This window comes from Paenochrobactrum gallinarii, from assembly GCF_014205685.1.
Taxonomy (GTDB): Bacteria; Pseudomonadota; Alphaproteobacteria; order Rhizobiales; family Rhizobiaceae; genus Paenochrobactrum; species Paenochrobactrum gallinarii.
In genome coordinates, this window is the sequence record NZ_JACIIU010000003.1 from 1 (window position 1) to 57,671 (window position 57,671).

43 protein-coding genes, 3 pseudogenes and 1 riboswitch (1 of these 47 running past the window's edge) are annotated in these 57,671 nt (G+C 51.1%); of the genes and pseudogenes, 18 read left to right on the top strand and 28 right to left on the bottom strand.

Going from position 1 to position 57,671, the window contains the following annotated elements:
• Positions 1–379: 379 nt before the first annotated feature.
• Positions 380–1,441: a hypothetical protein gene (locus FHS77_RS04445; protein WP_184220655.1), complete on the bottom strand. Its 1,062-nt coding sequence runs from the start codon at positions 1,439–1,441 to the stop codon at positions 380–382.
• Between the two features lie 596 nt (positions 1,442–2,037).
• On the opposite strand from FHS77_RS04445, the gene FHS77_RS04450 reads away from it, so the two are divergent.
• The 4 genes and pseudogenes from FHS77_RS04450 to FHS77_RS04465 form a co-directional block, all read left to right on the top strand.
• Entirely contained in the window at positions 2,038–2,370 is a 333-nt protein-coding gene (locus tag FHS77_RS04450) for a hypothetical protein (RefSeq protein WP_184220657.1), read from the top strand.
• Positions 2,371–3,116: 746 nt separating this feature from the next.
• Positions 3,117–3,965 carry a hypothetical protein gene (locus FHS77_RS04455; protein ID WP_184220660.1) on the top strand — a complete coding sequence of 283 codons (849 nt, stop codon included), beginning with the start codon at positions 3,117–3,119 and terminating at the stop codon, positions 3,963–3,965.
• Positions 3,966–4,185: 220 nt separating this feature from the next.
• On the top strand, positions 4,186–4,509 hold the full coding sequence (locus FHS77_RS04460) for a DUF6634 family protein (protein WP_184220662.1): 324 nt from the start codon (positions 4,186–4,188) through the stop codon (positions 4,507–4,509).
• Between the two features lie 209 nt (positions 4,510–4,718).
• Positions 4,719–4,988 (top strand): annotated as a pseudogene (locus FHS77_RS04465) (IS3 family transposase); the annotation flags it as partial.
• Here the strand turns inward: FHS77_RS04465 and FHS77_RS04470 are convergent.
• From FHS77_RS04470 to FHS77_RS04505, 8 genes and pseudogenes are all read right to left on the bottom strand, one after another.
• A complete protein-coding gene (locus FHS77_RS04470; RefSeq protein ID WP_184220666.1) occupies positions 4,888–5,277 on the bottom strand; it encodes a transposase in 390 nt (129 codons plus the stop codon). The pseudogene FHS77_RS04465 and the gene FHS77_RS04470 sit on opposite strands and share 101 nt — an antisense overlap.
• 44 nt (positions 5,278–5,321) lie before the next feature.
• On the bottom strand, positions 5,322–7,403 hold the full coding sequence (brxL, locus tag FHS77_RS04475; protein WP_184220668.1) for a BREX system Lon protease-like protein BrxL: 2,082 nt from the start codon (positions 7,401–7,403) through the stop codon (positions 5,322–5,324).
• Between the two features lie 7 nt (positions 7,404–7,410).
• Complete coding sequence (gene pglZ, locus FHS77_RS04480; protein ID WP_184220671.1) at positions 7,411–9,918, bottom strand: BREX-1 system phosphatase PglZ type A; 2,508 nt, start codon at positions 9,916–9,918, stop codon at positions 7,411–7,413.
• On the bottom strand, positions 9,911–13,414 hold the full coding sequence (gene pglX / locus FHS77_RS04485) for a BREX-1 system adenine-specific DNA-methyltransferase PglX (RefSeq protein ID WP_184220674.1): 3,504 nt from the start codon (positions 13,412–13,414) through the stop codon (positions 9,911–9,913). The genes pglZ and pglX overlap by 8 nt, the downstream gene beginning before the upstream one ends.
• Positions 13,414–16,953 (bottom strand): BREX system P-loop protein BrxC, encoded by a 3,540-nt coding sequence (gene brxC / locus FHS77_RS04490; protein ID WP_184220677.1) that lies wholly within the window; start codon positions 16,951–16,953, stop codon positions 13,414–13,416. The genes pglX and brxC overlap by 1 nt, the downstream gene beginning before the upstream one ends.
• 3 nt (positions 16,954–16,956) lie before the next feature.
• The gene (locus tag FHS77_RS04495) at positions 16,957–17,559 is read right to left on the bottom strand and encodes a BREX protein BrxB domain-containing protein (protein ID WP_184220680.1); all 603 of its coding nucleotides are present in this window, start codon (positions 17,557–17,559) and stop codon (positions 16,957–16,959) included.
• A gap of 2 nt (positions 17,560–17,561) precedes the next feature.
• Entirely contained in the window at positions 17,562–18,167 is a 606-nt protein-coding gene (locus FHS77_RS04500) for a DUF1819 family protein (protein ID WP_184220683.1), read from the bottom strand.
• Between the two features lie 83 nt (positions 18,168–18,250).
• Positions 18,251–18,442, bottom strand: a pseudogene (locus tag FHS77_RS04505) (integrase); the annotation flags it as partial.
• Positions 18,443–18,898: 456 nt separating this feature from the next.
• Between FHS77_RS04505 and FHS77_RS04510 the strand changes: the two are divergent.
• The 4 genes from FHS77_RS04510 (at position 18,899) to FHS77_RS04525 (ending at position 23,754) form a co-directional block, all read left to right on the top strand.
• On the top strand, positions 18,899–19,351 hold the full coding sequence (locus tag FHS77_RS04510; protein ID WP_184220686.1) for a hypothetical protein: 453 nt from the start codon (positions 18,899–18,901) through the stop codon (positions 19,349–19,351).
• A gap of 319 nt (positions 19,352–19,670) precedes the next feature.
• Positions 19,671–21,095, top strand: a complete 1,425-nt coding sequence (locus tag FHS77_RS04515) for a phosphomannomutase (protein ID WP_184220689.1) — start codon at positions 19,671–19,673, stop codon at positions 21,093–21,095.
• Positions 21,096–21,099: 4 nt separating this feature from the next.
• Positions 21,100–22,515, top strand: coding sequence for a mannose-1-phosphate guanylyltransferase/mannose-6-phosphate isomerase (locus FHS77_RS04520; protein WP_184220692.1), 1,416 nt, complete (start codon positions 21,100–21,102; stop codon positions 22,513–22,515).
• A 99-nt stretch (positions 22,516–22,614) separates the two neighbouring features.
• Entirely contained in the window at positions 22,615–23,754 is a 1,140-nt protein-coding gene (locus FHS77_RS04525) for a Gfo/Idh/MocA family oxidoreductase (protein ID WP_184220695.1), read from the top strand.
• Here the strand turns inward: FHS77_RS04525 and FHS77_RS04530 are convergent.
• Entirely contained in the window at positions 23,751–24,797 is a 1,047-nt protein-coding gene (locus FHS77_RS04530; protein ID WP_184220698.1) for a Gfo/Idh/MocA family protein, read from the bottom strand. The genes FHS77_RS04525 and FHS77_RS04530 overlap by 4 nt on opposite strands.
• A gap of 351 nt (positions 24,798–25,148) precedes the next feature.
• Here FHS77_RS04530 and FHS77_RS04535 point away from each other — a divergent pair, with 351 nt between their 5' ends.
• Together FHS77_RS04535 and FHS77_RS04540 are read left to right on the top strand one after the other, a co-directional pair.
• Positions 25,149–26,765, top strand: coding sequence for a Ppx/GppA phosphatase family protein (locus FHS77_RS04535; protein WP_184220701.1), 1,617 nt, complete (start codon positions 25,149–25,151; stop codon positions 26,763–26,765).
• Positions 26,762–27,487: an RlmE family RNA methyltransferase gene (locus tag FHS77_RS04540; RefSeq protein WP_184220704.1), complete on the top strand. Its 726-nt coding sequence runs from the start codon at positions 26,762–26,764 to the stop codon at positions 27,485–27,487. Before FHS77_RS04535 ends, FHS77_RS04540 begins: the two co-directional genes overlap by 4 nt.
• Before the next feature lie 64 nt (positions 27,488–27,551).
• Here the strand turns inward: FHS77_RS04540 and FHS77_RS04545 are convergent, their stop codons facing one another.
• Complete coding sequence (locus FHS77_RS04545) at positions 27,552–28,937, bottom strand: DHA2 family efflux MFS transporter permease subunit (protein WP_184220707.1); 1,386 nt, start codon at positions 28,935–28,937, stop codon at positions 27,552–27,554.
• Positions 28,938–29,839: 902 nt separating this feature from the next.
• Positions 29,840–30,000, top strand: a riboswitch (FMN riboswitch).
• A 90-nt stretch (positions 30,001–30,090) separates the two neighbouring features.
• On the opposite strand from FHS77_RS04545, the gene FHS77_RS04550 reads away from it, so the two are divergent.
• On the top strand, positions 30,091–30,570 hold the full coding sequence (locus FHS77_RS04550; RefSeq protein WP_184220710.1) for a 6,7-dimethyl-8-ribityllumazine synthase: 480 nt from the start codon (positions 30,091–30,093) through the stop codon (positions 30,568–30,570).
• A 50-nt stretch (positions 30,571–30,620) separates the two neighbouring features.
• Here FHS77_RS04550 and fdhD read toward each other — a convergent pair whose 3' ends face one another.
• Entirely contained in the window at positions 30,621–31,430 is an 810-nt protein-coding gene (fdhD, locus tag FHS77_RS04555) for a formate dehydrogenase accessory sulfurtransferase FdhD (RefSeq protein ID WP_184220713.1), read from the bottom strand.
• A gap of 113 nt (positions 31,431–31,543) precedes the next feature.
• On the opposite strand from fdhD, the gene FHS77_RS04560 reads away from it, so the two are divergent.
• From FHS77_RS04560 to FHS77_RS04570, 3 genes are all read left to right on the top strand, one after another.
• Positions 31,544–31,888 (top strand): protein tyrosine phosphatase family protein, encoded by a 345-nt coding sequence (locus FHS77_RS04560; RefSeq protein WP_184220716.1) that lies wholly within the window; start codon positions 31,544–31,546, stop codon positions 31,886–31,888.
• A gap of 21 nt (positions 31,889–31,909) precedes the next feature.
• The gene (gene mutL, locus FHS77_RS04565; RefSeq protein WP_184220719.1) at positions 31,910–33,814 is read left to right on the top strand and encodes a DNA mismatch repair endonuclease MutL; all 1,905 of its coding nucleotides are present in this window, start codon (positions 31,910–31,912) and stop codon (positions 33,812–33,814) included.
• A gap of 131 nt (positions 33,815–33,945) precedes the next feature.
• Positions 33,946–34,179: a DUF2093 domain-containing protein gene (locus FHS77_RS04570; RefSeq protein ID WP_184220722.1), complete on the top strand. Its 234-nt coding sequence runs from the start codon at positions 33,946–33,948 to the stop codon at positions 34,177–34,179.
• A 7-nt stretch (positions 34,180–34,186) separates the two neighbouring features.
• On the opposite strand, the gene lpxK is transcribed toward FHS77_RS04570, so the two are convergent.
• The 6 genes from lpxK to FHS77_RS04600 all read right to left on the bottom strand — a co-directional run bounded on the left by lpxK (position 34,187) and on the right by FHS77_RS04600 (position 39,944).
• Entirely contained in the window at positions 34,187–35,206 is a 1,020-nt protein-coding gene (gene lpxK, locus FHS77_RS04575; protein WP_184220727.1) for a tetraacyldisaccharide 4'-kinase, read from the bottom strand.
• A complete protein-coding gene (gene waaA / locus FHS77_RS04580; RefSeq protein ID WP_184220730.1) occupies positions 35,206–36,558 on the bottom strand; it encodes a lipid IV(A) 3-deoxy-D-manno-octulosonic acid transferase in 1,353 nt (450 codons plus the stop codon). Before waaA ends, lpxK begins: the two co-directional genes overlap by 1 nt.
• Positions 36,555–37,274 carry a lysophospholipid acyltransferase family protein gene (locus FHS77_RS04585; RefSeq protein ID WP_246431240.1) on the bottom strand — a complete coding sequence of 240 codons (720 nt, stop codon included), beginning with the start codon at positions 37,272–37,274 and terminating at the stop codon, positions 36,555–36,557. The genes waaA and FHS77_RS04585 overlap by 4 nt, the downstream gene beginning before the upstream one ends.
• A gap of 180 nt (positions 37,275–37,454) precedes the next feature.
• Positions 37,455–37,715: a DUF4170 domain-containing protein gene (locus tag FHS77_RS04590; protein WP_184220736.1), complete on the bottom strand. Its 261-nt coding sequence runs from the start codon at positions 37,713–37,715 to the stop codon at positions 37,455–37,457.
• A gap of 50 nt (positions 37,716–37,765) precedes the next feature.
• Entirely contained in the window at positions 37,766–38,557 is a 792-nt protein-coding gene (locus FHS77_RS04595) for a 3'(2'),5'-bisphosphate nucleotidase CysQ (RefSeq protein WP_246431241.1), read from the bottom strand.
• Positions 38,558–38,606: 49 nt separating this feature from the next.
• Entirely contained in the window at positions 38,607–39,944 is a 1,338-nt protein-coding gene (locus FHS77_RS04600) for a TldD/PmbA family protein (protein ID WP_184220738.1), read from the bottom strand.
• Positions 39,945–40,118: 174 nt separating this feature from the next.
• On the opposite strand from FHS77_RS04600, the pseudogene FHS77_RS04605 reads away from it, so the two are divergent.
• A pseudogene (locus tag FHS77_RS04605) lies at positions 40,119–41,939 on the top strand (monovalent cation:proton antiporter-2 (CPA2) family protein).
• Here the strand turns inward: FHS77_RS04605 and FHS77_RS04610 are convergent.
• From FHS77_RS04610 to FHS77_RS04630, 5 genes are all read right to left on the bottom strand, one after another.
• Positions 41,936–42,781, bottom strand: coding sequence for a patatin-like phospholipase family protein (locus tag FHS77_RS04610; protein ID WP_246431228.1), 846 nt, complete (start codon positions 42,779–42,781; stop codon positions 41,936–41,938). The pseudogene FHS77_RS04605 and the gene FHS77_RS04610 overlap by 4 nt on opposite strands.
• Before the next feature lie 25 nt (positions 42,782–42,806).
• On the bottom strand, positions 42,807–44,132 hold the full coding sequence (locus FHS77_RS04615) for a M16 family metallopeptidase (RefSeq protein ID WP_184220745.1): 1,326 nt from the start codon (positions 44,130–44,132) through the stop codon (positions 42,807–42,809).
• Positions 44,132–45,658, bottom strand: coding sequence for an insulinase family protein (locus FHS77_RS04620; RefSeq protein ID WP_184220748.1), 1,527 nt, complete (start codon positions 45,656–45,658; stop codon positions 44,132–44,134). The genes FHS77_RS04615 and FHS77_RS04620 overlap by 1 nt, the downstream gene beginning before the upstream one ends.
• Before the next feature lie 179 nt (positions 45,659–45,837).
• Positions 45,838–46,431, bottom strand: coding sequence for a 16S rRNA (guanine(966)-N(2))-methyltransferase RsmD (gene rsmD, locus FHS77_RS04625; protein WP_184220751.1), 594 nt, complete (start codon positions 46,429–46,431; stop codon positions 45,838–45,840).
• Positions 46,379–48,355 carry a pseudouridine synthase gene (locus tag FHS77_RS04630; RefSeq protein ID WP_184220753.1) on the bottom strand — a complete coding sequence of 659 codons (1,977 nt, stop codon included), beginning with the start codon at positions 48,353–48,355 and terminating at the stop codon, positions 46,379–46,381. Before FHS77_RS04630 ends, rsmD begins: the two co-directional genes overlap by 53 nt.
• Positions 48,356–48,583: 228 nt before the next feature.
• Between FHS77_RS04630 and FHS77_RS04635 the strand changes: the two genes are divergently transcribed.
• Complete coding sequence (locus tag FHS77_RS04635) at positions 48,584–49,012, top strand: nucleoside deaminase (protein ID WP_246431242.1); 429 nt, start codon at positions 48,584–48,586, stop codon at positions 49,010–49,012.
• A 128-nt stretch (positions 49,013–49,140) separates the two neighbouring features.
• Here the strand turns inward: FHS77_RS04635 and FHS77_RS04640 are convergent, their stop codons facing one another.
• The 5 genes from FHS77_RS04640 to FHS77_RS04660 all read right to left on the bottom strand — a co-directional run bounded on the left by FHS77_RS04640 (position 49,141) and on the right by FHS77_RS04660 (position 55,985).
• Complete coding sequence (locus tag FHS77_RS04640) at positions 49,141–49,788, bottom strand: hypothetical protein (protein ID WP_184220756.1); 648 nt, start codon at positions 49,786–49,788, stop codon at positions 49,141–49,143.
• Between the two features lie 173 nt (positions 49,789–49,961).
• Positions 49,962–52,874 carry an isoleucine--tRNA ligase gene (gene ileS / locus FHS77_RS04645; RefSeq protein ID WP_184220759.1) on the bottom strand — a complete coding sequence of 971 codons (2,913 nt, stop codon included), beginning with the start codon at positions 52,872–52,874 and terminating at the stop codon, positions 49,962–49,964.
• A gap of 277 nt (positions 52,875–53,151) precedes the next feature.
• Complete coding sequence (locus tag FHS77_RS04650) at positions 53,152–53,976, bottom strand: MipA/OmpV family protein (RefSeq protein ID WP_374786210.1); 825 nt, start codon at positions 53,974–53,976, stop codon at positions 53,152–53,154.
• 105 nt (positions 53,977–54,081) lie between these two features.
• Positions 54,082–55,104: a bifunctional riboflavin kinase/FAD synthetase gene (locus FHS77_RS04655; protein WP_184220765.1), complete on the bottom strand. Its 1,023-nt coding sequence runs from the start codon at positions 55,102–55,104 to the stop codon at positions 54,082–54,084.
• 32 nt (positions 55,105–55,136) lie between these two features.
• The gene (locus FHS77_RS04660; protein ID WP_184220768.1) at positions 55,137–55,985 is read right to left on the bottom strand and encodes a TIGR01459 family HAD-type hydrolase; all 849 of its coding nucleotides are present in this window, start codon (positions 55,983–55,985) and stop codon (positions 55,137–55,139) included.
• Between the two features lie 544 nt (positions 55,986–56,529).
• Here FHS77_RS04660 and FHS77_RS04665 point away from each other — a divergent pair.
• A complete protein-coding gene (locus FHS77_RS04665; RefSeq protein ID WP_184220772.1) occupies positions 56,530–56,826 on the top strand; it encodes a co-chaperone GroES in 297 nt (98 codons plus the stop codon).
• 115 nt (positions 56,827–56,941) lie between these two features.
• Positions 56,942–57,671, top strand: the 5' end (the start) of a protein-coding gene (groL, locus tag FHS77_RS04670) for a chaperonin GroEL (RefSeq protein WP_184220775.1). Its footprint extends 923 nt past the window's final position; the window shows 730 of its 1,653 coding nt (coding positions 1–730); it begins with the start codon at positions 56,942–56,944; the stop codon falls past the right edge of the window.

Sequence of the window (57,671 nt, forward strand, 5' to 3'; positions counted from 1 at the left end):
TTTAGCCATGAATTGGTTTACGATACATTTTGATCATCGTTTGAAAGATCACTTGTAAAAGAAGCGGCAACTTACACAAAATAATAAACAGTCTCTTACACATGGGAAGGCTGTTTGATGATCCAATTGGCCATGAGAAACAAATTCGCTGTAACAATCTAGTAGGCCTCTCTTTTAGTGTCGCACCTCATACAGCTACATCCGCCTACGTTTGGGTTCTTGATGTTAATGCGGTCTCGGTTGTCCTCAATAGCGGCCCTTACGAGAACCACCATTGACTGCCAGATACAAAGGTTCGTCACCATCAATAAAAAATGGCAAGATGCCGCAAAGCATCTTGCCACTAGCAGAATAAATAACTTCAAACCGCCAGCCTGAATTAAATCGCACGTTGCTCCGCTGCCTTAGCTGAAATCGCAAAAGCACGATCCAGCGCAGTACCCAAATCATCAAACTCACTGCGACGCGGTGAAGTGTGCTTTACCAACGGTTTTACAGTTACGACACTTGGCTTTGAAGGTACCTGCATTGGCTCTAGGGATGCAGGCGCAGTTTTAGAAATCGACCATTGTAGAGTGGGCAGTATTTCTTGCGTAAACCAGTCCGGTAATGCGGTCGCCGCTGGCCAATGTTCTTTAATGCTGAGTTTCTCGAGCATAATACGAACCTTTTCCCAATCCGAGTATCGAGGGAACGAAGTGGCTTGTTCGATCCGAACCAAAACGGCAGGATTAGGTGCGACTGGCAGCGCAAGATTGCAAAGTTCGGCGCAGGCAAAACGGGCAAGCATTTTGATTTCATCAAAAACCTGTTCTTTTAGAATACGCTTGCCTTGCGCTTTCTGTTGTAACTCCGCTGCAACGATCTGAATGATTTCAGTCACGTGTTTTTCGAAAGACTTAAGCCCATCGCGAATTTTAATCGCCATCAGCTGGCTCAGTCCTTCAATCCCACCCACTTCAAAAGGATCAATGGTCGTTTTAAAAGGCTCAGGTTTTCCGACCTGCGTTATCTTCCTGATATCTTTAATCTGAAGCCTGCCAGTTTCCGAAGCATGCAATAAAATCTCAGTAACTTGGCTGTCATCCGCTTTGGTTAGTTCGAATAGAGCTGTCGAAGCAGCGCCAAGTTCGACGAGTTTATCTCGGTGACTACCAAGCTTCCTATGAACCGCAACATAGTTGCGTGCGGTACGATCCGTGAAGCCACAGCAGGCCTTAACCCATTTACCAAATGTCCGATCCGGAATGAGTTCATGCGCTTTGGCGAGATGCGCACCTAAATCAAAAGCTTGCTCAGTAGAGCGTCGGCCAAGCCCGACAATATGTTCATGGCACTTTTTTAAGCTTTCGATTTGCTCTTTATCCAGTCCTGCTGCTTCATATTCAAACCCACGATCTTGAGTGTTTGATTTTGTATTTCTTGTCTTAATAATTACCATTTTAAAATCCTAAATTAAAATCTTACAAAATATCGGGCCAAACTCGCCCAATGTCATTATAGCATATTTATCAATGAATTCATATAGTTATTATTTTCATGATTTTTGAAATCCAAAAATTTCGCTCAAAAACGAGCGATTTTGCGCTGCTATTGCCGATCATATGGCAGACATCCAACCTGATCAGTAACGATTGCCAAAATGACTTAATCCAGCCCACATTTCAGTTACGTCGCGACTTCAATCACCCGTGCTCTGCATTGTTTTATAACCTTCGATCAAACGCCGTTTGTCGAAGCCAATAGGAACACCTGAAGAAAAGAGGATTTCTTTATTTTCTATTCTTTCAGGTTGCCGGGACAGTGAGTTGCCTTACCCGCAACCTGATTGGAGTTGCCCGCAGAGCACTACAAATTGGCGGCAATGCATTTCAATTCAGAAAAATTTGCAATAATCCGATTCAAAATACTGGATTACCGTTTCTGAACTCTTGAATTCTGATTCAAAAACAAACGGCGTTTGCGAAAGCGAAATAATGATTGCGCCGACAGTTTTTTGAGCTCACGCTATTGGTATAAATCCGTGAGACTTAAATTATGACAATCAGAAAGCAAGAGGCGGAGCGCTTACGCAAACAACGTGAACGTCAGCAAAGGGTGCGTGAGCGCCATAAACGAGACCGAAAACCATCGCGGGATGATATAGCCCGCGTCTTGCTGCATATGTTCATCATGAGATCTTATAAGACCAATCAAATGCACTTGCTCGAGGGCTATTGCGACATGATCGTTCGCAGACTGAAATCTCAGGGTTTTGATAAAGCTGCAAGCTATGGTGTCTTAGATGACCTTATTGAAAAATACACGAAATCAGATTGGCAGTTTTTTAGAAAGCTTCATTTGAAGGAAGACGATACCCCAATCAAATGAGCTTGCCTTCGTTACGATATCTATGAATTAATTGAGGGTTTCACATCTGATAATGATGGCAGCCATTCTTAAATGATTTGGCAAACATCGTTTGTGCTCAATTTTGTCTTCCCCCCGTTACTTCATAGCACGGCGTTTGCAGATGAATCGCAATTATAGAGTTTTCCAGGAATAATTATTTGGAAACGCTGGCGGCAGATTTTTACTATTTTTATCTGCAGGTTAAGACGAAAAACGCTGTTTAATGTCGCTTAATTTCATGGATCCCGAGCTTCATAAAAACGTGCAGCCAACAACTATATTCAAATGTGCCCACAGGTATTTTCATATGAGGGCCTTCCCGGGTTTTGCCGGTCCTGTCATAGTTTATCCATGTTCAATCACAGAACATAAAAAACGGCTCCGCTAGGTGCGCCAACACCATAACGGAGCCTGACCTGAAACCTTCTCGAAAAGGAAGACGGGCTATGGCCAGCTATACCGATACCCATTTTAAAATGAAAGCACCTGTAATCTGCTCAGCAGTTTTTACAGGACTGAAACGGAAATAATTTCCGCTCCAAATGCGTTCGTGACGTCATAAACCGAACGAACCCCCTCATGTAAATTATAAAACTGGCAGTCGCTTCCGGTGTTTGCAGACATCGTCGGTTGACGCTGCTCGTCATTCAACAACCGCTCAAGTAGCCGCAGCTACAAAAGAGCTTGCAATCTGGTGTGCACATGCTGCCGGAACAGGAGAACCTATGTTATATCAAGCCCCAATCGGCGATATCACCTTTTACACCACACCACTGCCAAGACGGTATTGGTCACGTGGCGTATTTATCACTACACGATATTCAAATTTATACGTTGCTATACAAACCGCCAGCAACCCTGCCCAAGCCAGAGCTGTTGCCAGACAAACTTTGTTAGAGCTGACACCGCTATATGAAGGGGTAAGCATTATTGCTTTTCTTGAAAAAGCACTTTCTACGCATAATCCCTCCTCATCAAAAGAGGATGAAAAGAACAAAATGCCAATCACTATGGATGAACTCGAAGATATATTGGATGCTAGAGGCCTTGTAGTCAACTATGACATTAATAATGAAGTAGAATTAACCAAAATGATATTAGCAGATGAAAATTATGCTTTTGATATCTGCCATTACGATACCGAAAGCAAAAAACTGCTCTGGCTGCATATGGCATACGGATTGGCAGATCAGCCAAAACGCCTGGAGGAATGGAAGCAGCGATCTCTGGATGGTAATTTACACTTGTTACCATTATTTAAGCAGTATTACGGCAAAGACATTAAAAGCATCGAATTCGCATGCATCGATCCATTGTTGAAGCATAGTCAAAAAGAAACAGGCATTTGGTCGTTAAAGGATGCTGATAAATTTACAGGGACACCAGGGACAGCAGAAAAGATCGCATCGTGGCAGAAGCATGCGTTAAATGATCTCAATATGGTGCTCAGCAGACCCAATGCGCCTGATGAAGAAAAACGACTTCAGCAATTAATTGCTGATATCAAGCGCATCGTTCATTCTTCGAATAAGAATGTGAAACTACCGAGCTTGAGCATTTTAACACCCGAATAGCCAAACGGTCATTGTTTATCCAACAAGGCAGCAATCAGGATTGCTGCCACCGGCTAAGGTTTAAGCCACCTTTATCCAAGACAAGCGAAACCGCTTGATGGTTTGAGGTGATCCTCAAGCCTTAGTCCACTCAGTCAGTAATATTACCCAATAAAAATCCCACCCGTTTTTGTGCCCGCAAAAACGAATGACCTACTGTATTCAAAAATAGGATCGAATAATGATTATTCAAAATGGACACATGAACGAAGCATCCATTCGCCAAAATATCACGCTTATGAAAGCTTTAATCCACGATATGGAAAGTTTCTTAGAGGGCACTGGACCGACCCAAGAAACTCTTGAGCAAGCACCTGTCATTGGCAACTGGGAACCTGCAAAACGTGACATACCGTGCCTCTATGGCACTATCATAAATCATCCGCTCTTAGGTGAAGTCGTGCCTGCGGGCCTGACGTCACAACTATGGCTGCTCAATCTTGATCAAGGGTGGGCACGCACGCTTAGCCGTTATTACAAGCTCGGAAAGCAATCTGAAACTTAATCAACCTTTAAAAGAAAGCGACACTCTCGTGCAGAACAAGATTTAGCGGAAATAATTTCCGCTAAATAATAATTTATTATTATTTTTTAAAAGTGAAAGTGAAGTGGTCCTGTTTTTCTGAACAGTTTTTCTATCCAGCTAAGATACACCCTGGTTAGGTTTCATGCTGCTTGGTTGATGTGTATTGTGCTAAAATATGCACTATTCGTCGTGGGAGCCAATATTGCGCTCAAGAATATCAAAAGCTACTGCTCAAATATCGATTTATGCCGTCCATGAGCGGGAAAGGTAATTGTTTTGATAACTCCGCAATAGAAAGCTGCTTTAAATCATTAAAGGCTGAATTGATTTGGCGCAGGCACTGGCAAACAAGGCGAATCATTGAGACTGCACTCTTCGAATATATAAATGGCTTTTATAATCCACGCCGAAGACATTCAACATTTGGCTGGAAATCGCCGGTGGCATTTGAGAAAAAACCGCATAACATGAGAGATAGGCCGGAATACAACCGGTGCAAGACCAACGGATACTTGGATTGAAAGTAAAGAATGGGATGACTTCTTGCCACACCCTGCGCCGTGCAGAGCCAATGGAAGCATATTTCCCGTGCCATTTTCCCTCGAATACATCTAGTTCAATGGCGGCCTTTTCTGCTATGACGGCTTCGTAAATCCGGCGCACATCGCTTGCAACAATTTTGCAGTCTTTCCAGACGCAAAAATTCAAAGAATGACGCACCAGATAAACAATACAGATCTGCACCATTATTTCTTTCTAAACCTCCAGTTTCGAACTTTTGGCCTAAAATTTTACTGTGAATGGATATAGGTTATGTAAAAACCACGAACCATTCGGTGCTCCTGCATCCGTTCTCCCAGCGAGAAACCGTTCATCTTCCGGGGGGTCGGCTGAAAAATATCCAGCCCACGATCCAGAACCATCTTCCATCCGGTGTCTGTCGTGATGTCGCGGGCATGGAGCGTTCCGCTCCCATCAAACGCCCAGGTGAAATCAACGCCCGTGCCTGTGCAGGCTTCAGCAATCCCGTCCAGGCACTCTCGCTGCTCCTGGATGTTCCCATCGTCCGGAGCCGTGACAAGATGCACAGCGATCTGATCTTCAGGCTGTTTGCGCCTGATCAGCATCTCGATCAGTTCCATCACGTTGCGCGCCTGATGGAACTTTCGGATATAGGGGTCTGTGATGATGATCCGCGTCGCGCCATCCGTCCAAGGACCAAAGATCTTGTCGAAACTGATGCCCTTGCGGTTTTCTGTGAAAACGACATGTCCGGGAGTTGGGGGTGAGTGCGGGGCAGCGGCAACGGCAGGTGCTGCGGAAGCAGCCACCGTTGAGACCGGCTCTGCCGGTACCAACCCAATCTCTTGTTGATTCGTACCTTCACTTCCATCGTCGGTTGATCGACGGTGGTAGAACTGGGGGAACTCCTCTTCCTCCAGCGTGGCGACGGCGCGCTTTGCGCCATCCGATGCGATGTAATGGAAATCTGCTGCCTCAAAGGTGCTGTCGATCCGCAGGAGCTGATCCTTCACCCGCTTTCGGCATTCAATCGCAAAGCGCAGCAGTTCTTCAACTTCGGCTTCTGTCTCGCCTCCATTCGGGAAGATCAGCTTCAGCAGACCTGACATGGTCTTGTTGATCGCCGCACGGTCCCGGGTATGGGTCTGAACCGGAATGGTGAAATAGCGATCTGGCCGGTGCGAGAAGTCCTCCGCACGCAGATGGCGCAGGATTTCGGCGAGATAGTCAACAATGAACCCATAGCCAGATGTGAACATCTCTCCCCGGATGATGTCGACCTCCCATCCGGGCAGATAGGCATGCAATCGATCAATAAAGGCGCTGTCGTGGAACTGCGGCGGCAGAGCTTCGAACAGGTCCGTATTTTTGAGCATCCAAGGCACGTTATGGTCCGTGTTGCCGACGAAGGCGAAGCTGGCCTCGGCGCCCATCGGATTTACACCACGAGAGAACTGCTTGTTTGCCATGTAGTTCTTCATGATATCGACAAGCGCCTTGTTGGCCGTCTTCTCGCGGCCGGCAAATTCGTCAAAGGCCACGACATCCCAAAAGCCGACCAATCCGATCCGGCCATTGGAATTGTTCACGAAAAGCTTGGGAACCGTGATTTCACCGCCCGAGATCAGCTGACCATGTGGTGAAAACTCGGAATAGATATGAGATTTTCCCGTCCCCTTGGGACCAAGCTCGATGAGGTTGTAGTTACGCTCAACAAATGGCACCAGGCGCAACAGTTGCAAAAGCTTTGACCTGCGCCCGAACAGTGACGGATCAAAGCCGATGCTCTGCATCAGCAGATCGATCCATTCCTCGGTGGTGAACTTGTCCCGCGTCTCGCGATAGCCGTCATAGTCCACACGGGCGATCTGGATCGGCTTCAACGTGTCGATGATCCAGGGGGAGATCCGGCTGTCTTCCGAAAATTCGTACTGCACATCGGCGATGCACCAAATACCCGTAACCAGCAGTTTCGGGTGCGCCTTTACCGTGGCGCTGTCGATGGCAACCCGCTTGATACCGAGGTTTTCAAAGACCGCCTCATAGGCATCGGTCTTTTCATTCAGCGCCACGCTAACCTGATCGATGACCTTGTAGCGGCCACGCTCCTTGATCGTTGATTGTACCAACCCCGCTTCGGAACGATGGACGTAGTGCTTGCGCAGGATGTCCTTGACCGTTTCAATGCCTGTCGCAATCGAGGCTTCGTCATCGGTCGCGCAATACTGGCCGAGAAGGTATTCGAGCACATAAGTGGGGACAATGGCGTTCCCCTTCACGGCCTTCACCAGGTCCTTACGGACCACGAAACCGGCAAAATGCTCATTGATCTTGTCATCAAGGGTCGACATCGGCACCTCAGAAATCGAAATCTGTACTGATCCCGCGTTTCAGCAGCAGCGGCTGCGAAGCGTGATCTTCGAAATGGCTGGTCTTGCCGATGCGCGTTCGCAGCTTCAGGAAGACTGTCTGATTGTTATAGGCGTCTGCCGCCTTGGACAGCAGGAAGCTCCGCGACAGCTCACGCTCGCGCGGGTTCTCGGACGCGAAATCGAATTCCAGCTTGGCTTCGTCCGAGATGAGCGTTTCATCGCCGGCAAAGATTGCGGCATAGACCTGCCGGGGCTGCTGTTTCTCGGTAACCGGCTCCGCCTGATAGAATGTGATCTGGATTTGGCCGGTGGTGATCTGGGCGCGGGCCGGAGGAATGATCTGCACCGACACCTGCCCGATATCCTCCTTGCGCTGCTTGCCCACACGCAGAACCGGCAGGACGATCTCCTGCAGGCTCGCCCCGCCATGGACAGAACGACTGCCTGATCCTTTCACGCGCAGACGGTTGATCGAGTTCGGGATCAGGATGTCCTGATCACCATCCAGACCAAGCTGTGCCGCTGTGAACTTCTTCATACCACCGCTGCTGCTAAGACCTCGCCCGATCACATAGCGACGGTTGCGTGTGACGATATCGCCTTCCGGCTCACTCAGCGCAAAACCGCTTTCTTCCAATGCCTTGTGCTGCCACAGGAACCCATGATCGGCTGTGATCAGAATGTTCGAGAAATTGGCCGAGGTCAGCTTGCGTACCAGCTTCACCAGATCCTCGATGGCCGTCTCGGCCGCCGCAGGAACATTTTCTTCGGTGGCGAGCTTGTCGCCAATCGCGTCAATCTGATTGTGGTAAAGGTAGAGGATGTCGTGATCCCGAAAGAGGTCTTTGCCCTCTGATGAGCCGAGATTCATGAAATCTTTCGCCACCAGAACCTTGGCCCGATCTCCAGCCCGGCCCGCCACCAGCGCCTTTTCACGAGCGGCGGCACCCATGGTACTTTCGCCGTCCAGAAGCACCAGATCATTGTCATCGCGGATCGTCAGTTGCCGGTGCGGCAAGAGCGCCGCCATTCCGAGCTGGGTATAGCTGGGCAAGGCCCCGATCATCGGCTTCAAATCGGCATCAAACCGGTTGAGCTTGCGGATCTCGCGCAGCGCCTCTTCGGCCACCTCATAGCGCAGCGCGTCCGAGATGATGACCACGACCTTCTGGTCCTTGCGCCTGAACTCTGCGGCCTGTTCGCGGTAGAAATCCATCTGACGCGGAAAGCCCGGAATCGCCCAGTCCGTCAGGCGGGCAACCTGATCCTGCCAGGCGTCGTTCAGCTTCAGCACGAAATTCGTGGTGTAGCGGTTCTCGACCGCCTCATAGAGCGCGGAGAGCAGCCCCGACTGCCCGCTTTTCTGCATGTGATAGATGAACTTGCGGTAGAGCTGGTCCAGCCGGAACCAGCTTGCGGAATAGCGCTTCACGCCATCGGACAGGCTCGTCATGGTCAGGTCGGCTTCGGCCAGGGCCTGCTGGAACTCCGTCGCATAGCCGATGGCCTGATAAACATCGGCGTAACGGCCATACCAATGGCTCTGGCGGCGGTCGCGCACCCATTTCAGCACATCTGTCGCCGGCAGGCTTTGTTCGGCCAGCCCTTCAACGATGGCGACAACGATCCGCCGGTCCACTTCCTCGAAATGGTCATGCGGGATCAGGACGCGGAAATCGCGCGAGGCGAGATCATCCCTGATCTTCAACACATCCTGATAGTCGCCCGACAGTTTCTCGAACGCCTCACCCCACCGGCGCGAGGCGCTCCAGCGGCGGAACATCAGCGCGGCATTGGTATTCAGGGGCGCAGTCTCGCCCATAGCCCGCGCCCATGCGCTGGAAAACAGCGTGATGGCGAAATCCTGAAAATCCGGGGTATCCGTCGAATAGCCGTAGCGCGCCGAAACCTCTTTCCAGAAAAACTCCGCCAGCCCAACCCGGTCGATGAGCCGCAGTGAATCATCCTGTCCATCAGCCAGTTCAGCCAGCAACGCCTCGATCACCGTATCGAGATCGCCATCCGCACCGGAGCAGACCGCCAGCATCTTGCGGCGGACATCGTTGGCGCTTTGAGATGGCCGCTCGCGCTCGATGGCGCGCAGCGCTTCCAGCCGCTTGCCAGAACGGTAGAATTCGAGGTGATCACGCACGGCGTCATCGTACTTCACTGGAATACCCAGATCAGCCACCCAGATCGCCGCCTGATCGGCGCTGAACACGGCGCTGGCCAGTTGCACATCCAGCAACCAGTTTTCCTCCCTCGGCAGTTCAGGGCCATCCTTGTAGAGCAGGAAGCGCGCCTTCGGCTCCTGCCGCAACATGCGGTATTTCAGGCCAAACTCGTTGTTGACGATCTCGACCTTGGTCACGCCCGGCAGATCCACCGCGTCGAACGCCGCGCGCAGATCGCGGGCGGCGTCATACCAGAAGACGATGCGGCGGCCCTGATCCTCATAGAGGCGCATCAGGCCGGCGGTGATGCGGTCAGTCATCCGCAGCCTCCAGCCCCTTGATCGGCTTCAACGCGCCGGCGAACAGCGGATAGTTGCGCTTCACCCCGTCATCCAGATCGATGGCAATTTTCTGCTGCGCCATCGGATAGACGACATCGCGTTCCCATTCGGTCAGTTCGGCGATCTGTTTGATTACCGTGGCTGTTTCCTTCTGCGCTTTTGTTTGCTGGGCGGGCGTAGCTGTAGGATCCATGGCCAGCTTTTCCAGTCGGGCGTGCTCGACCTCCAGCTTGTGGATGAACTCACGCAGATACTGGTTCAGTACGACCGAGACGGTGTCGGGCCGGTAGCGGTGCATATAGATCAGTGCGTTGAAGCTGCCCTTGGGGCTGGAGAACATCCAGTAGATTGGGCGCTTCTTGTAGCGGCGAACGTGGTAGTCGAAGAAGTCCTTCGTGAACCATTTGCGCAGATCCTTGCCGAGCGCCTTTTCGATAAAGGCGAGGTTTTCGCGGAACTTCGCTTCGCCAAAGGTGACACGCAGGAAGTCCCGGGCGCGGGTGACGATGTCATCGGCGAACCAGTCGGCATCCAGCACCGGGATGACATTGTCACGGTCAGGCGCGAAGGTCGGTTCCGGCACGCAGGCCAGATACTCCTCCACCCCCTCTCCCTGATTGGCGAGGATCAGGCCCGGCGCGCCGAGGCTGTAGCGCCCGAACATGCAGCCCACGGCATAGTGGAGGAATTCGGCCACCGTATCCTCACGCAGCCGCACCTCGCGATCCTCCTCCGAGGACTTCATGCCATAGCGATAGGCCGGGTTGCACGTGAGGGTGATCTCCTCGATCGGCACCTCGGGGGTGAGTTCATCAGCCAAACCATAGGCGTCGATGAAGACGCGGTTGTTCTCTTCCTCCAGCCGCTGCATCTCGTCCGTCGTACCCTGCCAATGGGCGCGGAGGGCGACGTAAGTGGCAGCGAGCGTTTCTCCCCGGTGGTCGGGGTGGAGCAGCGGCAGCGTTGTGAAATCCCAGGAGGTTTCGAAGGTGTCCCAATCTATTTTAGACAAAGTACACAAGCGTGTCACGTTGTCAGACGTCGGACCACTAACCCGAATTACAGGGATCGAAGAAATATTCCCAACTGTATAGTTTAGAGTTGGAGAAAGAAGACCAATAACCCCAAATACAGCCTTCGAATTTAGTAGGCCGCAAATTTCATCGAGCGGCACACTTGAAAATAAGCACAAGCCTCCAGTATCAAATGCAAATCCAGAACCAAATCGCCTAAAACTCGGATAGCCAGAAGAAACTTTTGACCATGTCACCCCTGGCAGGAAATAGTACTTCTCCCCTCTCACAAATGAGCCGGCATAATTCTTTACATCCCTTCCGTTATCCTGCCAATTAATTACATATTCGTTATTTCCATACCACTTTCTGTACTCGCCGCCCTTATTGTATGGAAACCACTTCTGCCTTCCACTCAATAAACTTCTGTCTTTTGTATTTTGCCTGCTAAAATCTTCCGCGGAAATCTCAGTCCAAAGCTTGAGAAACCGACCCACATCACCCGTCGTTGTTCCTTCCACAACATTTGATATCTCGCCGAGCTTTGGATTGTCCGCAAACATCCGAACCTGCTGATGCGATGCCCAATAAGAAATCGGGCTGCCCGGAATTTTCTCGAAATCTTCCGCTGAAGCGCGGTAAAGCCAGCCACAGCCTCGCTGCTTTTTATTGCGCACATTGTGTGGAGGAAATTGTCCCGGAACGCCGCTTTCATCTAGGTCAGCATACTCAACATAGAAAAAACTGCCTTGCCCCATTTCGGAGCGTCCCTGCTTCCACACCGTAGCAGACGTCCCGAAGGCGATTCCCATAACCATATTCCCCATGTGACACATGGTGGTGATCGCGCTTACATCATTCAGTTTTGTTCTGAGTTTTTCATACGACGACAAGAACATCCATGATTGCATCGTAACCATCGCGGAATAACCTGATGGAAAAATTATCCCGAACCCACGCTCGATGAACATCGCAAACAGGTCTGATTTACTGTCGGGATATTTTGTTTTAGCAAAATCCCCCAGCGCTCCGTTCATACCTTTGCCGCCCATATACGGCGGGTTAGCCACCACCACATGATATTTCGGCGACAGCGCCTCGGCCATGCGCAGCACGGCCACGACACGCTCCTGCACCTCTTTCAGAAGCAGGTCGGTACCAAAATCCCGTGCCTCGACCACCCGCAACGTCTCGGCCGGACCACACAGTGTCGGCACGATCAGCGAGCCAAAGTTCTTCGCCTGCTCGAACTGCCCAAGCGTCTCGCGCAGTTCATCCGTGAACAGATCCTTGCCCACCACGGCGGCCACATCCTGCATCTCGGCGGGGGTGAAGCGCACATCCTGCAGCACGGCGATGTCGGGCTTCGCCTCCATCCGCAGGAAACGCCGGCGCCCCAGCTTCGCCGCCGCCTTCATCGACAGCGCGAATGCCGCCAAGGCACCGGCACGGTCATCAATCTCGATGCCGGTCAGGTTGTGCTGCAGGATCAGGCCGGGGATGTCGGCCGCGTCATGGCCTTCCTCGGCATAGATTTCATAGAGCAGGTCGAACGCATAGGTCAGCATATGGCCCGAGCCGCAAGCCGGATCACAGATGCGGATATCCTCGGGCCGGGTGATGCGCAGGAAATCCGTCTCCGGCTCTTCCGGCGCAATGTAATAGTCCATCTTCGCCGCCAGCTTCGATTGCGGGCGATTGAGCAGCCACAATCGCCCCAGCGAGTTTTCCACCAGATAGCGGACGATCCAGTGAGGGGTGAACAGCTGCGTCGCGGCAGGAATGTTCTCCGCCGTGATCTTCTGGTTCTTCTTCAGGCCCGCAAAAACCTGATCCTTCTTTTCGCTGATATAGAACTGGTAAAGCCAGCCGATGATCTCGACATCCTTGCAGGCATCTTCCGTCATCACCTCGCGCAGGCGGGCAAGGATGCTGTCCGGCGACAGAAGATCGTCGGGCATCAGCAGTTCGGTATAATCTGCGGCCCGGTCGAGCATGTCGGCGCGCTCGAACATATAAGGCATCGCGCCGTGCCATTCGTTGCAGGCATGGATTAGCAGCAGCCGATAGGCTTCGGCCTGCCCGTCATGGGTGGGGCGGGTGCCGTTCAGATATTCGGCAATCTCGGGCCGGGCACGATCCGGCAGGTTACCGGCCATCGCCTCGGCCAGAATCTCGGGCCGGGTAGCGCCATCGGCGGGCGACACCACGCGCGGGTTGGTCAGACCCGTCACGTCCATGAAGCGCAGCGCGGTAAAGCGGTTGAACCAGGTATAGGCTGCTTGCTCGATCACCTGCGCGCGGTTGCTGTTGGCTGCGGCTTCCAGCTTGACAATTGCCTTGGGGTGTTCGCGGCGGGCCGCCGCGCCCTCGGCCAGCACCATGTCCAGCCGGGCCGTGACCTGATCGATCAGCAGGTTGCGCGCGCTTTGCGCAAATTTCTTGAGCGCGTTGGTATCCATCAGACAATCACTTTCTTGCCCGCGCCGATCTCGGCCAGCAGGGTCTTTTTCATCTCGTCGAGGTAGCGGGTCACATCGTCCGCATCTTCGAGATAGGCTTTCCCGATAGAGACGGTGATCGACTGGGCGTTGACATATTGGGGCTTTGCCGGTGCCGGCGGCACATATGGCTTTGCCGGGGCTTCGGCCACGCCACCGGAAGGTGCGGGCTGAGGCGCGGGAACCGGTGCTGGTGCAGGCGTCAGTTCGGCGATCCGGGTCAGCGTATCGGCCAGAAGGTTGGAACGCACCTCAGTCGCCCGATGGCGCAAGGCCGGGATCAGGGTTTGCGAGGCCACGCTGGCTTTCTGCGCGGCAAGCTCATTGCGAATACGCGTCTGCTGCTCTGGCGGTAGCGCACGGAATTCCGAGGTCTGGGTGGTTTTCTCGGCCACCTCTTCAATCGCCGCTATGACGGCGTTGCGCTCGGCCAGAACCGTTTGTTCGATACGCTCCTTCAGCGCGTAGAAATCCGCCTTCAGTTCCTGGATCGCGGTGCCCTTGAAGCACTGCGGATCGGCCAGCGCCCGACGCAGCGCATCGGCGGCAGAATCTTCGGCAAAGGTGACGTTCTGATCCTGAGCGGTCAGGAAAGCGCGCACCTCGTCATAGATGACCTTCTGCGGTCCGGAGATGAAGCTGCGGACCTTGTCGAGGATATCTTCCTTGGCATCCAGCAGCTGATCTTCCTGCCCAACCGGGCCGATAATGAACCAGGTCGCCGACTGGTCGCGCATGCTATCGAGCAGAGTTCGCAGAGGATCGAGGGCGGCGGCAAAGGGATAGGCTGCAATGGCACGGCTCTCCTGCTCGACATCGCCAAGCAGCATGCGCAACTGCGCCTGCCACTCCGCCCCGAGACTGCGCGCGTCATTCCCCGAGGCGGGAAGATCGAACAGCTCCTGAAACAGTTCGCGCGATTTGCGGATCTGGGCGGCAGTGAACTCGATTTGCGGGGAAAGCAGAATGTTGCCAAGGGCATGGCTGTTGCGCAGCCCCTGTATCAGCGCATCACCCTCCAGGAGAGCGCTGTCGGCCCGAGCTTCGAGCTTGCCGCGCGCAACAAGGCTCGCGGTCAGGCAGAGAACCGCGATGGCGGGCCAGCCATAAGGTTTTGCTCCGAACTTCTCGACCAATGCCTTGACCGAGACCCGCGTCCCAAGGCGCATCTGAGCCTGAGCGTGATTCAGCACGTCCTGCTCGGCTTCGGTCAGACCGCTGCCTTCGGCGCCGAATAGTCCGCCATCGATACGGCCGGCACGCCCAAGATCTGCTTCGGTGTAGGTGGCGCCGCGCAGCACAGGCAGGCTGGTATAGACCTTGTCGACCAGCACCTGGAAGCCTTTGACCAGCCGTTCCTGCGGGTCTTCCCCTCCGATTTCCAGCTCGGCTCCACGCACGAAAAGGCGAGCATCTGCGATCAGAGTGCGGAGACGCTGCACCAGTTCCTTTTCGCGCCGCGTATTCTGATCACGCTTTTCCGCAATGATACGATCTCGGCCGGGCTGAGCGTCACCGCTGGTGACCTGACGGGCAAATTTTACGGTCTGGAGCCAGAGGATGAGATCGCGCGTAAAGCGCACATCACGCCCGAGCAGAACAATCATCTCATCGCTTGCCATGCTGTTCGAACGAACCACATCCGGTGCGTCGGAATCGTCGCTGAACGGCGAGATGATATTGACGGAAAGCTCATGCTCCCGGTTCAGGCTGTGCCCGTCGAGCCTGCGGGTAAAAGCATAGTCCACACCGGTGCCGGCATGCTTGATCTTGCCGTGACGTAGGATCGCGCCGAACGCCAGTTCATCGAGCTGCCGTTCTATCTCGGCGGGATCGACGGCAATTGCCTTAATCTCGGCCTCGACGTCCTTTTCCTCATTGGTGAGGAATTCATAGACTTCACCATTGCGCTGGATCAGCGTCTGGCGTTCCAGAAGCGACAAAGCCTCTTCGATATTACGGCGCTGCTCGGTCTGGTCCGCCTCGAACCGGGACAGCAGGAGTATCGATATGTTGCGGGCAGTCGGTTTGAATTCCTTGACGTATTTGACAAGGAACAGGACTTTCAGAACCCGAACCGCGAAGTCATCGCCAAGGTTCTTCTCGGCCAGCTGGATCGACTGCTGAACCGAGGATTTGAGGGCAGTGCGAATCCCCTCAAACATCAGGTCGAAGGTCGCCAGCCCCCCGACTGGCGTATCCGCCAGCTTTTTAGCCACCTCCTGAAACACCCCTAGCATAGAGCGTTCGCCGACCGAGCTATGCTTGCCCTCAAACGCGTTATGCTGAGAGAGGCCCATGATCGCACGCTGGAACAGATCGTACTGGTAGTTCGGGAACGGATAGCTCGCGACGAACTGCTCCTTTCCGGAGAAGTTCCTGAACTTGAAGGAATTATCTCCAAAATCGAACAGGGTGCGCAGGTTGTTCTCCTCAGCATCGTAAAGATTGCCAAGGGTGATCTGACCAGCCTCGGTCTTAGCCAGAAGGCGGCGCTGGATGACTTCGGCCACATCCTGGGAATTCAGAGGCATCCGGTTGGCGAAGCGTGCCTGAATTTTCGAAAAGTCATTTTCTTGCTGCGCGGTCAGATCCCCGATAACCGAACCCATGTCCTGCTGGGCAGTGACAACAATCCAGGCCTGCCCCTTGCACTTAGTGTTCAGGCTTTCGGCAATGGTTTGCAGGTTCGTCATGAGCTTGACGTTGTCAGCGATATACTGCCCCACCTCATCGACGAAGAAATTCAGCCGGAACTTCGGTCCCTGCGCATCGATCCATGACTTCACCATATTGGCAAAATCTTCGATCGAGACCTTCGTATCCTTGCGATACTGACCAAGAATATCCTTGACCTCATCGCCCGTGACCTCGGCAAAGGCGGCGGCAATGTGCTTGCCTTCCATCAGAGCCTGTTCGCGCCCGCGCTCCCAGGGCTTGCCGGAAGACTGCTCGAAAGCCGCCTTGAAAGCATCAAGCTTCCCCCGGCTATCCAGATCACGCTCGAACTGCGCGATATGCGGGAGTTTGCCGTAATAGCCGCACATCTCGTCAAAGACCTTCTGGAAGACGGCGAGAAGCGCATCGACATCCGCCTTCGAGATCACATCCGCCTTCTGGTCGATGTTGAACAAGACCGACCGGGATGGAATCGACACTGCCTTGCGCAAAGCCCCCGCCAGCATCGGGTTGCCCGCAAGCTTCCGCTCAAAGATTTCGACGGCACGCTGCCCTTCGACCTCGTCATTCTCCAGCAGAAGGGCGAGCATCTTCAGCAGGTGAGACTTACCTGACCCGAAGAAGCCAGAAATCCACACGCCGTTCGCGGTATCATAATTGTTGTAGGCGTCGAGGAATTGCTCCAGCCGGGTGCCGATCTCATTGGTGATGACATATTCATCGAGCTCGGTCAGGAGGCTGGCCTTGTCGTCAGCCTTGATCACCCCATCGATCGAACGGTCGACCGGCTTGGCAAAGATATCACGTAGAATAACAGCCATCGGTCAGACCTCGTAATTCATGATATTGAACGCGCGGTAGTATTTGTCGTCATGGAGTAAGCCGAACAATTCCAGCGATGCTCCTGTCGCCAGCGCGTGCGTGTATTTTCCCGGAAAGAACATGACCGTCGGGCGATCTTTCGCGGTGCTTTGCAGGTTGTTGAGTACGTTGTGCGACCGCAGGTAGGGGTAAACCTCGCCTACGCCTGACAGGAAGATCACGTCGTGCGGGACTTCTTCGATACGCCGCGCAATCTCTGGAATGAGGTGCGCCTGCGGGTCCAGTACGCCCTGCAACAGCTCTTTGAGCTCCGCCTTTTCCGTTTCGGCTTCAACCTCAAGAATCTGCTCGAATATTCCCCGATCTTCGAGGATCCTGAGTGAAAGGTCATAGAGATCGATATCGAGTACGCGCACGCCAGCGTGGCCCAGCCGGGCGATCAGATCCGCGCGATCCTCGCCCAGGCTCAGTCCGTCTTCGGCATCAAAAGCGCAGATGAAAAAAGGAACCTCGTTTCCCAGCCCTTGCATTTGCAAAAAACGATCACTGGAAACTACCCTGAATAGGTGCTCGGCGCGGGCGCGCCTATCAGTTTTCGTGCCCACAATTACCCCCCATTTCCGGGAAAGACCCGCAAGTCCGCCGGATTACTCTCCTCAATCAGCCGCTTCATGCGCCCCGACAACCAAACCGGCTGAATTCTACCTTCGACACTTAACAAACCAGCTTCACGCAATATCCGAAACAGAACCTGACGTAATTTTGCACAGGTTGAGGAAGACAGTTGCGCAAGACTTAAATCTTGCTCAGCCTTCTCTGCCAGGAAGAGATCGAACACTTCCTGTCCCATGTCAAGTCGCCAGGACAAAAAACGCTCGTTAAGCACCTCGACAGCAAATTCATGTACAAAACGATAGCTCCGGCAAACAGATAACCATATCATAGCCTGCTGCTCAGCACGATCCGCCTCTGTCAACAGATAATGGCGCTCATCATCGGAGAGATGACCTATCCGGTCAAATACTTCACGCAGCGCACGCGTTTGCGAAGCCAACTTCGGCAAGGTCGATACCCCCTGACCAAGTAAGCGCTCACGCACATCTGCCCACTGCTCGCCGGGTTGATAAGTCCCTGCGATGATAAGGCTCTCGTTCAGCATTAAGCCGCCCACACTAAAGGACATGCGATAGGGTCGTGACTGTGATGCGGTCATAATTCTTTAGCCATTAGTTACTGAATAAGCCCTATAATCTAAACACAAACCTTGAAATTACAAATCCACGTAAAACTCTTTATCTAGGACGATTTCATAGCATAGCTCTCCCACGCTGCCATCATTCCGCGCCTTTTATCCAATAGATCAGTACGATGATAAGCAGCTTCAGTTGCATTGCCTATTGTATGCGCAAGGGCTCGTTCTGCTACATCGCGTGGATAGCCATTTTCAGAAGCCCAGTCACGGAAGGTGGATCGAAAGCCGTGTGCGGTTGCTATACGATTGGGTGTATCGCTCTCTACCTGCTGATCTCCAATCAGTACAGTAATTAAAGTGACGCGGAAATCATTTCCTCTTATAATATGAGATTTAGCAAGCAAAATCATTCAAAAATCAGCTGTTGCTTTCATCACCGAAATGATACACAAATGTGTGACATATTTTGTGTTGGAATTTTTCCACCTATTGAAATCATTGAGAAAAATGCTTTCGCTGGGAATCCAGGTTCCCCAGCCAAATTTCTTTTTTCAAAATATAATATATAAAAATCGTATCCACTACGTCATCGTTCCATCTCATAAAATTCAATCTTATCAAACCAGCTCAAAGCCGGTATAATTCCTCCAGATATAAGCATAGTTCACGCAACTGCGCTTTGATAAATACATAGAATATTTGCTTATTTTCTTGTAAAAGACGTTCAGACAATTGCTTCGACAAGGGCACCCATGATGAAACGGTTTGCATTCGCGATAACAGGTCTGACTACCATCATCATCCTATCGGGTTGCAGCACCGTAACGCTTCTCTGGAAACCCGGAGTGTCGATAAGTCAAAAACAATATGACTATGATGAGTGCACGATCGAGGCAATGCGCGAAGTACCTGTTGATCAGGTTACAAATTACACTCCGGGTTATTACAACCCTGGCACAACGCAATGCCGCCAAATCGGCGATAAGGTTGCATGCTATCAGGTTGGGGAAGTCAGCATCCCCGGTAACATCAGCACATACGACAAAAACCAGGCTTTGCGCAGCAGAGTACGTGACCGCTGCCTGGCCGCCAAAGGCTATCAGCAAAAAGAAGTGCCAGTTTGCACCAGCGCTCAACAAAAGGCCGAAGCGGCCAAAGCAACATCAATTGATCAGGTCAAATGCGGCGTCAGGGAACTGAACTAAAGGGCGGGATAAGACTGCTTAAGACATACAGTCGGGCTGGATGTGCGAATCAAATTTCCATAAAAACTAATAAAAAAATGATAAGCGGCCAGCCCAAGCTTCATTGCAATCTGCACAAGCAAAGCCCGATGCATTATTAGAAAATAAAATTATCTGCACATACTGCAGAGCCTGCACATATTGTAGAAAATGATTTTCCTTATGGCAGCAGCGGCATTTACACTTAATCTTCACCAAATTATCACCCTATTCAGATGTCTATAGCTTTCCAAGCAGGGGCAAATAATCTAGCCTGCTGTTAAACTTATCAGGTATGGGCATGACAACGCATTCATTAAAATTTGGTACAAGCGGATTACGAGGTCTGGCAAGCGAACTTTGCGGCAAACCAGCCTATGATTATACGCTCGCATTTCTAAAAGCCATGAATGATCGCCAGCCGATTAAGGCCAAAGCAAAGGTCTTTGTAGGGCAAGATTTGCGCCCATCCAGCCCGCAGATTGCGCAATATTGTCTGGCCGCCATTCAGGATATGGGGTTTACGCCCGTTGACTGCGGCTTGCTGCCCACACCAGCACTAAGCTTTTATGCTATGCGCCAACATGCGCCCTGCATCATGATTACCGGCAGCCATATACCAGATGACCGCAATGGTTTGAAATTTTACCGACCTGACGGTGAAATCGACAAGCATGATGAGCAGGCAATCGCGCAGCATTACAAACAAGTTGAAGCAAGCACCCACGCACATCAATTGAGCGATGCGGTAAAAGATACACAGGCACTTGCAGCCTATCGCGACCGGTATCTGAATATTTTTCAGAAGAACACTTTTAAAGATCTTTCGGTCGGCGTTTATCAGCACACTTCTGTTGCCCGTGATCTTATCATCGATATTTTGCATGGCTTAGGCGCTAAAGTCACAGCCCTTGGCCGCGCTGATAAATTTGTGCCGGTTGATACGGAAGCATTACGTCCCGAAGATATCAGCCTTCTCAAACAATGGGCAAAAGCCAATTCATTTGATCTGATTGTCTCAACAGATGGTGATGCCGACCGCCCGCTAATTGCTGATGAAAATGGTGATTTTATCCGCGGCGACTTGCTGGGCGCCATCACGGCCTCATGGCTTAATAGTGATCAGATTGTCGTGCCGGTGACAGCCAATTCTGCACTGGATAACCGGTTCAACACAAGCCGCACCAGGGTCGGCTCGCCCTATGTCATTCAAGGTATGGAACAAGCCATTCAGCATGGCGCGAAATCCGTGCTTGGCTTTGAAGCAAATGGCGGCGTGTTGCTCGGCAGCGATGTGCATTTTGAGAAAGCCATGCTGACGGCTCTGCCAACGCGTGATGCCTTACTGCCAATGCTCGCCTGCATGAGCCAGATAACAGCTTTACATCAGCCATTATCGGCTATTGCAGCACAGTTTGAGTTCCGTCACGCTTTGAGTGATCGCTTGCAAGATGTGCCGCATGAAAAAAGTGGCGCTTTTATTCAGCGCCTGTCCACACAAGATGCGAGTTTGATGAAAGCTCTCAAACCATTTGGCACCATCCAGCAAATGGACGAAACAGACGGTATCCGTCTTATCTTTACTGATGGCAGCACATTACATTACCGTGCTTCCGGCAATGCGCCAGAGCTTCGATGCTATGCGGAAGCCAGTGACGCACACCATGCACAACACATTCTGCAACAAGGTTTAAATCTTGCAGACCATGAAACAAAAGGCGTTTGATAAAATGAGTTTCGTTCCTGTTATCATCAGTGGTGGTGTTGGCTCGCGTTTATGGCCGCTATCGCGCGATGCGCATCCAAAGCCTTTTATTGATCTGCCGCAAGGTGGCACGCTGATCGGGCGCACCTATGAGCGCGCATCAGCTCTGCAAGGTGTCAAGGAAATCATCACGGTGACAAATCGTGATTTTCTGTTCCTCACCCTTGATGCTTATGGCAATTCCAAAGCAAAATCCGAAGGCGATATTTTCCTGCTGGAGCCGCAGGGACGTGACACTGCCGCTGCAGTAGCGCTTGCTACTCTTCACGCAAAATCTGCTTTTGGCGACGATACAACCCTGCTTATCCTGCCATCCGACCACCTGATCCAAGATCAGGAGGCATTCAGCAAAGGTGTGGAACAGGCTAAAAAGCTTGCTGCTACAGGACGCATCATAACATTCGGCATTGTGCCGGAAAGCCCTGAAACCGGTTTTGGCTATTTAGAAACCGATCAGGAAAATGTGCTGCGCTTTGTGGAAAAGCCGGATGAAGCAACTGCACGTTCTTATGTGGAAAGCGGTCGCTATTTCTGGAACTCCGGCATGTTCTGTTTCCAAGCGGATGCAATGATTGCCGCCATGCGCGAACATTGCCCTGATGTTTTAAAAGGTGCTGAGGCAGCGCTTGCAAAGGCGCGTAGCGGCCACCAAGGCGGCGCAGAAACTTTTGAAATTGACAAAGAGCTTTTCGCCGCGACACCTGCCATTTCCATTGACTATGCAGTGATGGAAAAACAGCAAAATATCGCCTGCGTACCGCTTGATTGCGGCTGGTCAGACATTGGCTCATGGTCAGCCATGGCCGAGCTTGTTGAGCCGGATCAGGATGGCAACCGCGTCAATGGTGAAGCCGTGCTTGAAAATACCCATGGCAGCTTTGTCTATTCAGAAGACCGTCTGGTCAGCCTGATTGGCGTTGATGATTTGCTGGTGGTTGATACAGCCGATGCCCTGCTTGTCACCCATAAAGATAATGCCCAGCAAGTGCGTAATGTCTATAACCGTCTGAAGAAGCAAGGCCATGAAGCGGCACAATTGCACCGCACTGCACATCGCCCTTGGGGCAGCTACACAATTTTGGAAGAAGGCGACAATTTCAAAATCAAGCGCATTGTGGTTAAGCCCGGCCGCCGCCTGAGCTTGCAATCGCATCATCATCGCTCTGAACATTGGATCGTCGTTTCCGGCACTGCTAAAGTGACCAATGGTGACGATGAGATTTTGCTGACCACCAACCAGTCCACTTATATTCCATGCGGCCATAAACACCGTTTGGAAAATCCGGGCATTCTGCCGCTTGTGCTTATTGAAGTACAAAGCGGTGAATATCTGGGCGAAGATGATATCGTCCGCTTTGACGATATGTATGGACGCAGTTGAACTATGCGATAATTTTTTAACTTGATGCACTGCTTTCATCGTGAAAGGCAGTGCATCAAGAAATCATTACATCACGGACGCAAATTTTGGAGATAATGCGTGAATATTGCATTTGTAGGCACCGGCTTTGTGGCTGATTATTATATGACAAGTCTGGCCAATTATCCTCAGCTGGTGCTTGTAGGTGCTTATGATCATAATGCAAAGCGCCTCAACGAGTTTTGCCATTATTACAAAGTCAAAGCGTTTTCTTCATTCAAAGAGATTCTCGCGGATTTAAGCATTGATATTGTCGTCAACCTGACCACACCGGAAAACCATTTTCATATTTCATCAGCCGCACTCAATGCTGGCAAGCACGTCTATAGTGAAAAGCCACTGGCAATGGAATTTAATGATGCTGCCAAACTTGTGGAGTTAGCAAAGACAAAAAATCTGATCCTTGCAGCTGCTCCCGCCAATGCATTGAGTGATGCGCATAAGCTCGTTCAGCAGAACCTGCAAAAAATCGGCCAGCCGCGCCTTGTCTATGCCGAGATGGAAGACGGCCCTGTATTTCGCGATAAATGGGCGACATGGAAATCACGTTCCGGTGCGCCTTGGCCCGGCTTGCATGAATTTGAAATTGGCTGCACATTGGAACATGCTGGCTATGCACTTTCCTGGCTTGTTTCGCTTTTTGGCCCTGTCAAAACAGTCAATGCCTTTGCCGCTATCAGCTTTCCCGATAAAGGTGAAGGTACAGAACATATTCAAATGGCGCCGGATTTTACCGTAGGCTGCCTGCAATTTCATTCCGGCACCATCGCGCGTGTTACCTGCGGCCTTGCTATGCCACGTGATCGCTCTTTAACCATTGTAGGGGATCATGGTTCGATAACAGTTGATGACTTATGGGATGAGCGCTCCCATATACGTCTTGAAAAACTGGGCGAAAAGCGTTCCTTCATGCAGCGCGTGCTCAATCAAATTGAGCCTCGCTTTGGGAAGTTTATCAATTTTCGTCCTGCTCCGGGTAAGCGTTTGAGCTATCCAAAACAAACAAAGGACGTAAAATTACCTGCTTTCCCGTCGCAAATCGACTTTGCCCGCGGCATCGCTGATATGGAGCGTGCTATATCTATTGGCACTAAACCATTCTTTTCAGCCGATGTGGCCCTGCACATCACCGAAGTGGCACTGGCACTTAACAATGCCAATAATCACAGCCAGCCTTATCAGGTGCAAAGCCGTTTTTAACCAGCTTTCACGGCTGGTTTCGACAGAACAGATTGGATGATTGCAGCTACTGCCTGTGTGTCTTCCAGCGGCATCACCTGTGACTGGTTTTGCTGTGAACGCACAGCTTGCATCACTGCCTCAGCCTGAAACTGCAAGCCGTGCCCTGCAAAATCATAAAACTCCACCCGTCGACCGGGGAGATTCAGGCGGTTTAAAATTTTACGGAAAAAATGCGATTTATTCAGCCAGCAATTCAACCAATATTTTTGCCCCTTCGCGGAGTAAATCACCAATCTCTTCGCTTTTAAAAACGGCGCATCAATTTCGATAGCACCCTTGTTGCCCATAATTAAAAAGCGATTTTTACCGTCACGATCAAAGCCACAGCCAAGCTTCGCCTCAGCTCTTGGATAGATAAGTGTAAACTGACTGCGCATATCGCAGCCCGTTTGCGCCGCAAACCATTGCCCGCGCGTTTGTTCAGGCAGACCTAACAAATAAAGCGTCAGCGACAATGGATAAACGCCTAAGTCAAAGCCTGCGCCTCCACCCAAATCCGGATTGAAAAAACGACTATCGTGATCAAATGGCTTCAAGTAAGAAAGATCGGCTTCAACAAGCTGCACCTCACCAATAGTACCAGCATGAATATGCTGTTTTAACGCAGTGATTGCGGGCAAAAAGCGACTCCACATGCCTTCCATTGCAAAGCTGGATGTTTGTGCATTCGCGGCAATAATTTGATCAATATCACTTACACGCAAGCCCATCGGCTTTTCTGTCAGCACCGGCTTTCCGGCTGCAATGGCCTGCAATGTATAAGATATATGGGTATTATTAGGCGTTGCTATGTAAACGGCGTCGATGTCCGCGTCCTGCAACAGGAGGCTAAAATCATCATAAGTTGTACTGATTGAATAAAGCGCTCCAAATCGCTTCGCCTTTTCCATGTCCCGTGAGCAAACGGCCTTTATCTGCATGGTTTGCGTCGATGCAATATCGGCACAAAAGTTTTGTGCAATGGCTCCGGTTCCCACCACACCCCATGCAAATTTCTTCATATTTAATGCCCCGCCAAGAGAAAACGCCACAAGCTGTACAGGTTTTCGGCCAGCTTAGCTTTCAAACATGATTTTATACACAGTTCAGCATGAAGCCAAATGAATTTGCCAAGCCTTTACTTCCGGCGTTTCAAGCTGTTTGCACAGGCCTCAACGCTTAATATCAAAGAAAACAAAAATCATACCCTTGGTAATTGAGCAAAGCACTGCTACATTAAGGGCAACACATGTATAGAAAGCGCCCTGCTTGCGTCCTTCACCGGTTCGCGCGGCGCCAAAAGGACTAAGACCTTGAAAAAGCCCAGCCAGCACGGTGTAAAACCGGCAAAGAGTGGGGCGTCAGGCAATAATATGAGTGAAAACTACACTCGTATTGTCGCTACAAACGGCAAACGGTCTGAGAACCGCGCAGCCTCAACCGGATCAACTCCGCCGCAGGAGAAAAACGATTCGGGGCGCTCCGAAAGGGAGAAGAATACTCCCTTACCGCTGCGGACAAATGCTGATCAGCCTGCAATGGCAGAGCAGAGAAAACGTGCGCGCCGTCGTAAACGCGGCAAAAGCGCCACTCAGAAAAATAATACGTTTTCTGAAAACCTGACCAATCAGCCTTCGCTTGCCGAGCAAAAAGCGGCGGATGCCAACAAAGCCAAATTATCCAAGCGCAAAAGACGTTCACGGCGCAAAAAAACAACAGCACCAAGCGCAACTCTGCAAGCAGCGCCAGCAACAAGCAGCAATCAGCAGCCAAACAATAGTGCTGCCGCTGAGCAACGCAATGCTGCTAGCAGGCCGAGCACAGGGCAAGGTTCAAACGGCTATCGCAGTTTAACGCGCGCGCAAGCGGCTGCATCAAACGCAAAAGCAAATAACGCAAAGCTTGCCAATGATAAAATGTCATTGGCACAACAAGCACTGCGCAATCCGGCATATCGGGCGCATAGCCATGAAACACCGCTTTATGCAGCGCTTGATCTTGGCACAAATAACTGCCGCTTGCTGGTTGCCTCGCCAACCCGCCCCGGACAGTTTCGGGTGGTCGACGCATTCTCGCGCATTGTGCGCTTAGGCGAAGGCTTGAGCACAACCGGCCGCTTGAATGAACAGGCAATGGATCGCGCAGTAGAAGCGTTAAAGGTATGTAGCGATAAGCTGATCGCTCGCAATGTGAAACGCTCTCGCCTCATTGCGACGGAAGCCTGCCGCTCGGCTGAGAATGGCGAACTGTTCTTGGAACGTGTACGTACTGAAGTGGGGCTTGAACTGGAGATCGTTGATCGCCAGACCGAAGCCCGCCTCGCAGTTTCGGGTTGCGGCACCTTGGTGGCGCGCGAAACCGATGCGATTGTGCTGTTTGACATTGGTGGCGGCTCTTCCGAGATCGCACTGATTGATGTCTCTAAGCGCCGTTCCCCGCGTTTGGCAGAGCATATTATTGCTTGGACGTCCCTGCCGGTGGGGGTTGTTACTCTGGCAGAACGCTTTGGTGGCCGTGATGTGACACCGGAAAGTTTTTCGGCTATGGTCGGACATGTCAGCGAATTGCTAAGCAATTTTCAGGAACGTCACCAATTGGGGCGGCTGGCGCAAAGCACACGTTTTCACCTGCTTGGCACGTCCGGCACGGTGACCACGCTTGCAGGCATTCATTTGGGCCTTGAGCGCTATGATCGGCGCCGCGTTGATGGTATGTGGATGGGTGCAGACGAAGTAACCCACATGACAGACACTCTTCTATCATGGGGCTTTGACAAACGGGTTGCTAATCCTTGCATTGGCGCTGATCGCGCCGATCTGGTATTGGCAGGATGCGCAATTTTGGATGCGATACGCAATGTATGGCCAAGCGAAAAACTGCTGGTCGCGGATCGCGGATTGCGCGAAGGTATTTTGACGGAACTGATGTCACGCGATGGAGCCTGGCGTCACTTTAAGCCTAACGGGCATAAGAACAGGCAATATTCATGAGTACTAAAGGAAGCGGTAAACCAGGGGGTGCGAATACCGGAGGGCGCGGCGGTGCAGGCACACGCGTCATGCATACACGCGTCAAGAAAAAAGCCGGCACGATTAAAGAATCGTCACGCCGCTGGCTTGAGCGTCACCTCAACGATCCTTACGTGCATAAATCCAAAGCTGACGGCTATCGCTCACGCGCGGCCTATAAGCTGATTGAGATTGATGAGCGTTACAACATTTTGAAAAAAGGCCAGAAGATCATCGATCTGGGCGCGGCACCCGGCGGCTGGTCACAAATCGCGGCCAAAATTGTTGGCTCCACAGACGAAAATCCGCAAGTGGTCGGCATCGACTTTTTGGAAGTTGATCCGCTTTCAGGTGTAATTTTGTTGCAGATGGATTTTCTGGAAGATGAAGCGCCTGCAAAACTGATGGAAGCATTGGGCGATAAGCCTGATCTGGTCATTTCTGACATGGCAGCACCAACCACAGGCCACCGCCGCACCGACCATTTGCGCACCGCGCATCTGTGTGAAGTGGCGGCAGATTTTGCGATTTCTGTCTTGAAACCGGGCGGGCACTTCCTGACCAAGACATTCCAGGGCGGTACCGAAAACGAATTGCTGGCCTTGCTGAAGCAGAAATTCCGCTCTGTTCATCACGTCAAGCCACCGGCATCGCGTGCTGAATCTGTCGAGCTTTATCTGCTCGCGCGTGATTTTAAAGGCTAATTCAAAATCAAACGACCTTTAAAAAAGCCTGACTGTAACCATTCAGTCAGGCTTTTTTGCATCATCATTTTTGACGGGGCTTTCTGCCCGAAAGCTGATGTCCCGCATCAGGATCAAGCCTGATGAAGCTGAAAAATGCCAATCCTGAAATGATTGCGATAATAAAGAAGCCGATATGGAAATCGCTTAACTGCAATTCATGCCCTTGGAGCAGCGTACTCACTTCCAAGATCGCACCTGCAATTGCTACACCAATCGCCAATGACACCTGTTGCGCCACTGCGGTAATTGGTGTCGCCTGACTGGTTTTGTCATTGGGAATTTCCGCATAACCCAGCGTATTGACACCTGTAAATAACAATGAGCGACCAACACCGCCAATCAGCAGTGCCATGAAAATAATCCAGTAAGGTGTTTCAGGCGTGAAAAAACCATTAAGTGCAATTGATCCGGCAGAAATCAATGCACAAAACGCCAGTGAATTGCGGAAACCAAAGCGCGCGAACATCGAACGCGCACCAAACTTCATCGTCACTGCGCCGATAGCTGAGGTGAAAGTCAGCATCCCTGACTGAAATGGTGTAAGCCCAAATCCGACCTGAAACATCAGTGGCAATAAAAACGGTACAGCACCAACGCCAAGGCGGAATATGCTGCCGCCCACAACAGAGGTTCTGAAAACTTTATTATTAAACAAGGAGAGATCCAGCAAAGGATTTAGCCTGTGTCTGGCATGTCTTATATAAAGAACACTCGATACGATACCGAGAAACAATGTTCCAAGCCCCACAAAGGGCGGCAAAGCCGGAAGACTAACTACCGACAATCCGAACACCACCCCTGCCATACCAAGTCCTGATAGCGCGAAGCCTGTCCAATCCAGTTTACGATTGATCAGATCATCCGTATCCGGCAAGTATTTTCCTGCAAACCAGATCCCCAGAATACCAATTGGCACATTAATGATGAAAATCCAATGCCAGGTAAAATAGGTGGTAATAAAACCACCAATAGGCGGACCTGCCAGCGGCCCGATCATAGCAGGGATTGAAAGCCACGCCATCGCAGACACAAGCTCATTGCGCGGGGTCAAACGAATAATCAATAAACGCCCGACAGGTGTCATCATCGCGCCGCCCATGCCTTGCAACGAGCGCGCCAATACAAAGGTTGTCAGCGAGTTGGATATGGCGCAAGCTAATGAGCCGACCACAAAAACTGCAATAGCAGCACGGAACACACGCTTTGCGCCAAAGCGGTCCGCCATCCACCCGCTCACCGGAATGAAAACAGCCAATGACACCAGATAACCGGTGAGTGCCAGTTTCAGTGCAATCGGGCTGGTTCCAAGATCGTCTGCAATTGCTGGCAGCGAGGTGGAGATTACATTCGAATCCATATTCTCCATGAAAAGAGCAACAGCAAGAACAAGAGGCACTGACCGGTTCACGGCAATAAATCCATGTTTCCTCAAAGTTTGAGGCATTCAAATTTAATTATCAGTTACAGGAAATTTCCGTATTTACGGCTCTCTGTCTTGATGGCTTGGCTTAGTTTAATCAAGAAAACACCAAATGACAGCTTAAAGTTGATAAAAAATTGGTGACAAAAAAGCGCTCCCACGTTTGAAAACATTGCACTTTCCGACGCCACAAAACTCACCAAGTGTTACAGTCATTCACAAATGTCATTTCAAGGGTTGCGCCACAAGTTACACGCTGTTACATTATGTGAAGACAATATTTTTATGACTTTCCTGAATAAAACCGGGGATATTTTCAGGGCGAGAGAAAGGAATATAGCATGAGCGATCTCACAAGAACCGCAGTTCTCTATTCTATGATGATTATCAGCCTGAATACTGCATTGGCTATTGCAGTCATGGGTTTTGATCTCCTGAACTAACAATAGATGCGGCACAAAATTTAATTGACGTTTTGCAATTAACTGATGATGAGCGCCTTAGCTGATGCACCGGAGCCACAGTCATTCGAAACATCTGGTAAATTGGTTTGCGTTAAGAAGATTTTAATCTCCTGCACCCGAAACTGAAACAAAGGTGGCAAGTTTCAACGAGATAAGCTTCCTTTAAGAATCGGCTGATAGTTTTGGTCCGCACCTTAGTCTTGAAACTAAGGCTGAACAGTTTTCTTGCCCTCCAGGCACATTTGAGAAAGAGCGCTTCATTGGCAATAGTGAAGCGCTCTTTCTTGTTTCTCAGCCTGCTACAACCGGTTTCACGCTATAGGCTTTGTTTGCAGCGCCTTAGCCTGCCCTTTGCTGATTGCAGTCAGCTCTGGACAAACGGATTTTCAAAACCTACATTTATTGCGGTCACACAATCCCGTGTGGTCATGTTCTCGGGGCGGGGTGAAATTCCCCACCGGCGGTATGAAGTTTGATAGTTCAAACTTTGAGCCCGCGAGCGCTTAAATCTGCAATTCAGGTTTAAGGTCAGCAGATCCGGTGCGATGCCGGAGCCGACGGTATAGTCCGGATGGAAGAGAGCGAAAGAAGACTTGGAATCTGAACGTCCCGACGGGTGACGCGCGGGTTATTAAGTATTTTTTTGTACGCCCTGTTTCTAGTTTCGTGAGGAACCTATGACACAGAGCTATCCGAACACAAAAGCTTTCAAAGTTGCATTCATTCAGGCACGCTGGCATGCCGATATTGTCGATGAAGCACGTAAAAGCTTTATCGAAGAAATTGCCAAGCTTTCCGGCAATAAAGTTGATGTCGAAATTTTCGATGTACCGGGCGCTTATGAAATTCCGCTGATGGCCAAAACACTGGCTGAAACCGGACGCTATGCAGTAATTGCCGGTTGCGCTTTCGTGATCGACGGCGGTATTTACCGCCATGATTTTGTTGCGACCGCTGTGATCAACGGCATGATGCAGGTGCAGTTGGAAACCAATGTGCCGGTATTGAGCGTTTCGCTCACCCCGCATCATTATCACAACAGCGAAGAGCACCACCAGTTCTTCCACGCTCATTTCAAAATAAAAGGCGTAGAAGCAGCCCATGCTGCCATGCAGATTGTAACCGAGCGTGAACGCATCAAAGCACTGACTGCATAATCACGTTTCTGAGCAATAAAAAATGGCGGGGTATTGATGCTCCGCCATTATTATAGGTGCAGCACGCGCTCCGCATGGGTGTAAATATCAAACTCCTGCCCCCGCACCAAAGCTACCAAAGTAAGCCCTGCTTTATCCGCTGTTTCGATGGCCAGCTGTGTGGGTGCAGAAATTGCGGCCAGTAAAGGCACACCGATGATAGCCGCCTTTTGCACCATCTCCACCGATAGCCGGCTGGTCACCGCCACTATGCCTTGGCCTGCGCCATAGGAGCAGCGCAATAAAGCGCCAGCCAGTTTGTCCAAAGCATTGTGACGCCCGACATCCTCGCGCACGCAGACAACACCCTGTTCGGGCAAATAAAATCCCGCACCATGCACCGCGCGCGTAGCGTCATTCAACTTTTGCTGACGTGCTAATAAAGCCATCGCGTCGATAATGTCTTTAGGCATAAACTGCGCATTAGCATCTTGCAGCTGCGGCACCGGACGCAACGCCTGTTCGATTGATTCAATCCCGCACAAACCGCAGCCAACCGGCCCCATCATATGGCGGCGGCGCGCATGAAACTGCGCCCTTGACTGTTCTTTCAATGTCACCTGCGCATCAAAACCACCATCAACCGCCACAATATTGATCGTTTCAATATCGCTGATCGTTTGAATGATACCTTCGGTCAATGCAAAGCCAATGGCAAAATCTTCCAAATCATCAGGCGTTGCCATCATAACTGCATGGGTTGTACCACCAAAGCTTACCGCGATCGCCACTTCTTCCGGCACCAGACGGTCCGAACTTAAAAAAATGCCATTACGATAAATTTGCTGCTGAACAAGCCGTGAAGATTTTTGATTAGTCATGGCTTCTCCCATTATTTTATCCCATATTAGACCTATATGGTTTACTTCAGGATTCTGAAGCCACCAGTTTTTATGTCCCACCGGACAATGATCAATAACCGCAGGGTAGCACAATGGACATTCGCCAAATCGACGAAATTTATTCAGTCACCGGCCAGATTTCACCTGATGATATACGTGATCTTGCCGCTCAGGGCTTTCAGATGGTGATCTGCCATCGCCCTGATGGTGAAGGTGGCGCAGATCAGCCAAATTTCGCGGAAATTGCCAAAGTAGCTGAAAAAGTCGGCATCGCAGCTGTGCATGTGCCTTTTTCCGGCGGTATGCTGACTCAGGAAGATGTTGACGCTATGGCAGAGGCACTTGCCAAAGCCGAAGGGCCTGTGCTTGGTTTTTGCCGCTCCGGTGCCCGTTCCGCCCAGATTTACAGCATCACCCGCGGCTTGCAGAACAATTAAGAAGAATCATTAAGTTTAAGAATGTCTATCAAACATCTCAACGAAACCATCATCAATCAGATCGCTGCAGGTGAAGTGATCGAGCGTCCGGCCAGCGTTATTAAAGAGCTGGTGGAAAATGCGATTGATGCGGGCGCTGACCGGATTGAAGTTGTCACCGCAGGTGGCGGCAAAACGCTGTTGCGCGTCACTGACAACGGTTCCGGCATTCCGCAAGATGAGTTGAGTCTGGCGATTTCGCGTCACTGCACATCAAAATTGCAGGATGATGTGCATGACATCCGCGCACTGGGCTTTCGTGGTGAGGCTTTGCCTTCCATCGGCTCGGTGGCGCGGCTGAGTTTGAAATCACGCGTCAAAACCGCCGATAGCGGCTTTGAAGTGAGTGTTGAAGGTGGCAATCTTAGCCCTACCCGCCCTGCGGCTTTAAATATCGGCACCATTGCCGAAGTGCGTGATCTTTTCTTTGCAACGCCCGCGCGATTGAAATTCATGAAAACGGATCGCGCCGAGGCAACCGCTATTACGGAAGTTATCAAGCGCATTGCTATTGCCTTTCCGCATATTCGCTTTTCTCTGGCCGGAACAGATCGCACGAGCCTGGAACTGCCAGCCACCGGCACTGGCAGCCAAGCTATGCTGGAGCGCATCTCGCAAATCTTAGGCAAGGAATTTGCCGAAAATGCTCTGGCTATTGATGCTGAACGTGATGGTGTGCGCCTTTCCGGCTTTATCGGCATTCCATCATTCAACCGCGGCAATGCCCAGCACCAATTTGCCTATGTGAATGGCCGCCCTGTGCGCGACAAGCAAATTTTTGGGGCGCTGCGTGGTGCCTTTATGGATGTGATTGCCCGTGACCGCCATCCGGTTGCCGTGCTGTTTTTAAATCTTGATCCGGCATTGGTGGATGTCAACGTGCATCCGGCCAAAGCCGATGTGCGCTTTCGTGATCCGGGTCTCGTGCGCGGGCTTATTGTCGGCTCCATCAAGCAAGTACTGGCCGAATCTGGTATCCGCGCCTCCACCAATGCAGCCACAAGCATGATGGAAGCCTTCAGAGCGCAAGGCTTGCAGCCTTCTTCTCACATGCCGCCACAGCAAGCTTCAGCCTATCGCCCGCAATTTGCAACTCGTGACTGGCAAGCGCATCAACCGCGTCAGGAGTGGTCGCCGGCAACAGCGCATCCGTCACACCGCCCGCTTAATCTTGATGAGAGCCAATCCGCTTTTGGCTCGATGCCAACCGGCATGAATGAGGCAGGACAATCGGTTTTTGCTGATATAAGCATCCCGACCGCCGATGCACGCGCCGGAATGACTGAGCCTGAAACAGAAATTATGGCCATGCCGCTGGGTGCTGCCCGTGCGCAGGTGCATGCCAATTATATTGTCGCCCAGACGGAAGACAGTCTGGTGATTGTCGATCAGCACGCAGCCCATGAGCGCCTTGTTTATGAGGCCTTGAAAACAGCCCTTCACTCCAAGCCAATGGCTGCACAAATGCTGCTTATTCCGGAAATTGTTGATCTGCCGGAAGAAGATGCCGACCGTTTAACCGCCCATAGTGAAACATTGGCGCGCTTTGGTTTAGGTGTTGAGTCCTTTGGCCCTGGTGCCGTGGCCGTGCGTGAAACCCCTGCAATGCTGGGGGAAATGAATGTTCCGCAGCTTATTCGTGATCTCTCCGATGAAATTGCCGAGCACGATACCGCCAACGGCTTGCAGGAAATGCTTGATCATGTGGCCGCAACTATGGCCTGTCATGGTTCTGTGCGCTCCGGCCGCCGCTTGAAACAACAGGAAATGGATGCTTTGTTGCGCCAGATGGAAGCAACTCCTGGCTCCGGCACCTGCAATCATGGCCGGCCAACCTATATTGAACTGAAACTCAGCGACATCGAACGCTTGTTCGGCCGTCGTTAAACAAGAGCATGCCTGCCAAAAGTGACGAGCGATTTTGGAATAAAGACATGCGTAAACTAAAATGTTAGAGCGATCCTAATAGATACAAAAAAGTGCGACACGCTCTAAACAAGCATGAATTGGATAAGAAAATGAACAATTTTGGCGGCTCCTATAATACCGAAGCCCGTATCCGCTATCTTGATGGTGATTTTGATATTGTGACCATGGGCGAATATGTACTTTGCGCGGTCAGCGGCATTAAAATTCCGCTGGACGAGCTGAAATATTGGAGCGTTGAGCGTCAGGAAGCCTATGCGACCGGTGAGATTTCTTTCCAGCGCGAATTGGACATGCACCCGGAATTACGCAAACGCGATAAATAATTTTAAATTATTGTCGGGCTTCAAAGCGCTGCAAAACTGTCTCAAAAATGGTTTTTGCAGCGTTTTTGTCTGTAAAGCTCAATTCCACATCCAATACAGACAGGCTTTCAATAAAGCTACGATCCATCTCCGGTTGCGAGGCTAGCCTGACATAGTCTTTTGCCGTTGTAATCAGACGCAGTTTTTTAAGCGCAGCTTCATCCCGTAATTGCGCAATATCTTGCGCGGTAAACGGATGATGATCGGCAAATTCGCGTGTTACGCCAATCGACGCGCCACTTGTCCGTAAACTGAAGAAGAACTTCTCCGGATTGCCGATACCGGCAAATGCAAGCCACTGACCTTCAGCTAAATCGCTTTTGGAGGAAGCTTGTAAAACAGCATCAAAGGTCGGCTTTCCGGCCGCTTGTGCCTGGGCAACCAAATCATCCGCAGCACTTTGAGTGCCAATGCGCAAAATGCCATCAGTTTTTGCCATCTGCACATCAAGTGGCGCGCGTAATGGCCCTGCCGGAATAATCTTGCCATTGCCAATACCGCGTGAGGCATCCACCACCAAGAGTGCATAATCGGCATAAAGCCGTGCGCTTTGAAAGCCATCATCCATAATAATGAAATCGCAGCCGCGTATTTTTAAAAACTCCGCAGCATGGGAGCGGTCAGAACAAACAGCCACACTGGCATGACGTGCCAGTAATAACGGTTCGTCGCCAACAAGCTTGGCGCTATCGGTTTCCGGATCAACCAGATGCACGCCATTATAATTACCGCCAAAGCCGCGGGAGACAATACCGGGAATAAAACCTTCATCACGGGCAAGTTCGGCAAAATAAATAGCGGTTGGCGTTTTACCGGCGCCGCCCACAGTGTAATTGCCAATGCACAAAACCGGCACATCAATGCGTGCGCCCGTGCGCTTTGTCAGATTACGAGCGGCAACCATGCCATAAATACAGGCCAATGGGGACAGCAAGCCGGAACGCCAGCTTGGAGCCTGCCACCAAAAGTCAGGTGCCTGCCCCGCCATTAATCGCCTCGTCTCAAACGCTTTGGATTTTTTGTTTCATCATGGGCTGCACTTGTCAGCTGCGCTTGCACCAGCAATGGCTGGATAAAAGGCTCCAGTGACAGGACAGTACGCTCCAGCGAGCCGCGCATATCAAGCACGGTGCGCAAGCCTGCGGCGATCATAACTTTAAGATGTTTCGGATTATTGAAGAGGAAATTGACCGCACCGGCGAGCATTTCACGGTCTTTAACCAGACGCGCGCCACCATTTTTAATCAGACGCTGATAAGAATCACGGAAGCTTTGAACATTGCTGCCGGACAATACTGCCGTATTAAGCATTGCAGGCTCCAGCGGATTATGTCCGCCCTCACCCACCAGCGATTTACCCACAAAAGCAATATCGGTCAGGCGCAGATAAAGCCCCATATCGCCGATTGTATCGCCCATGAAAATTGCCGTATCAGGTTCAATAATATCGCCACGGCTTTGACGGGCTACTTTTAAACCATGGGTCATAAACATGGTTTCCAGCTCATCGCCACGCACCGGATGGCGAGGCACAACGATGGTCAGCAAATCCGGATGGCGCACGGTCAGCATCTTATGCACCTGCGCACAGATTTCTTCTTCGCCTTCATGGGTGGAAACCGCAGCCCAACGCTTACGGGGGCCGATTTCATTCAGAATACGTGCCAGTTCCTGTTTGTCGATCGGCGGCGGCGCGCTGTCGACTTTCAAGTTACCGGAAACAGTAACCGGACGCGCCCCAAGGGCACGAAACCGCTCGGCATCAAGCTCCGACTGCGCCACCACATGCGAAAAATTAGAAAACAAAGCTTCAGCAATGGCAGAGCGTTTTTTCCATGCAGCAAAAGAGCGGTCAGACAGGCGGCCATTGACCAGCACTTGCGGAATTTGACGTGCGCCCAGCATCTGAATAGTGGTCGGCCAGATTTCAGATTCGCAAGTTACCGCCAGATCAGGCTTCCAATGATTTAAAAACCGCTCGACAGCAGGTTTTAAGTCCAATGGCACAAACTGATGAATAATATGGCTACCCATATGATCAGCAACAAGCTTTGCCGATGTCATGGTGCCGGTGGTGAGCAAAACTGTAATATCACGGCAGGCCAAACGCTCAACCAGTGGCATAATCGCCGTGGTTTCACCGACACTTGCTGCGTGCACCCAGATCAGCGGCCCGTCAGGACGTGCAATATTGGTTTTGCCATAGCGCTCATTGCGGCGCTGGCGGTCTTCTTTGCCTTTGAGCGTACGATAGCGCACATAGGTACCAACAAACGGGTAGAGACAAGTTCCAATGACCCGATAAGCGGTCAGCACATTGCGCGCCCAGCGTTCGCTCATGATGCTTTCTCCAATGCGGCGGCAGCCTGAGCTGTAGCCTCGTTTAGTTTATTAGTCAGTTCCTGTCGCTTGGCTTCCAAAGCGTCCGCATCTGCATCCGCTGGTACCCAGACCGGTTCAGCTGCAACCACCATGGCGCGTCCGAAAGGTAATGGAATAGTGGTCTTGTCCCAAGATTTTTCAAGAACAATTTTACGTGTCGAGGCATAAGCTGTCGCAATTATGGGGCGTCCGGATAATTTTGCGAGCAAAATAATTCCCTCTCCCGCCTCACGCGCAGTTCCATGTGCAATATCTGCAATCATGGCTGCGGATTTGCCATTTTTCAATGCATTTTTTAAAGTCAGCAATGCGCGTGCACCGCCTTTTTCCACACGGGTGGTTTCTGCCCTTCCGCCGGAACCGCGAACAATTTCCAAACCTAATCGCTCAACTACTTTGGCATTCAGTTCCGCATCGTTGGAGCGTGAAAACATCGCAACTGTTGGAGCAGATTTTGGACGCACAAATGGCCCCATCAAATGTTGGCCATGCCAGAATGTGACAATAAAGGGTGCAATTTCGCCCGCTTTTTTGATGGTTTCCTTTGCCTCTTTCGGCATCGGATTGGTAAGATTAACCAGTCGCAGATAATTGGTAATCAGCCTCACCAGCAATGATTTGACAAGTGCAGAGCGCGCCAGGGGCCCACGAATTTTGCGCCAAAAACGCTTCAAAAAACCGGAGCGTTTACTATCCGATGTTTCATCACCGGATGTCTCGGGCGTTTCAGCGTGATCTGCGTCTTGATTATTCACGAATTGCTTACTCTTAGCTGGTCTTACAAACAGTATCAGCGCAAGGTGGGGTCTGTTGGGATTTAGCAGACCAGCTTGCGCTGATAATTTTTAAAATAATTAGCTCTGCGAGCTGATCGAAGCTGCAGCAGTGGCCGGATCAAGCAAGCGGTGCATATGTACTATGAAATAACGCATATGTGCATTATCAACGGTCTGCTGTGCCTTTGAGCGCCATGCGTGCAAAGCGGTTTCATAGTTCGGATAAATACCGACCATGTCAATCTCATCCAGATTGCGGAACTCCATCGAATTGAGATTTTTCAGCTCACCGCCGAAAACCAGATGAAGCAATTGTTTCTTATCGCCGTCGTTGCTCATAATCATCCATTCCTGAACAGTTCAATTTAACCGCCTGCTTAGCGCAATGCTTAAGCGGCTACAACACTCAACATCTCTTCCAGCAATTTACCGCTGGAAGCAACTAATGCGCCCTGCCCCGATGATGCTCCGCCATAATGAAGCGGCGCACCCGCCACATCCACCAGACGGCCTCCGGCACGGCTTAAAATAAGATCAGCTGCCGCCAAATCCCAATCATTGGAATTTGGCCGCACAAATGTTCCCGCAATGTCGCCGCGCGCCACCATACCTATACGATAAGCCAATGATGAAACATAAGGGTGCATCTGCACACGATCACGTAAATTTGCAGGCAAAGTGTCAAAGGCTGAGCGTGACAAAGCAATACTTAACGGCTCGTCTTCATCCTGACCGGCGACCCGGATCGGCTCATTATTTTGCATGGCGATACCATCGCAATGGGCTTCCAGCACTTCACCGCGCACGGAACATTCCAAAACACCGGCAAGCGGGCGGCCATTTTCAATAATCGCGACGCTGACACACCACTGATCATCACCGCGAATAAATGAACGTGTGCCATCAATCGGATCAACAACGAAAAAACGCTGACGCGGTACAACATCCCGCTCATCGGCTGTTTCTTCTGATATCCAGCCATAATCAGGACGGGCACTAAGCAATGTTTTGCGCAAATAATTATCAACGGCAAAATCTGCTTCTGTGACAGGGGAGTTTCCCTCTTTGTACCAGACATCCGGGTCTTTTTTGAAATAGTGCAAGGCAATGCGGCCAGCTTCTGCCGTTGCCTGTTTCAGCAGTGCCAGTTCTTCTTGCGGAAGTGGTAAGCTTTGCATCATTTCACAGGTTTCCGGTTCATTAGCTTGCGGGTCATTAACTACCAGCCCATTAACTACCAGCAAGCGTCATTCCTTCAATTGCCAAGGTTGGAGATGTCATACCAAAGTTACGATCAATATCCGAGGCCGGTGTCATATTTAAGAACATGTCCTGCAAACGCCCCGCGATCGTCACTTCCGAAACCGGATAGGCTAATTCGCCATTTTCAATCCAGAAGCCGGATGCGCCGCGGCTATACTCGCCGGTCACCATGTTGACGCCTTGTCCAAAGACTTCCGTTACATAGAAGCCGGTGCCCATCTGCTTGATCAGCTCTTCCGGTGTAAATTCACCCGGTTCAATAGCAAAATTAGTAGAGGCCGGAGAAACAACAGAGCCCGAACGCACACCACGGCCATTGCCTTGCAGGCCAAGTTCGCGTGCGGTTGAGCCTGACAATGTCCAATGCTGCAAAACACCGTCTTCCACCATCATCAATGGCTGGCCTTCAATGCCTTCACCATCAAAAGGACGCGAAGACGAACCGCGCACACGCAACGGATTATCGGTAACATTCAGGCCGGATTTTAAAATCTGCTGTCCCATTTTATCGCGCAGAAAGCTTGTTTTACGCGCAACAGAAGCACCATTGATAGCGCCTGCCAGATGGGAAGCCATTCCGCGCGCAATACGCGGATCAAGAATGACATTAACTGGCCCTGTTGCCACTTGCCGCGCATTGAGACGGCGCACAGCACGTTCGCCAGCACTTCGGCCAATGACCTCCGGCACTTCCAGATCAGCAAAATGCAAGCGCGAACTAAAATCATAGTCGCGCTCCATGCGGGTGCCCTCACCCGCAATCGCACTGACTGAACGGCCAAAGCGCGAAGCCTGATAGGCACCTGAAAAACCATTGGATGTGACAAGCACCAGACCACCAAGACCAAAGGAAGCACCGGCTCCGCCGGAATTAGTGATGCCTGCCACGTCCAGCGCTGCGGCCTCCATTGCCAAGGCATCTTCGGTCAGACGCTGTGAGTTCAGCTCAGTCGCATCAAACAGATCAAGGTCACGCGGAGCTTTTACATGCAATGACGGATCGGCCAAAGCTTCATACGGGTCTTCGGGTGAAACCTTTGCCATTGCAACGGCACGCTCGGCCAGTTGTTTTGGATCAGCCCCACTATTGGCGGCAACACTTGCCACGCGCTTGCCGACGAAAACGCGCAAAGAAAACTCATCGCTCTCAGATGATTCGGTGCCTTCAACCTTGCCAAGGCGCACGCTCACACTAGTGGAGCGCGCCCGCACCACAACCGCATCCGACGCATCAGCACCAGCCTGTTTGGCAGCTTCTACGAGGCGAGCAGCCTGTTCGATCAATTTAGAGGCGGCATCACTCATCTTTTTCACGCTTACCCGGAATATTATTTGCATCAAACGAGTTGATGATTAATCAATATTTGCTAGACCTGAAACTGAATCCGGCCACATCTTTCTTGTATAGGGTGCAATTCTTGCCCCTTCAAGGCAAGCTCGCCTAATTGCTAACAAACAGATCACATTCAAGGCCGAAACATGCTGGAAGACGGCGGACATCTTTACATACAGGCATTGCTGATTCTTGGCGGCGCCATTCTCGCAGCCCCCTTGTTCAAAAAACTCGGACTGGGTACCGTGCTTGGCTATCTGGCAGCCGGTATTACCATCGGCCCTGTAGCGCGCCTTATCAGTGATGGCGAAGAACTTTTGCACTTTGCCGAACTCGGCGTTGTTTTCCTGCTTTTTGTTATCGGGCTGGAGCTCAAACCATCCCGTCTGTGGGCATTGCGTCATGCGATTTTCGGGCTGGGCAGTGCGCAAGTGCTCATCTCCGGCGCAGCGCTTGCATATGCCGGTTTTCATCTGGCCGGCTTAAGCGTTAATGCCGCCATTATTATCGGCTATGGCTTGGCTTTATCCTCTACCGCTTTTGCTATGCAGGTTTTGCAGGATCGCGGCGGCACCAACCAGCAATATGGCCAGCGCAGCTTTTCCATTCTGTTGTTTCAGGATCTGGCCATCGTGCCGATTCTCGCAATCATTCCGGCTCTTTCACCGCTTGAAGAACAGACAAGCGCCAGTTTTCATATTGCCACCGCCATTGCCGCAATTACTGCCTTGGTTGTTGCCGGTCGCTATCTGATTAACCCGATGTTCCGCATCATCGGCAATACCGGCGCGCGTGAAGTGATGGTGGCAGCAGCGCTGTTCATCGTGCTCGGTTCAGCAATGCTTTTGCAATATGCCGGCCTTTCCATGGCGATGGGCGCGTTTATTGCAGGTGTATTGCTGGCAGAATCATCCTACCGCCACGAGCTGGAAGCCGATATTGAACCCTTTCGCGGTATCTTTTTAGGTCTCTTTTTCGTCGCTGTCGGCCTGTCTCTCAACTTGTCCGTGATTATGGCTCATTGGCAGGCAGTACTCATTGCCGTTCCAATTTTGATGACAATCAAAGTTGTCATCACCTATGTGCTCTGCCGGATTTTCCGCTCCAATCATAATGATGCTGTGCGTGTGGCATTTTTGCTGCCACAGGGCGGTGAATTTGCCTTCGTGCTGTTCTCTGCTGCATCAGCTGCCGCGATCATCACCAGTGCTTTGGCATCCGAACTCGTGGCAGCCGTCACTGTATCAATGGCTCTCACGCCATTATCGGTGGCCATCGGCAACAAATTACTTGTCAAAGACAAAGAACAAGCAGCACCAGAAGAAGATTTCAACGGCGCAGGTGCCGATATTCTGATGATCGGCTTTTCCCGTTTCGGCCAGATCACGGCGCAAATTCTTCTGGCCGGTGGTGTGAGTGTAACGGTGATTGATACGTCTGCCGATCGTATTCGTGCAGCTGGTCGTTTCGGTTTCCGCATTTATTATGGCAACGGCACTCGCAAAGACGTGCTGGAAGCGGCAGGTATCCGGCAGGCAAAAATCGTCGCCGTTTGCACACAAAACAAAGAAACCACCAGCCGTATTGTCGAACTGGTACAGGCAAGCTATCCGGATGCAAAATTGTTCGTTCGCTCCTATGACCGCGAACATAGTCTGGAACTTCGCGCCCATGGCGTCGAATAAGAGCTGCGTGAAACGCTCGAATCCGGCCTGATGTTTGGGCGCAAAGCGCTGGAAGCATTGGGAACCAGCGAAAACACTGCTTATTCGATTGCCGAAGATGTGCGCCAGCGCGATGAAGACCGCCTGCATGTGCAAATGGCAGAAGGCATACTGGCTGGCCGTCACCTGCTCTTTAACAAGCCTGTGACACCGGAACCGCTGTTAAAACCGGCTCGTCAGGGTAAGGCGCTTGATAAAGCCACCAAAGACCAGATTGATGCCGGTGAAGAAATGGATAATTAAACGCCCGCTGCCGAATGATGCTTAATCGCATCATCAATCGCATATTTGAGATGATCGCGCACTTTCTCACTTTGACTGAGAATTTGCCCGATCTTCAAGAAATCAATCAGACTGATTTGCGACACATCCGGACTTAAAAATATATCCGGTTTGCAGGTCAAAAATTTATTGGCAACAATAGAGCGCATAGTCAGCATATTGGCTGCCATCATTGCTTCAATTGTACTTGGCATCCGGTCACTGTCGGCAGGCGGCAGCCCCAATACATCCACCGCAATCACAATATCAGCCTTATCGGTCAGAAGATCATAAGGCACGGGATTGAACAAACCGCCATCCAGATAAATACGCCCTTCGCGACGAACCGGCGAAAAAAGCGGCGGGATGGCACAAGAGGCCGCGATTGCCGAGCGCAGCTCCCCTTCACGGAAAACTACTTCTTTAGCAGCATAATAATCAGAAGCGGTAATTTGTAACGAAATATCCAGATCAGCGAAAGCCTGCGGCACCTGATCCGGCAAAAAAGCTGCAATAATTTTCTCGATATTAAACTGGCTGACTTTGAAACCGTTTTGCAAAAAATCAGACAGGCTTTGTGGTTTTGTCTGCCAGATCCGTTTGGCAATTTCCGCATTATGAGTGAAAATCTCAGTCATATAGGCACGAATTTCCGTGCCTTTCATGCCGCAGGCAACACCTGCCCCCATGATTGAGCCAATGGACGAACCTGCTATCGCCACCGGCTTGATGCCGAGTTCGTCCAAGACCTCGATAATATGAATATGGGCAATACCGCGGGCGCCACCACCGCCAAATGCAACGGCAAAAGTCGGTGATGACATGCTCATAATTATCCCGCTTGCTTCATTATTGCTGGGCAGGCCCGACAATCAAAATTGCCGGATCTGTATTGAAAAGCTTGGCAGCAACCGCTTTGACCTGCTCGGCAGTGACTGCATTGATCAGGCCGATACGCTCGTCGAAAAAGTTGATCGAGCGTTTGGCATCCTGCAAGCCCACCAAAGTATTGGCGACAGCTGATGATGAATTGAGATTATTCACCGCATAAGAGCCAATGACATAGTTTTTCGCTGTTTGCAGTTCGGCTTCTGTCGGGCCTTCGGCGGCCATTTTCGCCACTTGCTCACGAATGATTTTCAGCGACTCTTGTGCTTTTTCAGGACGTGTTGCAGTCGCAATCATCAAAGCATTGGCATGATCACGTATGTTCAGGCCGGAAGACACCGAATAAGCAAGGCCGCGCTTTTCACGTACTTCCTCATAAAGACGGGAAGAAAAACCACCGCCCATAATCTGGTTCATCAGATAGGCTGCGAAGAAATCCGGATCATCCAGATCAACGCCCGGATAGGCAAAGGTGAGCGACGTCTGTGGCAGATCATAAGAGACTGAAGTAGTCACGCCAAAGGCAAGCTTGGCATCCGGCACCGGCACCAATTCGGAACTGGCCGGTAAATCACCAAAAATTTTATCAAGAACCGGCGCCAGATCTTCAGCCTTGATATCACCCACCACGCTGATATTCAGATTATCACGGGCAAAGTTTTTACGGTGAAAAGCTTTCAGATCATCCGGCTTGATGGAATTCAGCGAAGCCACGGTGCCCTCACCAGGACGCGCATAAGGATGCTTACCGTAAAGTGCCTCGGCAAATTTACGCGAAGCAATTTCATCCGGATCGCGCTGTGATGCTTCAATACCAGCGATCAGTTGGTAGCGGATACGATCCAGCGCATCCTGATCAAAGCGAGGCTCATTGACCGCCAGTTTCAGCAAATCAAAAGCTGCATCTTTGTTTTCGCTCAGCATTTTCATGCCGCCGATAATTCTGTCCTGCGAGGCGAAGAAGCTCATTTCAGCGCCGATATTATCAAGATTTTCCTGAAAACGGTCAGCATTTTGTTCGCCCGCACCTTCATCGAAAAGGCCGGTCATATAGTTGGCAAGACCTTCCTTGCCATCAGGATCCTGAGCTGAGCCGCCTTTAAACGAAAAGCGAATGGAAATAAGCGGCACGGATGCATCGGAAACAAGCCATGCTTTGACGCCTTTTTCCGATGTAACCGTTTGAATATCAATCGCATAGGCCGGCAGGCTCAAAAACAAAACACCAGTGGCCACAAGTGCCAAAGTTTTAAGCGATGAAAGGCGTTTTTGAAGGTTTTTCAACATTATTGTACGCCTCCTGATGCGTCTTCACCCTTTTCCGGCGCTGCATTTTCCGCTTCCGCCTGCGACACAGCCACAGCGGATTTCGGCTCCATATCGGGAGGTAATAAATAGCTGGTCACCGTTTTTTGCGATGACAAATAACGATTGGCCACGTCTTTGACCTGCTCAGCCGTTACTTTTTTGATCTTGTCCGGCCAGCCCTGAATATCTTCAATACTTTGACCAACCGATAGGCCGGCGCCATAAATGCGTGCCATTCCGGCCTGACTGTCACGGGCAAAAATCACCGATTTAAGAAAACGGTTGCGCGCCTGATCCAGCTCGGTTTCGGTCACACCATCTTTGATAATTGCGGCAAGCTGTTCTTTTACCTGGAGCTCCAATGCGCCCAATGTCGTGTCGCCGCGCGGCGCACCAAACAGCGAGAACGTGCCGTCATCCAGCGCATCGCCACGATAACTTGCATCCACACCACTCGCAATCGACTGCTTGACCATGAAATTCTGATAAAGTCTTGAACGGGTTGAACCACTCAAAATTTCGCTAAGCAAACTAAGTGCTGCGGCGTCGCCTTCTTTAGCCCCTTCAAACTGTGCCTCATTGGCATAAGACGGCACCAGCCATGTGGTGGTGAAGGACGGAATAGTGACACGCTCATCATGCAGCGTCACAATACGATCCGCCTGTTTGGCCGGTTCCTGCACGCGCTCACGCTTGCCAGGTTCGGCACTGCGCTGCACTTTCGCCCAGCTGTTTTCCGACAGCTCCAGCACTTTTTCCGGCGTCACGTCACCGGTAATGATCAGCGTGGCATTGTTGGGCGTGTAATATTTCTTATAGAAATCAATCGCATCACCAAGGCTAAGCTTTTCCATTTCCTGACGCCAGCCGATGATCGGGCGGCGATAAGGATGATTATAGAAAATCGTTGCATTGGTGTTTTCAGAAAGCATCGCCGCCGGATTAGAATCAATCCGCATACGGCGTTCTTCGATAATCACCTCACGCTCGGTGGTGACTGCTTCTTCATTCAAAATCAGATTTTGCATCCGGTCGGCTTCAAATTCCATGATTTTAGGAAGAGCCTGCGGCGAAACCTGCTGATAATAAGCGGTATAATCATAAGAGGTGAAAGCATTTTCCTGACCGCCATTTTCGGTCACATAATTGGAAAACTCACCGGCCTGAAATGTTTTTGTGCCCTTAAACATCAAATGTTCAAGAAAATGCGCAATGCCGGATGTGCCTTCCTGCTCATCGGCAGAACCAACATGATACCAGATCATTTGCGTTACCACCGGCGCACGGTGATCGGGAATGACCACCACTTTCAAACCATTTTGTAAAGTAAAACTGGCAACGCCGTCGGATGTTTTAATCTCGGGCTTGTCCTGAGTGGCAGTTTCTTGCGTTTGTGCAGGTGCCACCGGTGCTTCTGCCAGTGAAGCAGATGTAAAAACAGGAACAATTAAAAATGTAGAAACAGTAGTGGATATGAGTAAGCGACTAAGTGATCGAAGTAACACTGAGCGTCATCTCCTGATTAATACAAGCCTTCAAGCCGGACAGAAGATATTGGATAAATGACACAATTCTTCTGCCCATGCTTTATCATCAGGACATTTTTCCGCTGTCCGGATCAGCTTTCAAATTCATTCATTGTGTTTGCCAGCTTAAACACAATCATGCTCTGTGCAAGATGCTTTCACACTTGAGCAAGCCGGATCAGGCGAATAGTGGTTAAACCATAATCGCGCTCATCTTCGATAACAAAACGTTCATCAAGATCAAGCAAAGCATCTGCTTCTTCTTCAAGAATGATAATTGCGTCAGAATTAAGCCAGTTGCCTTCCAATGCCGAAAGCAAAGCCTTTTCACCAAGACCCTGCCCGTATGGCGGATCAGCAAAAATCACATCAAATGGCTCCAGCGTTCCCGCAGGCCCCAACTGACATGCATTACGGCGGAAAACTTTCGTCTGCCCCTGAAGGCCGAAATTTTCAATATTCTGACGAAGCAAACCACGACCTTCGGCGGATTCCTCAATGAAAACGCTGTATCGGCCACCGCGTGACAAAGCCTCAATACCCAATGCACCCGTTCCGGCAAAAAGATCAAGAATACGACCATTCTCGATCTTGTCGGAATATTTATGCATCAGAATATTGAACAGGCTTTCACGGGTGCGATCCGTCGTCGGACGGATCGCATTTGTTTGTGGCGTGGCTAATGGCCGCCCGCGGAGCTTACCGCCGACGATCCGCACCACGTCCTCCTGGCTTTCCACCGGATGGCCCATCGCGATTTGGCCTGTCGCCTCTCGGGCGATCACTTTGCGATTTGTCGCCTCTCGGGCGATCACTTTGCGGCCTGTCACCCTGAGGGCGGTCACTGCGTGGTTTATCACCCCATGGCTTATCGCCACGTGGTCTGTCACTACGCGGCTTATCGCCAAACGGGCGGGCATCACGGGATTTTTCACCACGGGAGTAACCGCCGGTAAAGTCTTCGGTGCGACGTGCTTCGCGTGCGCTTTCACGCTCACGTTCGCGGCGACCCGGACGCTTTTCATCATCAAAGCGCGGACGGCGATCACCCTCGGCACGCGGACGGCGTTCGCCCTCCGGTCGTGGTGCGCGGTCAAAACGCTCTGAGCGCTCGCCACGGCCTTCGCCATACGGACGTTTCTGGAATGAACCTTCATCGTCTGAACGACGCGGACGCGGGGTAAAATCACCATCACGCGGCTTACGTTCAAAGCCACCTTGGCGCTCGAAGCCACCCTGACGGTCACGATCATTGGAGCGGAACGGACGGTCACCCTGCGGACGATCCGGGCGCTCACCGCGTGGTGCACCGCCACGGCCTTCGCCGAATGGTTTACGTTCACGCTTTTGAAATTCATTACGCTCTTCGCGTGCTGCTTCTGCCTTGGCAGATTGCGGACGTGCACCCGGTGCCATCCACACATTCACACCGCGCGGACGACGGCTTTCTTCCACACGCTCAGCGCGCTTTGGCTTGCCTTGCGAAGGGCTGGACGAAATCCACTCACGCGGACGACGGACACGTTCTTCCTGCTCATCATCTCCACGTGGCGCTCTTATACCTGCTCCACGCACATCAGAATTCGAGAATTCGTTGATGATCGGTGCATCAAAATCAGCGCCCGATTCCTGCACCAGACGTTCACCGAGCTGGTCACGAAGTGTACGGCCACGAATTTCGCGCACAGCACCAACTTCCAGATCGCTCAACTGGAAAGGACCAAAGGAAACGCGGATCAAGCGGCCAACCGTCAGGCCGAGTGCGCCGAGAATGTTTTTAACTTCACGGTTTTTGCCTTCACGCAGACCAATATTCAGCCAGACATTGCTGCCCTGCTGACGTTCCAGCTGCGCATCAACGCTACCGTAGAAAATACCGTCAACGGCAATACCGTTTTTAAGCTCGTCCAGCTGTTCCTGTTTCACGCTGCCATGTGCACGCACACGGTAACGACGCAACCAACCGGTTGTCGGCAATTCCAAAATGCGCGACAGACCGCCATCATTGGTCAGCAGCAGCAAGCCTTCGGTGTTGATATCCAAACGGCCAACCGAAAGTACGCGCGGCATATCTTCCGGCAGCGATTCAAATACAGTCGGGCGACCTTCAGGGTCGCGGTTGGTGGTCACAAGACCGGCAGGCTTATGGTAGAGCCACAAACGTGTGCGCTCGGTCTGTGGCAGCAATTTGCCGTCCACTTTGATAATATCAGAGCGCTTTACATTCACCGCCGGGCTTGTCAGCATTTTACCATTAACGCTGATGCGGCCAGCGGCAATCATGGTTTCTGCTTCACGGCGTGAAGCAATACCAGCCCGCGCTAAGCGCTTGGCAATACGTTCAGCTTCTTCAACCGGTGCATCTCTGTCACCTGCATCACGTCCGCGCGGTGCATCACCTTTGTCGAAACGCGGCTTATCACCGAATTTCTTTTCAAAACGTGGCTTGCCGTCGCGATCACCGCGTTCCCGATCACCGCGTTCCCGATCACCGCGTTCATTGCCACCACGTTCACGGTTACCATCACGCGCGCCAAATTCGCGCGGGCGGCGTTCGCCATCACGCTCGCGGGGCTTAAAGCCTTCACCGCGGCCTGCTCTGTTATCTTTATCGCGGTTTTCTCCGCGTTTATCGAAGGGGCGCTTTTCGCCGTCTTCGTTATGATCTCTGCTCATTTAATAATGGCCTTTCAGCAACGGTCGCAGCCGCGCTTTGCATTGATTTCTGGACAATCATCAACGACGTTCATCAACACTAGATAATTCCGTTGGTAAATCGGTTCCGATTTTTAAGTTTATGCAGTAACAAATCATATGGAAGCATGCGAGCAAAATTTCTGCTAAAGGCGATCAACAATGATGAAAAAACACCTTAACCACCAAGATCAGCCTAAAAACGGATTTATGGCACAGGCTTTTGAGCAAGCGCTGGAAGCGCAAGCCTTAGGCGAAGTGCCGATTGGCGCGGTAATTGTGCGCGAAGGCGAAATTATCTCTCGTACCGGCAACCGCACCCGTCTGCTCAATGATCCCACCGCACACGCTGAAATACTTGCCATCCGGCAGGCTTGTGACCTGCTGAAATCGGAAAGACTGCCGGGATGCGATCTCTATGTAACGCTTGAGCCCTGCGCTATGTGTGCCGCTGCTATTTCTTTTGCGCGCATCAGACGGCTTTATTATGGCGCGGCAGACGAAAAAGGCGGCGGCGTTGAATTTGGTGGTCGTTTTTATACCCAGCCAACCTGCCACCATGCGCCCGACACTTATTCAGGCTTTGGTGAAACGGAGGCTCAAAATCTGTTGCGGGATTTTTTTAAACAAAAACGCTAAAGCCTTTTGATACCGCTTGAGACCGGCTTCACGAATTTCACGCATTCTTTAAAAATGAAAAAGCCGGACTCAATCCGGCTTTATTCTTTAAACTAAAATCAATCACGCCTTTTGCAAGCGCAACTGCCTTAGTTCCAAGGCATGTAATCGCTAAAGCTTTTGCTCTTGCTAGCAGCTTTTTTACGTGCGCGTTCTTTCTTGGCCTCATCCTCGCCCTGCTCGCCAATTGGCGCAGTGGTTGCAGGCTGGCGATAAGTCAAAGGCGGCTCGCTCAAATAGCGGCGCTGATCAGCAGAACCAACAGTTTGCGTCTTTAACTCACGCTTGGCTTGCTGCACCTGCTCACGTGCCTGCGCTGCTGTCGGCGCTTCATAATTTTCATAAAGATTGGCGCTTGATGCACCCGGAACCGCTGGCGAAATGCTTGGGCGGAAGCCTACTTTATCGCGATTTTCTGTGGCTTCGGCACGCATACGCTGGCGGCGCTGCTCTGGTGATTCCGGCCATGCCGCATTTCCGGACCCCGTAACCTTATCCTGCGGCGCAGGTAAATGGGCAGTCTGTCCGGCAGCCGGACGCACCAATTCAGGACGCGGCTTATATTCGATCGGCGCTTTTTTATTGGCAGAACCAAGCGGAATAATGTTCGAAACATCATCAAACAATTGCTCGCCCGCACTTTTGTCGGTGCCATAGGTTGGCGAAGAAACGCACCCCGACAGGGAGAGACCGGCGACAGCCGTTGCAAGCACCAGAATTCGTCTATCAATCGTCATAAGCGCCACTTCTTTGTCCGCATCTCAAGCGGTATTGTCGCATAAAACCGGCAACTCTAAGGCGAAGCCGGTCGTTCTTAAAAAAATGCTTCTATAGGACAGAAGCAAAAGCGGCAATCATCGAATTAACACTTTATTCATGATTGCCGCCCAATTGCAGTTCGTCTTTATATTCAGCCCAGCTTACCCAACGCTTTTAGTTCCTGCAAGGCTTCTGCATCACGCGCTGAAACGTCCGGGAACTCAGAGTCACTTCCCACATCATCAGTGTATCGCCATGAGCGGGCGCATTTAGTGCCGGTCGCCTTTTCGGGCACAACTGCAACACCCTTCACATCACTCAGTTCAAAAGCTTCACCTTCCACTGGCTGATCGCTGATGGTCAGCCCACTGGTGATGCAGATTTCAGACATATCCAAACCTGCCAGCGCCGACATCAAGGATGTATCCGTGATATGAACGCGAGGCGCTGCTTCCAATGAAGAACCGATACGTTTATCAGCGCGCTCCAGCTCCAAAGCACCAGTGACAACACGGCGCACATCGCGCACCTTATCCCACTTGGCGGCCAGCACCGGATTGCTCCATTCTGCCGGAATGGTGCGGAACTGTTCCAGATGCACGGAAACTGCATCTTTATAACGGTCAAGCCATGCTTCTTCGGTGGTGAATGGCAGCATAGGTGCCAGCCATGTCACGATATTATCGAAGAGATGACGCACGGTTTGAAGCGCTGCCTTACGACGAAGGCTCGATGGCGCGTCGCAATAAAGTGCATCTTTACGGATATCGAAATAAAAGGCCGATAATTCGATATTGGTAAAGTCGATCAGAGCACGGGTGATGCGCTTAAATTCAAAGCCATCATAGCCACTGCGAACCAGCTCATCCAACTCGCTCAAGCGATGCAGCATCAGCTTTTCAAGTTCCGGCAGATCGGCATAAGCAACTTCTTCGCCTTCATCATGCGCAAGCGTGCCAAGCATCCAGCGGATGGTGTTACGCAGCTTGCGATAAGCGTCGATATTTGTCTGGATGATGCTTTTACCCAGACGCTGATCTTCCCAATAATCTGATGTCATCACCCACAGACGCAGAATATCCGCACCTGATTCTTTAATGATATCCTGCGGCAGCACGGTATTGCCGAGCGATTTCGACATTTTCTTGCCGTGCTCGTCCATAGTGAAACCATGGGTCAGCACTGCATTATATGGCGCGCGACCACGGGTTCCGCAGCTTTCCAGAAGTGAGGAATGGAACCAGCCACGATGCTGATCCGAGCCTTCCAGATAAAGATCAGCCGGCCATTTCATGTCCGGACGATCTTCCAGCGTGAACACATGGGTACAGCCACTATCGAACCAAACATCAAGAATGTCGGTCACCTGTTCCCAAGCTTCACTGGCACGTTCGCCTAAGAAACGCTCACGCGCACCTGCTGCAAACCATGCATCAGCACCTTCAACTTCAAAGGCTGCCAGAATGCGTTCATTGACAGCTTCATCAACCAGAACGGTGCCGTCTTCGCTGGCGAAAACGCAGATCGGCACACCCCATGCGCGCTGACGTGAAAGAACCCAGTCAGGACGGTTTTCAATCATCGAACGCAGACGGTTCTGACCGGCATTTGGCACAAAACGTGTATCATCAATAGCATTCAGCGCGCGTGAACGCAGCGTGGTGCCATCGCCCAATTCTTTGTCCATATAGACAAACCACTGCGGCGTATTGCGGAAGATAATCGGCTTTTTCGAGCGCCATGAATGCGGATAAGAGTGCTTCATACGACCGCGGGCAAAGAGAAGATCGCGCGCGATCAGTTCTTTGATAACAGCTTCGTTAGCGTCACCCTTTTTACCGTTATCGTCGATAACGCGTGCAGCGCCGCCTTCACGGTCGGGGCCAAAGCCCGGTGCATCCGATGTGTAGAAACCTGCATCATCAACAGGGAAAGGAATGGCCGGATTGATACCGCGTGCTTCGAGTTCGCGTGCCGCATCCATCCATGCTTCAAAGTCCTCACGACCATGGCTTGGTGCGGTGTGAACAAAGCCCGTACCCGCATCATCGGTGACGTGATCACCGGCAACAAGCGGCACAATAAATTCATAACCACCGCCGAAGCCTTTGAGCGGGTGGGATGCGGTCATGCCGTTGAGCTGATCAATCGATACATCGCGCAGACGATTGAAAGTCAGCTTGGCTTTTTTGAAGCAATCTTCAGCCAAAGCATCAGCAAAAATCAGCTTTTCACCGGCTTGAGGCCCAAAATCATTTTCAGCACCGGTCACTTCATAAAGACCGTAGGCAACGCGCGGAGAATAGGCAATCGCGCGGTTACCCGGAATTGTCCAAGGTGTGGTTGTCCAGATAACGACATGAGCGTCATTGAGTTCCGCCACATTGGCGACAGGGAACTTCACCCAGATCATATCCGATTCAACATCGTGATATTCAACTTCGGCTTCAGCCAAAGCAGTGCGCTCGACAACCGACCACATCACCGGCTTGGAGCCGCGATACAACTGACCTGTACGGGCGAATTTCAGCAATTCACCGGCAATGCGCGCTTCCGCATGGAAGTTCATTGTGGTGTATGGATTTTCAAAATCACCGGTGATTGCCAGACGTTTGAATTCTTCCGTCTGCGCCTTGATCCAGCCATCAGCAAATTCACGGCATTCCTTGCGGAATTCGTTGATCGGCACTTCGTCTTTATTCTGGCCTTTGGCGCGGTATTTTTCTTCGATCTTCCACTCGATCGGCAGACCGTGACAATCCCAGCCCGGAACATAGTTCGAATTATAGCCACGCATCTGGAACGAGCGGGTGATCACATCTTTCAGCGTCTTATTCAGCGCATGACCGATATGGATATTGCCGTTTGCATATGGAGGGCCATCATGCAGCACCCAAAGCGGGCGGTCTTTGGCATCTTCACGCAGTTTTTTATAAAGGTTCATTTCTTCCCAGCGCGCGACCAGCAGAGGCTCGCGCTGCGGCAGACTTGCGCGCATCGGAAAGTCAGTTTGTGGCAGATTGAGAGTTTTCGAATAATCGATTTTTGCCGTCGTGTCGGTCATATTATATACTTCTAGCCTGTTGCGCCCGTTCAATAGGTTGCGGGCAAAAGGAAAATCAAAAAACAGGGGGCCGCATCACACAGCCGTTCATACCCGGACCTTCCTGCATTTGCGCTCTTAAGCGCCGAGGAAAGCCGGGCCAATAATTCGTATATTGGTTATAATAAGTGTCCGATAACGCGTCATCATGGCAATGCTTTTAGCAATGCCACGCCAAGGAATAAAGACCTGAGGACAAGAATCTTTAACGGACATGTTGATTTTTTGTCTTTTCCGCTCAATCCAACGTAAAATCAAAGCGATAAGTTGCGGTCAGACCAAAGCTGAACTGATCACGCTGACCACGCTCCTGCACCAGACTGGATTTTTTCGCTGCCCCCTGCAAATGCTCATACTCACCATAAAGACTGGTGGTAATTTTGTCAGTTGCCTTCCAGGTAACCGCAGCCCCCGCCCCTAAAGACTTCAAACCTCCGCCCGGATGATATTCCGACAGACCACTTAATTGCGCTTCTTGCGCATTTACGCCGTAATAGGATTTGAAATAATCCTTGCTGGCGAATTGAATGCGCGGCCCGCCTGAAACACGGATCACCGGCGTGACATCATAAAAGGCATCGGCGGCAACTTCACCCACAATACCTTTATGCGCGCGGATACCTTGGCGCAATTCACCGCGCACCCGCATCCAGTCAACCGGATAAAACTCGGCAAAGCCACCGACTTCACCACCCATTTTAACCGGATCAAGACCTTTAAGATCATCTGAGGTGCCGGAATCACGCTTAAACAGCAGTTTTCCGACAAGGCCAGCCGAAAAACTATAAGTATCAATGAGCGCGAATTCGAAATTATCATTTTGGGAATCAAAGCGCGGCACATCGCCGGCGCGTGTCAGTGACACCAGTGGCTCACCAAACAATATCCGGCTGCTTGCACCATCATAACGCGGGGCGAATTCACCTAAACCACCAATGGTTAAAGACCAGTCGCCTGCCCAAAAAGGCTTTTTAGCTGGGGCATATATATCATCGGCAGCCTGTACGGGCAGAGCCGTCAATAAAGCCAAGACAGCAACAGTGGTGAAATATGATTTACGCAATACGCTTCCCCTCGCCCGCAGTTTCCCAACAAATGCGGGCACATAAGTAAAACTCTTCATAGCATCTTGCAGTAAATCAGTAAACTTAGGTTTAAACTGTCATTTTTACGGGTGCGCAGCAGTTAAACAATCAACACTACCATCAAATGACAGCTTTTGATCAAGCGGCGACAATGGCTTAACTGCAGCAAGCAGCGCGCGTGCTTCTGCTTCATCCTGACGCATTTGTTCCATCAGCGGATCCAGCCCGTCAAATTTTATCTCGCCACGCAAAAAACCAAAGAAGGAAACAGTAGCAAGCTCACCGTAAAGATCGCCGGAAAAATCAAACAAGAAGGTTTCGAGCAGCGGCACGCCGTTATCTGTCACTGTCGGACGGCGGCCATAACTGGCCACACCATTATAAAGTGTGCCGTCTGCACGACGGAAACGCACAGCATAAATACCATGTTTCAGATGGGTTTGTTCCGGCAAATGCATATTGGCAGTTGGAAAGCCAAGCTCGCGGCCAAGTTTGCGGCCATGTACCACTTCTGCGCGCACCTGATAACGATGGCCAAGAAGACCGGCCGCCTGCACCACATCGCCATCACAGAGAAAATCACGGATGCGGCTTGAAGAGATTTGTGCGGCGCCTTCATCGCAAAAAGCATCCACCAATGTCACGCTGAAACCTGCCTGCTTGCCCGCACCAACCAGAAATTCCGGCGTGCCGCGGCGCGCTTTACCAAAGTGAAAGTCATAACCGATGACCACACCGCTGGCAGCAAAGTTTTTAACCAGAATAGTCTCGACGAATTCTTCGGCACTGAGCGCTGAAAATTCAGCCGTAAAAGGCTGTTCAATCACCGCATCAAAACCTAAAATCTCAAGCAGATAAGATTTTTCGCGTGATGGCGTCAGCCGGTCAACCGGCTCATCCGGTTTGAAGAAAGAACGCGGATGCGGCTCGAATGTCAGGGCGACGCATGGCCGCCCCTGACTTGCGGCCAGTTCCAGCGCCTGTTGCAGCACAGCCTGATGTCCGCGATGCACACCATCAAAATTACCAATAGCCACGACAGCATGGCGCAAATGCGCTGGCAGATTATCCGTGGTATTAAGACGCTGAAATGGCTGTTTGGACATGAAATTGCTCTGTGCGTTTTATTTCAGTGCGATTAAACGAGATGTTTGATCGTCGCAACCGGCTGATGGCCGTGCTTGTTCAAAAACGCTTTCAGCTTTTCAACATCCACGGTTTCTGCATCAATATAATCGGCCGCGTGCACGCCGCCGGAAATATAAAGAACATCAACACCAAATTGTGCCGCACCCTTTACATCAGTCAGGATACCATCGCCAATAGCCAGTATGCGCGATTTTTCGACGCTACGGCCAAGAAGCTTTTCCGCAGCTTTTAATGCAGCTTCATAAATCGGATGATGCGGCTTACCTGCCACCTGTGTACGGCCGCCCATCAAACCGTAATCACGCGCCAGAACACCGGCGCACCAGATCATGCGTGTGCCGCGTTCCACCATCAAATCAGGATTGGCACAAATAAAAGGCAGATTACGGGCACGGAAACGCTCCAGCATTTCGGTGTAATCCTCAGGTGTTTCCACCTCGTCATTAAAGAGCCCAGTGCAAACAACACCGGCAGCTTCAAATTCTTCTACCACTTCCACATCAAGACCGTCGAAAATCGCATATTCATGATCGGCGCCGATATAGAAAACTTTGCGCGGGCCTTCGGCAATCAGATCGCGGGTTACATCGCCGGAGGTCACAACCACGTCATAAGCATCATCCGGCACGCCCAAGGTGCCGAGCTGCGCCACGACGCCCGGGAAAGGACGCGGAGAATTGGTGACCAAAATAACCTTCACACCTTTGGCGCGTGCACGCTGCAAAGCCTCACAGGCGAGCGGAAAAGCTTCCTCACCATTATGCACCACGCCCCACACATCGCAGAACAGCACATCATAATCATTGGTGAGATCATCCAGACGCTCAGGAAATTTCATGCCAATCCTCATTATATAAACCGCACGGATTATTCCAAACCCGCAATTGAAGCGTTACTATCTATTGAAACCAACCGGCAGACTAAAGAAGCTTTACCGGAGTGCAATGATAATAAATGTGTTTCACGTCTGCTCCTCTAACGCATGCGCAGTCCCATGTCACGCCTGCATGCAAAGTCAGTGCCAATCACTGCGTATGAAAACTTCAGAAAACTGCGATTCTTATAAAAGCCTGAGACAAACACACAAATATTTTCATAAAGCTGACATGTTTGGTTGGTTAACTAAATTCAGGGTTAAAGCTCGTAAACTTCGGCTAAAAGCTTGACACTATTGCCTTTATGCCGGTGAAAATCAGCCTTTAAAGAACATGCCTGAAAAATTTGCATTTCTTTCTTAATCTTAAGCGCTTCCCGACCTTGACATTAAAACAGGGCATTTCTATCTAAATAGCAGGTTAGCACTCGGGGTGACTGAGTGCTAATAACCGTGGATCATAAGGTCCATGGAGGGGTTCAACTTTATTTTTTTAAGGGTTTAGATCATGGCTGAGACCAATTTCCGCCCACTTCACGATCGCGTCGTTGTCCGTCGTGTGGAGTCGGAAGCAAAAACCGCTGGCGGCATCATCATTCCTGATTCCGCAAAAGAAAAGCCATCAGAAGGCGTTGTTGTTTCTGTAGGTTCTGGCACACGTGACGAAGCCGGTAAGCTGATTGCACTGGACGTTAAAGCTGGTGACAAAGTTCTGTTCGGCAAGTGGTCCGGCACAGAAGTCAAGATTGGCGGCGAAGACCTGCTGATCATGAAAGAATCCGACATTCTGGGTATCCTCGGCTAATTCATTCAAGCGGTGCATTATTGATGCACCCTGATGAAAGCCGGTTGTTTCACCGGCGGCAGAGATATTCGTTTTAACCACCAATCTGACCGGGACAATTCCCAGGAGATATAAAATGGCTGCTAAAGAAGTAAAATTCGGTCGTTCAGCGCGCGAAAAAATGCTGCGCGGCGTCGACATCCTTGCAGATGCTGTAAAAGTAACACTCGGCCCTAAAGGTCGTAACGTTGTTATCGACAAATCCTTTGGTGCTCCACGCATCACCAAAGACGGTGTTTCGGTTGCTAAAGAAGTAGAACTTGAAGACAAGTTCGAAAACATGGGCGCACAGATGCTGCGCGAAGTAGCAAGCAAAACCAACGACACAGCTGGTGACGGTACAACAACCGCTACCGTTCTGGGTCAGGCTATCGTTCAGGAAGGCGCAAAAGCTGTTGCTGCCGGCATGAACCCGATGGATCTGAAGCGCGGTATTGATCTGGCAGTAACTGAAGTTGTTGCAAACCTTCTCGGCAAAGCTCAGAAAATCAACACTTCTGAAGAAGTTGCTCAGGTTGGCACAATCTCCGCAAATGGCGAAGCAGAAATCGGTCAGATGATTGCTGAAGCCATGCAGAAAGTCGGCAACGAAGGCGTTATTACTGTTGAAGAAGCTAAAACTGCTGAAACAGAGCTCGAAGTTGTTGAAGGTATGCAGTTCGACCGCGGTTACCTGTCCCCTTACTTCGTAACCAACCCGGAAAAAATGATTGCAGATCTGGAAGATGCTTACATCCTTCTGCATGAAAAGAAGCTTTCCAACCTGCAGGCTCTTCTGCCGGTTCTCGAAGCTGTTGTTCAGACCT

Excerpts from the sequence above, each read along its gene's own strand:
- FHS77_RS04590 (WP_184220736.1), bottom strand. The coding sequence starts at position 37,715 with ATGAGCAACGACGGCGATAAGAAACAATTGCTTCATCTGGTTTTCGGC.
- fdhD (WP_184220713.1), bottom strand. The coding sequence starts at position 31,430 with ATGACTAATCAAAAATCTTCACGGCTTGTTCAGCAGCAAATTTATCGT.
- FHS77_RS04600 (WP_184220738.1), bottom strand. The coding sequence starts at position 39,944 with ATGAGTGATGCCGCCTCTAAATTGATCGAACAGGCTGCTCGCCTCGTA.
- FHS77_RS04610 (WP_246431228.1), bottom strand. The coding sequence starts at position 42,781 with ATGTCATCACCGACTTTTGCCGTTGCATTTGGCGGTGGTGGCGCCCGC.
- brxC (WP_184220677.1), bottom strand. The coding sequence starts at position 16,953 with ATGGCTGTTATTCTACGTGATATCTTTGCCAAGCCGGTCGACCGTTCG.
- FHS77_RS04660 (WP_184220768.1), bottom strand. The coding sequence starts at position 55,985 with ATGAAATTTCCTGAGCGTCTGGATGATCTCACCAATGATTATGATGTG.
- FHS77_RS04635 (WP_246431242.1), top strand. The coding sequence starts at position 48,584 with ATGGCACAGGCTTTTGAGCAAGCGCTGGAAGCGCAAGCCTTAGGCGAA.
- pglZ (WP_184220671.1), bottom strand. The coding sequence starts at position 9,918 with ATGACTGACCGCATCACCGCCGGCCTGATGCGCCTCTATGAGGATCAG.
- FHS77_RS04615 (WP_184220745.1), bottom strand. The coding sequence starts at position 44,132 with ATGTTGAAAAACCTTCAAAAACGCCTTTCATCGCTTAAAACTTTGGCA.
- FHS77_RS04535 (WP_184220701.1), top strand. The coding sequence starts at position 25,149 with ATGAGTGAAAACTACACTCGTATTGTCGCTACAAACGGCAAACGGTCT.
- FHS77_RS04570 (WP_184220722.1), top strand. The coding sequence starts at position 33,946 with ATGAACAATTTTGGCGGCTCCTATAATACCGAAGCCCGTATCCGCTAT.
- FHS77_RS04640 (WP_184220756.1), bottom strand. The coding sequence starts at position 49,788 with ATGACGATTGATAGACGAATTCTGGTGCTTGCAACGGCTGTCGCCGGT.
- FHS77_RS04445 (WP_184220655.1), bottom strand. The coding sequence starts at position 1,441 with ATGGTAATTATTAAGACAAGAAATACAAAATCAAACACTCAAGATCGT.
- rsmD (WP_184220751.1), bottom strand. The coding sequence starts at position 46,431 with ATGGGCCATCCGGTGGAAAGCCAGGAGGACGTGGTGCGGATCGTCGGC.
- FHS77_RS04470 (WP_184220666.1), bottom strand. The coding sequence starts at position 5,277 with ATGGTGCAGATCTGTATTGTTTATCTGGTGCGTCATTCTTTGAATTTT.
- FHS77_RS04530 (WP_184220698.1), bottom strand. The coding sequence starts at position 24,797 with ATGAAGAAATTTGCATGGGGTGTGGTGGGAACCGGAGCCATTGCACAA.
- brxL (WP_184220668.1), bottom strand. The coding sequence starts at position 7,403 with ATGTCGACCCTTGATGACAAGATCAATGAGCATTTTGCCGGTTTCGTG.
- waaA (WP_184220730.1), bottom strand. The coding sequence starts at position 36,558 with ATGAGCGAACGCTGGGCGCGCAATGTGCTGACCGCTTATCGGGTCATT.
- FHS77_RS04595 (WP_246431241.1), bottom strand. The coding sequence starts at position 38,557 with ATGATGCAAAGCTTACCACTTCCGCAAGAAGAACTGGCACTGCTGAAA.
- FHS77_RS04630 (WP_184220753.1), bottom strand. The coding sequence starts at position 48,355 with ATGAGCAGAGATCATAACGAAGACGGCGAAAAGCGCCCCTTCGATAAA.
- FHS77_RS04550 (WP_184220710.1), top strand. The coding sequence starts at position 30,091 with ATGACACAGAGCTATCCGAACACAAAAGCTTTCAAAGTTGCATTCATT.
- FHS77_RS04510 (WP_184220686.1), top strand. The coding sequence starts at position 18,899 with ATGATGAAACGGTTTGCATTCGCGATAACAGGTCTGACTACCATCATC.
- lpxK (WP_184220727.1), bottom strand. The coding sequence starts at position 35,206 with ATGGCGGGGCAGGCACCTGACTTTTGGTGGCAGGCTCCAAGCTGGCGT.
- mutL (WP_184220719.1), top strand. The coding sequence starts at position 31,910 with ATGTCTATCAAACATCTCAACGAAACCATCATCAATCAGATCGCTGCA.
- FHS77_RS04665 (WP_184220772.1), top strand. The coding sequence starts at position 56,530 with ATGGCTGAGACCAATTTCCGCCCACTTCACGATCGCGTCGTTGTCCGT.
- FHS77_RS04450 (WP_184220657.1), top strand. The coding sequence starts at position 2,038 with ATGACAATCAGAAAGCAAGAGGCGGAGCGCTTACGCAAACAACGTGAA.
- FHS77_RS04455 (WP_184220660.1), top strand. The coding sequence starts at position 3,117 with ATGTTATATCAAGCCCCAATCGGCGATATCACCTTTTACACCACACCA.
- FHS77_RS04515 (WP_184220689.1), top strand. The coding sequence starts at position 19,671 with ATGACAACGCATTCATTAAAATTTGGTACAAGCGGATTACGAGGTCTG.
- FHS77_RS04540 (WP_184220704.1), top strand. The coding sequence starts at position 26,762 with ATGAGTACTAAAGGAAGCGGTAAACCAGGGGGTGCGAATACCGGAGGG.
- FHS77_RS04460 (WP_184220662.1), top strand. The coding sequence starts at position 4,186 with ATGATTATTCAAAATGGACACATGAACGAAGCATCCATTCGCCAAAAT.
- FHS77_RS04500 (WP_184220683.1), bottom strand. The coding sequence starts at position 18,167 with ATGACCGCATCACAGTCACGACCCTATCGCATGTCCTTTAGTGTGGGC.
- FHS77_RS04655 (WP_184220765.1), bottom strand. The coding sequence starts at position 55,104 with ATGTCCAAACAGCCATTTCAGCGTCTTAATACCACGGATAATCTGCCA.
- ileS (WP_184220759.1), bottom strand. The coding sequence starts at position 52,874 with ATGACCGACACGACGGCAAAAATCGATTATTCGAAAACTCTCAATCTG.
- FHS77_RS04560 (WP_184220716.1), top strand. The coding sequence starts at position 31,544 with ATGGACATTCGCCAAATCGACGAAATTTATTCAGTCACCGGCCAGATT.
- pglX (WP_184220674.1), bottom strand. The coding sequence starts at position 13,414 with ATGGATACCAACGCGCTCAAGAAATTTGCGCAAAGCGCGCGCAACCTG.
- FHS77_RS04520 (WP_184220692.1), top strand. The coding sequence starts at position 21,100 with ATGAGTTTCGTTCCTGTTATCATCAGTGGTGGTGTTGGCTCGCGTTTA.